The following is a 56,506-nucleotide window of genomic DNA, read 5'->3' on the forward strand; positions in this document are numbered from 1 at the left end:
TGTAGTGCATCCGTTTAACGCCGAGACCTCCATTTTCATTCGCCCCGGCTACCAGTTCCGGGCGGTGGATATGCTGATGACCAATTTTCATCTGCCCCGCTCCACGCTGTTCATGCTGGTCAGCGCTTTTGCCGGACAAGCCAGAATGCGGCAGGCTTATGAGCACGCCGTGCAAACGGGTTACCGCTTTTATTCCTATGGGGACGCCTGCCTGCTGCGCTGCGCCCACAGCATTCATACCCCCAATCCCTCTACCGGAGCCACACCATGAGCCGCTTTCACTGGACCTGCGAAAGCACGGATGGCGCTGCCCGTGCAGGCACTCTGCACACGGCCCACGGCCCTGTTGCCACTCCCACTTTCATGCCTGTGGGCACAGTCGGCACCGTAAAAGCCATGACCATGGATGCCGTGCGCTCAACCGGCGCAGGAATAGTCCTGGGCAACACCTACCACCTGATGCTGCGCCCCGGCGCAGAGCGCGTGCAGCAGCTTGGCGGCCTGCACAAGTTTATGGACTGGTCTGGCCCGATCCTGACGGATTCCGGCGGATTTCAGGTCATGTCTCTCGGCCCGCTCCGCAAGCTGGATCAGGACGGCGTGACCTTCAAATCCCACATTGATGGTTCGACCCACCGGCTGACACCAGAAAGCTCAACCGACATTCAGCACAAGCTGGATGCCACCATCACCATGTGTTTTGACGAATGCCCGGCGCTCCCTGCCCCGGTTGAAACCATTGCCAAGTCCATGCGCCTGTCCATGAAGTGGGCAGAACGGTCCCGGCAGGCTTTTATACAACGCGAGGGTTATGGTCAGTTTGGGATTGTGCAAGGCGGCACCGAGGCTGACCTGCGCGCCGAAAGCGTGAAAGCCCTGACCGATATTGGGTTTGAAGGCTATGCCATTGGCGGCCTAGCCGTAGGGGAAGGACAGGAACTGATGTTCTCTACCCTCAACACCACCGTACCCCTCATGCCGCAGTCTGCCCCGCGTTACCTGATGGGCGTTGGCACGCCGGATGACCTGCTTGGCAGCGTCATGCGCGGTGTCGATATGTTTGACTGCGTCATGCCCACACGAGCAGGCCGCACGGCCCGCGCTTATACAGAACGCGGCACGCTCAACCTGCGCAATGCCCGCCATGCGGGGGATGCACGACCAATCTCACCCCACTGCGACTGTCTGGCCTGCACGCGCCATAGCCGCGCCTATTTGCATCACCTGTTCCGGGCCAATGAAATTCTCGGCCCCATGCTGCTGACATGGCACAATATTGCCTATTATCAACGCCTGATGCGCCAGATTCGGGAAGCGATTCTGGAAAAACGGTTGGAAGCTCTGGCTCTTCAACTCCGGGCGGAATGGGCTGCTGAAGACTGGAGCGAGGATGAAATGCCGCAGCCTGTTATTCCGCCCGTTCCCTAACGCCTGCATGTTGGGACAATAACCAACATCCTCACAGCGTTATTGTCCCCCAACTAGAAGGATATGGTACCGCGTGGCTGAAGCCCCCGCCCACCCACTGCACAAGCTGGCGGACCGCATACGGGATAAGGCGCTGGCTCTTGGTTTTGATGCCATTGGGTTCTGCCCCGCCACCCTTGGCCCGGAAGTGCGGGAGCGCCTGACGGACTTTCTGGCCAAAGGCTATCATGGAGACATGGGGTGGCTGGCAGACCGCACGACGCAACGCACACACCCTCAAGCCTTATGGCCGGAAGCTCGAAGTGTTATTGCGCTTGGTGTCTCCTACGCGCCGGAAGGCGATGCCCTTGCCACATTAGCCAAAACAGAGTGCGGCAACATATCCGTCTATGCGCGGCACCGGGATTATCATGACCTGATAAAAGGCATGCTGAAGCATCTGGCCCAGTTTGTCGTCAAGGAAGGGCAGACCACTCTCAGCGCGACCCGCACCGGGGAACCACCGCAGGTCAAAGTGTTTGTTGATACCGCCCCCGTTTCGGAAAAACCTCTGGCAGAACAAGCCGGGTTGGGCTGGCAGGGCAAACACACCAACCTGGTTTCTCGCAGCCACGGAAGCTGGCTGTTTCTGGGCGAAATTTACACCACACTTGAGTTGCCGCAGTCTGCGCCATCCGGCGGACAGTGCGGTAGCTGCACCCGCTGCCTGACCGCCTGCCCCACGCAAGCCTTCCCGGCCCCGTACCAGATGGATGCGCGACGCTGCATTTCCTACCTGACCATAGAACATGCAGGCCCCATCCCACACGCCCTGCGTGCTGCCATAGGCACGCATATCTATGGGTGTGATGATTGCCTGGCAGTCTGCCCCTGGAACCGGTTTGCCACCGTATCCCGCCAGATCAAACTCCAGCCGCGCCCTGACCTGATAGCTCCCGAACTGGCAGACCTTGTACAACTGGATGACACTGCCTTCCGGCAACGCTTTTCTGGCTCTCCCATCAAGCGCATTGGGCGTGACAGGTTTATCCGCAATGTACTGACGGCCATTGGCAATAGTGGCAGGCAGGAGCTCATACCGTTGGCCAGTGCCCTCTGCCACGACCCAAACCCGGTTGTAGCAGAAGCCGCAGAATGGGCTGTCACACGGCTGGAAGGCCGCACACCATGAGCGCGCATTTACGCAAACGCAGCCTGATTTTATCCGGCCACGATACCAGTGTGGCGCTGGAGCCTGAATTCTGGCAGGTGCTGGACACACTGGCCCAGCAAAAACGGCTCCCCCTGCCCACTTTGGTCGCCAAGATAGATGCCGCCCGCACCCCCACCCAATCACTCGCCTCTGCCTTGCGGGTTTATGCACTCAAGAGCCTGCTACCGCCCGAAAACGAACTTCCCTCGTCTTGATATAAAGTGACGCAAACAGCCTGCCTCTCTTTGCAGAAAATTATACTTTGTTTTTCAAAGTTATTTGTGTACGGTGATTTCGCGAGATTTTTTCACCCCCTCTTTGTGTGCAAAGGCTGCCCGCATGACCCAGACATCCCATACGCTTCAGCAGGACATCAGCTTCCTCCGCACTCTGGCGGAAGCCGGACAAAATGTGCCCCTGACCTGCGGCCCCTACCTGATTGTAGCCGGACTGGTTTTTAGCAGCGCCAGCACGCTGGCCTGGGCGGCCACACACAACGCTCTGGGTCTGACACCCCACGCCATTGTCTGGATTTTTGCCGCTGCCATGGCAGTGAACTGGGGCGCGACGTGGCTGCTTTCGACCAGACTACAGCCCCATGGCGCGGCGTCAGCCTCCAACCGTGCTCTTAAATGGGTCTGGTCCGGGATCGGGAGTTGTATTGCCACGGTTTTTCTGGCGGCACTTATTCTAGACTGGAAGTTCCAGAGCCCGCTGGCATGGGCCTTGTTCCCGGCTCTTGTGCTGGGCCTTTATGGTGCAGCATGGCAGGTGACAGCCCTGCTTTCCCGCCAGCGTTGGGTATGGTGTGTTGCGGTGGGAGCCTTTGCAGGCGCGCTCCTTGTTTCTGCCCTAAGCAACCAACCGTCTGTTTTTCTGGCTTATGCAGGCCTCCTGCTCCTGCTGTCCGTGTTGCCGGGCTGCATACTGGTCCGTAAACAGGCGGCAGGATGAGGAGCGCATGACCCTGTTTGATATTCACCAGATTGATGAGACCATCCACGGTCGGGTACGGTTAGGCATCATGGCGTTCCTTGCCGCGAGTGGTACAGCGGACTTTACCAGTCTGCGCAAACATCTGGCTGTTTCAGACGGCAACCTGTCCACTCACCTCAAAAAACTGGAAGACGCTGCCTATATCGCGCAGCACAAATCGTTTGCCGGACGCAAGCCACTGACCCAGATTGAATTAACCCCTCAGGGCCGCACAGCATTTCTGGCTTATCTGGAGGCCATGAGCCGCCTTGTGAGTGCGTCTGCGATGTAACCTAAGGTGTGCGTGCAATCCTTACTTGCAACCAAAAGGGCAGAGGAGAGTTGCCTTCTCATGGCGTGACTAATCTTGTTATAGTCTCGGGTATGAGGGCTGCGGCATAACCAGCCGTCCCGCAAAAACAGGTTGAAAACAGACAGTATGGCTATTTGGGGTAAGATATTTGGTGGGGTCGCCGGGTTTGCCATGGGGGGGCCTGTCGGAGCGGCTCTTGGCACAGCACTCGGCCACGCGGCGGATAAGGGCACGTTGCTTAACCCACCTGCGGGCGGGTGGAGTGACCGGTTTTCCGCCCGCGCCAACCCGGATCCGGCCGGCGCTGCAACGTTCATGGCCGCCAAACTTGCCGCCGCCATGGGCAAGAAAGAGCAGCTTTACGGCCTGAGCAGCGTTATTCTGTGCGCCAAACTTGCCAAATGTGATGCCCCCGTAAACCGGCGGGAGATTAACGCCTTCAAAGCCCGCTTCCGCGTGCCGGACGAAAACATGCGCGAACTGGGCCGCCTGTTTGACATGTCCCGTCAGCGCACGGATGACTTTGAGGGCTTTGCGCGCGAACTCGGCCATGCTTACGCCACCGAGAAACAACCCCTGGAAGACCTAATGGGCGTGCTGTTTGGTATCGCCCGTGCTGACCTGGCCCCCGACGAACCCCTGACCAAAGAGGAACTGCACTTCCTCCAGCGGGTGCATGCCCTGTTTGGCCTGAGCCGGGGTGCCTGGGAACGGGCTGAGCAGGGCCGTGCCCGCCCGTCCATGATGGAAGATGATGCCTATGTGATCATGGGTATCGAGTCGTCAGCGTCCAACGAGGAAATACGCGCGCACTGGAAAATGCTTGTGCGCCAGTATCACCCGGACGTGATGACAGCCCGTAACGCCTCTCCTGCCGAAATTGAGGCAGCATCTGCCAAAATTTCCCGCATCAACGCGGCATGGGACGTAATAAAACGCGACCGGGGGCTGTGAGCACCCCCGCCAACTGAAGCAGGACTTGGAAGCATTTTTTGCTTTCACGCCCAAAACGTGGCTTAACTGCGTCTTTCGCGCAACAAAACTGTAAAAATTGTCTTTTGTTATGAACCTTAAGGCCCTGACTGCGCTTATTTTTCTCTACCCTGTCAGCAACGCAGAGAAGCCCTGCATTGCTTAGTCTCGTTCTCGTGGTAGACAGTGCGGCAGGATACCTCCTGCCATAATGGTCAGGATGTTTAAGGATACGTGACAGGGTGAAGGTGAAGGCGGCAATGAATTCTGGACGGAACGGCACACGACTCCGCCCCTGTGGTCAGGCACATACTGCTCAGGCTCAGGAAGCCCCTTCGGCATCCCGCCGTTTTGCCAAGCGCCACGCTGTTTTTGCTCTCTCACTTCTGACCCTTGCCGGGTGCAGCAGCATCAAAGCGCCAGTCCCCACGGACCCGGACGCTCTTGAAGACTACAAACAGGCGAATGACCCCTATGAGCCGCTGAACCGTAAAATTTACGGTGTGATGATGAAGGCGGACAAATGGGCGCTCCGGCCTGTTGCCAAGGCCTATGTATGGGCTGTGCCGCACCCTGTGCGAAACGCCTTTGGCAACATGATCCTGACCATGAACGAGCCTTCGGCCTTCTTTAACGATGTTGGGGCAGGCAAACCCCGCCGCGCAGGCGATGCCTTCGTGCGCTGGTGCATCAATATGTCCGTTGGTGTTGGCGGCCTGATAGACGTTGCCAAAATGGCGGGTTACCCGCACCAGGATAACGATGCAGGCCTGACACTGGCTAACTGGGGCATTCCGTCTGGCCCCTACCTGTTCCTGCCCATGGGCCCCTCCTCCATCCGTGACGGAATCGGGTACGGGATTGATCAGGGGCTTTCCCCCTGGAACTATGTGCCGCGTGGTTACGGTCTCGTGAGTTTCAACTGGGCCTATAACATGCTTGGTGTAGTGCATGGCCGCTCAGAGCATCTGGATGAACTGGATGCCTTGCAGCGTGATGCGCTGGACCCGTATGCCACCATCCGCAGTGCCTATCAGCAACAGCGCAAAGCCCATGCTGAGGCCATTAAAAACGACCACCGGGCCACTGTGCCACTGTGGTACCATGTCAAGAATAGACAACAAGGGTAGCACTGACATGACTTTCTTTTCCGGCCGTCGCCTTTTTCTCGGCTCCCTTGCTCTCCTGTGTGCAGGCAGCCTTGCTGCGGCCCCCGCCCGTGCAGCACAGAACACCCATCAGTTTATTGAGAGCTTCGGCAAGCAGCTTGTTGCTATTGTAAACAGCCCGGTTCCTCTTTCTGAAAAGAAAGAAAAGGTTCTGCCGCTGATCCAGAAGAATGTGGATATTGACGCCATTGGCCGCTATTGCCTTGGCCGTTACTGGAAAACAGCAACACCACAGCAGCAGAAAGAATATCTGGGCCTGTTCAACCAGATTCTGGTGAGCGCCATTACAGACAAGCTGGGTGACTATCGTGGCGTCAGCTTCACCATTGGTGCCATCACCAAATCTGGCGATGACGATTCTGTTGAAGCAACCCTCCTCCGCCCACAGCAGCCCCCTGCCAGCATGCAATGGATTGTCAGTTCCGCCAGCGGCACAGACAAAGTTGTGGACGTTATTGGGGAAGGTGCCAGCCTGCGCCTGACACAGCGCCAGGACTACTCAGCCTACATTGCCCGCAATGGAGGGAATGTTGATGCGTTGATCAAGGCTCTGAAACACCAGATTGAGCATCACTCAGCCTCGGCTCAGTAACGGCCCACCCGTTTTATCCGGTTACAAAAAAGCACCCATACCGGGTGCTTTTTTTATGCCTACATACTCTGGTTACGGTTGGCGTTTGCTTTCATAAACCAGCATGGTCTGCCCCTCGCGCACAAAGCGCTCGCATTCCTGCATCCCTATGCCTTTTAGAATACTGCGGGATGCCAGATTGCTCTCCTTCGCCACAGCTATCACCCTGCGTATGCCTGCGTTGTGGGTAAAACTGAGCGCGGCGTTAGCAGCCTCCCGCGCAATGCCGCGCCCGCTTGCCCAAGGGTAGAGCGCAAAGCGCAAGCCAAAGCCGCGCCCGTCTGGTCGGTCATGAATACCGGTCATGCCCACAAACCGCCCTTGTTCATGAATGGTGAAGATACCAACACGGTGGCAGGCCCAGAAGGCGATATCATCCGCCATTTCTTTCTCTGCCTGCTGGCGGGTACAGACACCGCCCAACATCTGACCGAAGGCACCGCCATCAGCTTTCAGGCGCACCATGTCTTCCATATCCCGCCAACTCACCGGCCGGAGCGTGAGACGCCCTGTGTTGAGAGTGCGTGCATCAGTCATGAAAAGCCCTCCCGCTCAGGGGGGAAATACACAAAACCCTGCTCCGGTGAAGAGCAGGGTTTTGCAAAACAATAACTGGAACGACCAGAGAGAGATAAAGTGCTCTCCCAAGCCGTCAGCCAGACCTTAGCGTGCGATAGGGCGATAACGAATGCGGCCCGGCTCGGTTGCATCAGCACCAAGGCGGCGGCGTTTGTCTTCTTCATAAGCCTGGAAGTTACCCTCAAACCATTCGACGTGGGAATCCCCTTCGAAGGCCAGAATATGCGTTGCCAGACGGTCAAGGAACCAACGGTCATGGGTAATAACCACGGCACAACCGGGGAATTCAGCCAAGGCTTCTTCCAAGGCACGCAGGGTGTCCACGTCAAGGTCGTTGGTTGGTTCGTCAAGCAGCAGCACGTTGCTTTCCTGACGCAGCATTTTGGCCAGATGCACGCGGTTACGCTCACCACCGGACAGAATGCCAACCTTCTTCTGCTGGTCAGAGCCTTTGAAGTTAAAGGCCCCCACATACGCACGGGACGGCACTGAGCGCTTACCCAGATAGATCACATCCGTACCGCCGGAAATTTCTTCCCACACGGTCTTGTTGGGGTCCAGATCATCACGGGACTGGTCAACATAGCCCAGCTTGACGGTCTCACCAATTTTCAGCTCACCGGAATCCGGCTTTTCCGCACCCACAATCATTTTGAACAGGGTGGATTTACCAGCACCGTTCGGCCCGATCACCCCAACAATGCCACCCGGTGGCAGCTTGAAGTTCAGGTCATCAATCAGCAGGCGGTCCCCAAAGCCTTTGCACAGATGGTCGGCTTCAATAACCGTGCCACCCAAACGTGGGCCGGGTGCAATAACGATATCTGCCACGCCGTTCTGCTTTTCAGCACTGGCGGCCAGCATTTCTTCATAGCGGGCAATACGGGACTTGCTTTTGGCCTGACGGGCCTTGGGGCTGGAGCCAATCCACTCCTGCTCGGCAGCAAGGGCACGCTGGCGAGCACTTTCCTCTTTTTCTTCCTGAGCAAGACGCTTGCGCTTCTGTTCCAGCCAGGAGGAATAGTTGCCTTCAAACGGCAGACCACGGCCACGCTCGATTTCAAGAATCCAGTTGGTCACGTTATCCAGGAAGTAACGGTCATGGGTAATGACCATGACGGTGCCCTGATAGTCATGCAGGGTTTTTTCCAGCCAGGCCACGCTTTCTGCGTCAAGATGGTTGGTTGGTTCGTCAAGCAGCAGAATGTCTGGTTTTTCAATCAGCAGGCGGCACAGGGCCACACGGCGGCGCTCACCACCGGACAGTTTGTCAACCGGGCTGTCAGCAGGGGGGCAGCGTAGGGCGTCCAGCGCAATTTCAAGCTTGCGGTCCAGCTCCCAGCCATCGCCTGCATCAATTTTTTCCTGCAATTCGGCCTGTTCGGCCAGCAGGGCGTTCATTTCCTCGTCGCTCATGGGCTCGGCAAAACGCATGGAAATTTCGTTAAACCGGTCCAGCGCCTTTTTCAGCTCACCAAAGCCAAGGGCCACATTCTCCCCAACCGTCAGTTTGGGGTCAAGCTGGGGTTCCTGCTCCAGATAGCCAACCTTGACGCCTTCAGCCGCCCAAGCTTCACCGCCATATTCCTTATCAATCCCGGCAATAATTTTGAGCAGGGTTGATTTACCGGCACCGTTGACGCCGAGCACACCAATTTTAACGCCGGGCAGGAAGGAGAGCGTAATGCCCTTGAACACTTCGCGCCCGCCTGGATAGGACTTGGTGAGGTCCTTCATCACATAGACGTATTGATAGGATGCCATGAGATGAACCCCCGCAAATGAATGGTGGCGCGCCGTATAAGGACGTGAAAAGAAAAACCTGCGCCCGGCAGGACTTGAACCCGCAACCTAGCCGTTATGAGCGGCCCGCTCTAACCAATTGAGCTACAGGCGCACACAGGTAGGCCCTGATTTACGCAACCTGAGCCATTTGGCAAGGGTTAGAGCACGAAAATAACCAAAAAACCTTATAGCTGTTCCCGCTTGGCAAGAAGCACCGCTGTGGATAGGGTCTGACATCCGTATTTTTAGTGCTGGAGTACGTTATGGACGTATCAAAAATTTCCGCCGGTAAAGATGTACCATTTGACATCAATGTCGTTATTGAGATCCCGCAGGGGTCTTCCGTAAAATACGAAGTGGACAAAGACAGCGGGGCCATTTTTGTTGACCGCTTCCTGTTTACACCCATGGCCTACCCCACGGCTTACGGCTTCATTCCCGGCACGCTGGCCGCTGATGGTGACCCGACCGATGCACTGGTGCTGACCCCCGCCAACGTGGTGCCTGGCTCCGTTATCCGGTCACGCCCGATTGGCGTACTGAAGATGGAAGACGAATCCGGTCAGGACGAAAAAATCATCTGCGTCCCGCACGACAAGATCCACCCGCAGTTCAGCAAAGTGGAAAGCATTGCGGACCTGCCGGAAATCACGGTTAAGGCCATCGAACATTTCTTTACCCGCTACAAAGACCTTGAACCCGGCAAATGGGTCAAAGTAACCGGCTGGGGCACCCGCGAGGAAGCTGCAGACTTCATCCGCAGTGGTGTGGAAGCTGCCAAGAAGGCCTAAGCCTTCACTCAGCACACAAGATAAAGGCTACCAATACGGTAGCCTTTGCCTGCCTCTTTTTACAGAACAGTTCGGTCATTTTAAGCATTCATGCAGACCGAAGCCTGCCTTCTCCAAATTTATACCTTCAAAGTTACATTTTTATCGTCATCTTAAATTTTATTTGTGTATAAGTTGTAAGATATTAGGAGTGGTCGATGCTGCAATTTCATAAATCTGCTTTTTTATGGCGTTATCTCATATGTTCCGGTGTTGCAGCGCTTGCCCTGCACCCTCTTGCTTCCAAAACAGCCGCGGCCGAAACGGCTACATTTGCCCATTCCCGCCACCATAACGTTGAAATAGATTTTGCCGACCCGGCAGCCCGGTGCGCTGCGACCGACTTACACCTGAAAATGGCCATTACCCCGGAAAGCCATGACATTGGTGCTGTTGAGCAGCAGATCCATCTGGCCAACGCATTGGGCCGAAAGCTGGCAACAGACCACCAGTGCGCCGCCGTGCAGTCTGTAGATATTGCCGTCATTCAAAACGGATCTGAAGCCCGGCACCTTCAGGCCACCAAAGGCACCAACTGGCAGTTTGCCGAGGTTGCCGCGAGCCAGCCTGCTCCACAGGCCCAACCGTCCCCCCCACTTCCCCCTGTGCCTGATGCATTGGGTGCCGCAGCCGTAACTGTGCCCCCTGCCCCAGCAATTGATGCGCCCGCCCCCGCCGCAGTTCCGGCTCAGGCGCAGGACGCAGCGCCTCCGGCACCGCCACCACCACCTGTTGTTCTTCCTGAAGGATATATGGGCTTACTCGCCCTGCTGGTCCGCCATAACCCGGCGCTACTGGACAATGAAAACATTCAGGCCTGCTGGGCACGCCATGCTTTCCAGCGCGACTTTTTTGCCGCCCAAGGCAACGAATTCCGGAAACATGAGGTTGAGAACAGAGCTAGGACAGACCTGGCCCAGATCAGCCAGCAGATCCCGGCGGGCACCCTTCAAGCCAATCTGGCTGTGCGGCTTGGCGAGTATGACTTCAAACAGTCCTCCTTTCCGGTGGCACTCAATGGCAATGTTCTGACACTCTCCAGCACCTGCGATATGTCTGACACGACAGTTCCCGGTCAGGTTGGCCTGAAGCTGGGTGAAACTGCGCCAACATTCCGCCTGCCTATGCCTGCTGCCGAAGCAGAACAGTTCCTGAAACAGCGGACGCGCTTTGGCTTCATCAACCGCGAGATGATGGCCATTCTGACCTTCCATGTAGAAGACAGCCAACTGGGCAAGATGACGGATAGCACGCCACAGCCTGTTGCGCTGACGCATGTGAAAATCTACAGCGACACGGACAAAACCAGCCTTCTTGCTGACATTGGCCCAGACGCACTGGAAAACATGCGTAAGGCACAGGACGCCGCAAAAGCCGCCCAGCAGGCCAAGGAAGCTGCCCAGCAACAGGCTGAAAACCGGCGCAGAATGGCTGAACGCGTGCAGAATGCCAGCCGGTCTGAAAAACTGGCCATGTGGGTTGGCCAGAATACCCGTGGCTTTAATGCGCCAGACCTGGACACCATCCGGAATGTCCGCGCCAGAGCCATGATGCAGGGTGCCCCTGTGGATGCCATTCTGCTTGTTCAGGCGGACGGCAGTGGCCGCGCCCAAGTGCCAACCAAATGGCCGGGCAAACTGAACCTGACTACGCCCAAGGATCAGCCTGCCCTCTCCAGCGGCACATGGTATCTTGTGCAAGGGCCGGTCAGTGTTCCTGAGAAAGGGGACTTCCCCGCGGCTGAAATGACTGTGCAAACCCTTCATGCCTGCCAGCAGGACCAGTGCAAGGACGCGGAAGACCCACAGGCCCTTCTGGCCGCCCTTCAGCCCACCGTTACACCCTGAACCGGGTTTTTAGAACGCCGGTTTGCGGAACCTTTTTTTTTGCTCACGCCTTTTCCAATACGGGATCGCACCAATGAAATCTCTTCTGACATTTGACACGCTGATTACACCCAAATTCATCAAATTCTTTTTCTATGTTGGCGTGTTTTTCTGCATGCTGACTGGCTTTGGAACATTTATTTCCATTCTGCTCGGCTGCATTAATGGGGCACAGATGTCTGGCTCCTCTTCTGCTATGGGAGCTATTCTCGGCCTGATTCTCGGCGTTATCGCGGGCACCATTGTGACACTTGTGGGCATTGTTCTGGCCCGTGTTTCCAGTGAACTGACGTTGGTTATCTTCATGATCCGGGATGAGCTTGCCTGGCAGCGTGAAAACACGACCAAATCCTCTCTCTCCTAAGGCCGAACCCATGCAGTCTGGCACATACAGCACAGCGCCTCTGGCGCAGGGGAAGCCGGACCCGAACCTTCTGCTCCCCCCACTTTCCGCCCTTGCCCCTCCCGGCAAGCTGGCAGAGGCAGGCCCCGCTCAGGCTTTTGCCCCTATGGACACAGCGTCTGTTGATGGTGTGCTCAAGCGAGCAGAAGCCTTGTGGGGTGAACATGGTCCGCGCATCAAAAGCTCGACCAAGGCCACGGCGGACCAGCTTGGCAAGCTTGCCAGCACAGTCGTGCATCAGGGGGAAGATACCCTGCAAGGCCTGCGCACAACCATGGCAGACCCGGAAAAACGGTCTGGTTTATGGGCACGTTACCGCACTATATTTATAGGCGGTGGTATTGCCCTGATTGTGCTGGCAGGGGCCGGTTGGGGCGTGGCGCGCCACGAAGCCAGTACGATAGCTGATAAGAAAGTTCAGGAGTTTCTCAGTCAGTCTGGCCTGTCGCCTTATGTCAAATACGAGTCTGTCAGTGCATCGCCCTTCGGGTCTGTCACCCTGCACAATGTGCGGGTTCAGTCCTCCAGAGCGGGCACGCCGCCTCTCAAAATTGGCGCTCTGTCAGCCAGTGGTCTGTCATCTTCCAGCACACTGCCAAACTCTCTTGACCTGACAGCCAGCGACATTGATTGCCCACTGAATGATGTAGGAACCTATACAGGCGGCACGTTCCGGGGCGAAGGGCTGAGAACGCTGGGCTATACCCATGTTACGGGAAATGCCTCGCTTTCCTATACCCTTTCTGGGCAGACACTCCGCTTTGCCTCCCAGTCCGACTTTGACAAAATTGGTGGCTGGTCTGTCAATTTTGATCTTGGCGGGGTGCCTGTAGAGCAACTCAGGGCGGCCTCTAGCATGGCTCAGAACAACCCGGAAGAAAGCGTTCTGATGCTAATGCAACTGGCATCACAGTCTAATACTGCTGTGTTGAACAGTGCATCGCTTAAATTGGATAATTCCGGACTAATCCAGCGTGCGCAAGCCGTGCCAAATACACAGTTTCCGCAAACGGTGACTGTGCCTGAGTCCGCTTCTCCCTTGGACAAGTGGACCACACAGGGTGGCAAGCTGACCGTTACAGCGCAGCCGCAACAGCCGCTACCTGTCATGACGCAAGGGTTTTTGGGGCAACCTACTCTTAACCCTGCCTTTAACACCCTTCGCCAGTTTATTGCCGCAACCCATGCGGACGTAACGGCAAACTAAAAGACAGGGGCTGGTGTACGTAAAAAGCCAGCCCCCCTCTTTATTCTACTGTTAATCCAGTTCGATTGTAGAGTCCGGTTTTTTGCCTGACGTTGAGGCTGCTTTTTTAGCGGGCTGACGGGTTTTGACGTGTGGGCGCTGTACCGGAGCAGTTTCCGGAGCCTGCGCTGCATAGCCCGGCAGAACGTTATGGTAGGCAATCATGCACTGTACATACGTATTGTTATATTGCGTCTGAAGGCCATCCTGCTGGTTTTGGGAATAATAGGCCCCGCCGCCGCTGCCGCCCAACGCACCTGCGGCAGCACCAATACCAGCGCCTGCCCCGCCGCCAGCCGCAGCACCAAGGCCAGCACCCAGCGCAGTTGTGGCCAAAGCCCCGTAAATTGCTCTATGATTTTGATGTTCAGCCTGCCCACTAATGGCCTGAGAAGCCTGATTACGGCAAAACTGCTGCTCCTGCAGAAAGACATTATAGTCCTTACCAGGGCCGGGCAGAACCTGTGCAGTTGGTGCTGTTGGGGTTTCCGCACATGCGGCAAGAGAAAGCAGTGCTGCCAGAGGAATGAGGGCTTTAGTATTGAGCGACATTGATATCCTCGAATAAAATTTTACCTGTTGTTTTTACACTATATTCACGACCATACGAAGGCTTATATTCTACAAATATGGCGCTCTTCAAAATGACCAAACTATAAGTTTCCATCTACAATAGTCCCGGTATGGAACCGCTTCATACAGGCGCTGTTTTACACCTAAGCTATCGCTTTCAGTTTCATTACTCCGCTCCTTATGCCTGTCGTTTTTTATCTCACACCATGAGTATGAAATATGTTGCCAAAATACGCGCTTATCAAACCATGAAAATGAGCAGACATTTGGTCTGTTGTTGTTTTCAGGAGTAAGGCAGCTATGGCCGCTCATACCTCACATCCGGTTACCGGGCGCCAGCCTGTGCTGTTTGTTCCCCATGGCGGCGGCCCATGCTTTTTTATGGACTGGCCCATGACGTGGGACGCCATGGAGGCGTATTTACGCAACTTGCGCCACTGCCTACCCCAGACGCCAGACGCCATACTGGTTGTTTCCGGCCACTGGGAAAGTGCTGTTCCCACCCTGACAGCGGCCAAGGCACCTGGTCTGATTTACGATTATTCTGGCTTTCCACCGCACACCTACCAGTTGCGTTACCCTGCTCCCGGCTCCCCGGCGCTGGCACAGCAAACGGCTGATCTCCTCACACAAGCTGGTATTCCAAGCGCTACTGACCCTGCCAGAGGGCTGGACCATGGGGTGTTCATTCCTCTTATGGTGGCGTTTGAGGAAGCAACTATTCCGGTGGTCGAACTCTCCTTGCAGCACACTCTCGACCCCGCGCTTCATATCCGTATAGGGCAGACGCTCGCCCCTTTACGGGATCAGAACGTGCTGATTCTGGGCACAGGCATGAGCTACCATAACCTGCGGCACTTCATGACCGCAGACCCCACTACCAATGACGCCGCCCGTGCTTTTGATACGTGGCTGCTACATGCGGCCTGCCTACCGGAAGCCGAGCGTAACCAGAGTCTGACCCAATGGCAGGCAGCCCCCGCTGCCAAACTATGCCACCCGCGTGAAGAGCACCTTTTGCCTCTTATGGTTGTAGCGGGCGCTGCGGGCGCAGACCAAGGCCAACGCACCTATGCCGATACCGTTAACGGCAAGGCGCTTTCCGGTTTTGGGTTTGGCCTCTCCCCTTCTCCCACTGCGCCTATGGCCCAGCCTCGTGCCGTCAGTCCGGCTTGAGCACCATAGGCCGCCCTCCTCCCTTTCCGTTCACACAAACAAGGTCGTTTTCTTATGCTGAAGAAATTTCTAGTCCTCACACTCACTGCAACGGCACTAGCTGGCACGACATTGTCCGGCGCTCAGGCTGCCTCTTTTTCAGACGTGCAGAGCGGTAACTACGCCATTGAACCAACGCACACGCAGGTTCTGTTCTCTCTGCTGCATTTTGGTTTTACGCCTTACGTAGGCCTATTTTCCAACGCGAGCGGCACGCTGAAACTGGACACGGCCCATCCTGCTGCTTCCCGCCTGCAAGTCACTGTTCCGGTCAACAGCGTGCAGACCACCAGTGATAAACTGACAGCCGAACTCCAGCAGGCAGACTGGTTTGACGCAGCCCACTACCCTACCGCCACCTTTACCTCCTCTAAAATAACGCCAGATGGCAAAGGGGGCGCTACCATTACTGGTACCTTTACCCTGCATGGCATTACCAAACCCCTGACCCTGCATGCCACCTATGTTGGGTCTGGCGTAAACCCGATGGACAAAGCCTATACGGTTGGGTTTCAGGCCACCGGCGTTATCAAGCGCAGTGACTACGGCGTGAACAAATATGTGCCGGTTGTGGGTGATGATGTGACACTCACCCTTGCTGGCGCGTTTGAAAAGCAGCCCTGATTTCCGGCCCTTAACAAGGCTGCCCCTGCCTATGATGGAGGGGCAGCTCTGCCTGCACAGCCTGTAACCTGCTGAACAGACAGAAAAAATAACAAAAATGCATTTTTTTCGATAAAGCCTGTTGCCAAACAAAAAATCCCCGTTATAAGACGCGACATACCAACGCACATCACTGATGAGCGTCTGGACTGCGGGTGTAGCTCAGTTGGTTAGAGCGCCGGCCTGTCACGCCGGAGGTCGCGGGTTCGAGCCCCGTCACTCGCGCCACTTTCTCTCAAAAATCTAATTTTTACAGAGAAAGGGCGCGACCCCTCAGGGGGTTTCTCTTTCCCATACAATATTGCCCTCTGCACAGCGTCTCTTCTGACACGCCCCCTTGCAGGCCCTACGCAAAATGGCCCAGCACGAGCCGAGCCATTTTTCATAAGAACAAAGAAGAAAACGCAACGCTTAAACGTTGTTTCAAAAGTTCAGATCTGAGGTCTAGGCTGGGCCTTACCCTGACTGAACAGGTGGCTTTGTCGCCCCGACGCAATACCATCGGGGCAGAAGACACCACATTCAGGGGGGGGGTAAGGTACTTCAGACCAATTCAAGCCACTTTTGAAAAGAGGTTCTTAGTCACCCAGCGCAGCAGCACCCTGCAAGGCAACTGCTACGGCATGCACGGTGGCGGCAATACGCACAGAGGTCTGCACGGCTTCGGCACCCAGTGCTTCACGCACAATTTTCTCGTGGCTGGTTACACACAGGTCACACCCGTTGATGGCAGACACAGCCAGAGACCAGAGTTCAAAGTCTGCTTTTTCCACGCCGGGGCGGCCAATAACGCTCATGCGCAATTGCGCAGGCATTTTGCCGTAGTCACCGCCCGCCATATGCACAAAGCGATAGTAAATATTGTTCATGCCCATAATAGCAGCAGCCGCCTTGGCAGCGTTCAGGGCGTCTGGTGTCAGCTTGTCTGCAAATTCCGCCACAATGGCCTTGGTCACGTCATCGTTGCGGGATGCAATAGCAGAAGCCACAAAGGTACCAGCCAACTGCTGCGGAGTCAGGCTGACATCGTTTGCAAGAGAACCAAGGTTCAGGCGCAGGTCTTTTGCGTAGTCGGGAATACGGTCTTTCAGGGCATCCAGAGACATCTGATTATCCTTGCAAAATGAGAACGTGAAAAGCCACAGGCGTAATACCCGTGCCAAAATTCTGACACCACAAACGGCGCAGACAGCGATCCAGAAAAAATTGAGGTGCTACATCCTCTTGCCGTACGAACAAGGGCGTAGCGCAGGCAGGGTACGAGACCTTGCACAATGGTAAGCCCCTACTGTGCGGAGCTACCCTGCAAGGTGGCACACACCACCTTGCAGAAAGCCTGTACCGGACCTGCCGGTACAGGAAAGCCAACTGGCCTCAGACTTTAATAAAGTCGTCGCCCTGTTTCCAGTTGCAAGGGCACAGCTCGTCGCTCTGCAGGCCGTCCAGAATACGCACGATTTCCTGCGGGTTACGACCAACGGATAGGTCATTGACGGACACATGGCGGATGATGCCCTGTGGGTCGACCACAAACGTTGCACGCAGGGCAACGCCAGCGTCCTTCGCCATAACGCCCGTGCCTTCGGTCAGCTCACGCTTGATGTCTGCCAGCATCGGGATCTGAAGGCCCTTGAGGTCTTCATGGTGCAGGCGCCAGTTCAGGTGAACGAACTCGCTGTCGATGGACACGCCATACACAACGGCATCACGGTCTGCGAAGTCTTTTGCCAGCTTGCCGAAAGCCACGATTTCGGTCGGGCAAACAAACGTGAAGTCTTTTGGCCAGAAGAAAACAACTTTCCACTTACCAGCGTCAGACTTGTCAGAAATCTGAACAAACTCACCCTTAAGGCCTTCAGGGCCACCCGGAACGGCAGTGAGGTCAAAGCTTGGGAACTTATCACCAACGGTCAGCATAAGCTTGCTCCTTAGTATCAGGTTCAAAATACAACGTTGCCTGTGCATCGCTGCTTGTGAAACTCTATATGACGCGGCATGTTCATTTATGCCAATGAATATTTTATATCAAAACCATCGAAATCATCGATTACGATCTGAACCCCGCGTCAGGCCGTAAGTATCACCACAGTTTCGGCCTTCGGGCCTGATGTTTTTAAAGGTCTGACATGTTTCCCCTGCCCTCAGCACAGCAGTTGCGTTACCTGATAGCCCTTTCGGAACTGCGTCATTTCGGGCGGGCTGCCGCAGCATGTGCCGTCACACAATCCACCCTGTCGGCAGGCATCATGGCGCTGGAGCGCCAGTTGGATGCCCAGTTACTGGACCGCACAGTGGGCAAGAAGGTTGTTTTCACACCTTTGGGGCATGAAATTGCCCTCAAGGGCCGCCGGGCGCTGGAAGCACTGGAAGCTGTGCCGCAACTGGCGGCCGCAGCCCGCACACCGCTTACCGGCCCGCTCCGGCTGGGTATTATTCCTACAATCGGGCCTTTTCTGGTGGCCCCCATTGTCAAAACCATTCGGGCACGTTTTCCCCAGATCACCCTCTCCATCACTGAGGATACGACAGAGCATCTGCTGGAAAAACTAGCATTGGGGCGGCTGGATATTCTTGTGCTGGCCATGCCCTGCCTGTGCGACGGCACGGAAACTCTGCCCCTGTGGCGGGACCCGTTTCAGGTCATCATGCCTGATGGGCACCCTCTGGCGTCCCTGACGCATGTGCCCGTTGAGCGGCTGGAAGACCAGAGGATGATCATGATGGAAGACGGACATTGTCTGCGGGAACAAACACTGGCGGTCTGCCGTCAGGGCCGTGGGTGGGATAGCTCGGATGGAGAGGGCGACTCCACATTCACCGCAACCTCCCTCCATACCATGGCGGATATGGTTGAGCTGGGGCTGGGCATAGGGGTTGTGCCTGCACTGGCCACGGAAAACGGGCTGCTGGCCAGCCACAAGGTCATTACCCGCCCTCTCTCTGGTGGGCCAGTATGGCGCACAATCGGGCTGGCATGGCGGCCCCGCTCCCCCCGTGCGGCAGATTTCCATACTCTGGCGACTGCCTTTGCAGCACTCGCCCCACACCCGGAAGAAAGCTCCGTTGCAGCCAAAAGCCCACAATCAGGCCATTAAATACCGGAAAACAGCCTAAAACCGAAAGAAAATGGCGCTTTGCAGGCCGAAAACATTGACTCATATAAGCAGGCTCGGTATGTGCGCTCACAACTTGTTTCCACTTCATTGAGTATTGGCGGAGAATAACGGGCCATGAAAATCAGAAACAGCCTGAAATCGGCCAAGGTGCGCGATAAAGACTGCCGTGTAGTACGGCGTCGCGGCCGGGTTTATGTTATCAACAAAAAGAACCCCCGCATGAAAGCTCGTCAGGGCTAATCCATGCTTTCTCCGGCCCTCTTTGGCTGGCTGAAAACGCATGACATGTGCGCAACCCGTTTTTCTGCTTTGCAGGGAAGCGGGTTTTTGCGTTCTGGCACGCCACGCCCGTTTCTGGTGCTGGCAGGGGCCGTTCTGGTACTGAGTGGCGGCATTGCACCGCTTTCTTCCGGCATGGCAGAAACCCGGCCCCATCAAACACAGCACCCCAAGACTCCGCCCCATACGTCTCATAGCCTGACCCAGCACGCATCCCGCCCGGCTGGTCATGCTGCGGCTCCGGCAACGCCCCCCAGTGCCGAACCTGCACCGGCTGCACCTAAGGTGGACACTGCCCAGCCCGCTCCAACTGCCCAGAAACCCGCCACGCCTGCCAAAGCTGAAGACCAGATTGCCCAACTGTCGGACCAACTGGCCAAGGCAAAAACACCTGAACAGGCGCATGGGCTGGAGGCTGCGCTAGAGACTCTGCGCGCCGCAGACATTTCCCCCACCACGCAACTCCTCCTGCGCAGGGCCGAAAAAGATACTGCCAACAGCAAACCGGATGAGGCCGTGGAGGACCTGAGCGATGCCATCGCCCTGCAATCCGATAAAGCTATCCTGTGGCGCTCCCGTGCGCAGATGCGCCTTGTTGCGGGAGACCTGAATGGGGCTGTGCAGGATCTGGGAGCCGCCTTGCAACGCGACCCGCGCGATGCGCAAAGCTGGGCCTTGCTGGCAACGGTTGAGGAGCACCGCAAGGATGGCCCCGCAGCCCTGAAAGCCTGGCAGAAAGTTATGGCACTCAACCCTATGGCAGACCGCGCCCATAAAAGGCTGGATGCGCTGCACATCAAGGCTTACGGGCAACCAACCTGAGGCCCGTTAAAAAACGCCGGGAACAGTCCCGGCGTTTTGTACTCAGGCCTGTTGGTTTTCAATCAGACTTTTACGAATCTTCCGGCCCCGCTCAATGCGGTCCACAATATAGGCTTCATCCCCCCACCGGATGGCGCGGGCCATGGCCTGTGCGTCTTCCATAAAACGGGCCAGCATTTCCAGCAGGGCTTCACGGTTCAGAAGAAAAATATCGCGCCACATCGTCGGGTCTGACGCAGCAATACGCGTAAAGTCCCGGAAGCCTGATGCCGCAAAGTCCAGCACCTCGGAACGTGTTTCATCTGCCAGATCATCTGCTGTGCCGCAGATGGTAAATGCCAGCAGATGCGGTAGATGACTGACGATAGCGCAAACACGGTCATGGTGCGCGGGTGTCATGTCCCGCAGGCGGGCACCACAGCGCTCCCACAGTGTTCTTACCGCCTCTATTGCAGCATGTGGCGTAGCCTCCAGCGGCGTGAGCAGGCACCAGCGGTTTTCAAACAACGTGGCAAACCCGGCATCCGGGCCGGAAAACTCTGTTCCCGCCATAGGGTGCGCAGGCACATACGGGACATCTGGCCGCAAATACGGGCTGATGGCCTCAATGACCGAAACCTTGGTGGAACCCACTTCTGTCAGAATGGCACCCGGCTTCATAGCGGGCAGCACTGCTGCGGCAACAGGCCCCATGACACCCACGGGCACACACAGCATCACACAGTCTGCGCGTGCTGCGGCTTCTGCTGCGTTATCCGTAACTTCGTCCGCAATGCCCAGTTCTGCCACGCGGGCACAGACGGCGGGGTCTTTATCCACGGCGATAACATGGCGGGCCAGCCCCCCATACTCCTTGGCGCGCCGCAGGACGGAAGACCCAATCAGCCCTGGCCCAATAACAACGAGGGTCTCAAAAACGGGAGGAAGGTCTCTGGTGTCAGATGGTGTCTGCACGCTCTTATTCTTTCACCACGGAAGAGGTTGGCACATAAGCCGCATCTGGTGTCTGTACGGGTTCAGGCCGCGTGGTGGCCCGCAGACCCCGCATTTCCATAAACTGCCACAGCAGCAGGACAGGGATACCCAGCGCCAGCTCACGCCCCCGGCGCAACAGTGACAGCCCCAGCGAGACGGAGGACTCAAGCCCGAAGGCATGGCCGAGCGCAATATAGGCCCCCTCCTGCACACCAAGGCTACCCGGCACCAAAAACCCGACGGACATGATGGCGCAGGTCACACCTTCTACAGCAATGGCGTTAGGAAAGCTCAGGCCCGCGCCCATCAGGTTGGCAGCCAGCCACAGCATGGCGGCACTGCTGATCCAGCCCAGAAAATGGTAAAAAGCTGAGCCACAAATACGCAAGGGGTGGCTCCACACCGCCTCCATCCGTTCTTGCAGGTTTCCAGCACCGGTCAGCAGATTATCGTGCCACTGGGCTGCCAGACTGCTGGAAAACTTGCTCCCCAACCGGCGGAAGATGTGGCCACCGTTACGCTGGGTCCAGACAAAGCCTGCCGTTCCCACCATCAGGAACACAGCCCCGAAGATAACCGGCACCACAAACGGGCTGTTGCGCTGGTGCGCCACAAGAAAAGCCACACCCAGCAGCACAAAGGCCGTCTGGCCCATGACCTCGGTTGTAATATCCACAAGGTTGGCCGCAGTAGCCTCCGGCAGGTCCACCGCGCGAGAGTCGCGCTTATGAAAGCCGTGGCCAGAGCACGTTGCCCGTATGCCAATAACAATCCCCCCAAGTTGGGAGAAAGGCAGGCATGTGGCCGCTGCATCCCGCACCATGCGCGCACCCAGCAGGCGCAGATATCCAATCTCAGGCACGGCGGAATACCAGGCCAACCCCAGCACGCCATTCACGGCCAACTGGCAGCATACCATGAGAAGGAACCCGCCCAGACCAATACGCATGACAGCGTGCATGACAGAGCCAAAGCCACTCCAGGCAACGGCTGCAGTAATGGCCACCAGGCCGAGCAAAGTGAGAAAAATAGTAAGCTTTTTCAATGCCTAAGCTCTATCTCCCCAGGATGCCCCCTTTGGGCCTCCCAGCACCCTGCCTCTCGTTGGCGGACAGGGGGGGTATGTTCTTGTGTGACCGTCCACTTACACCAGCATAGGGTCTGGCGCCACCTTGGGCGGCAGGATAAAGAAGCAGACCATCTGTTCGGTCTCTGTACCGTGTTATTTCATACCCTTGTGGGAGCGCCCTTTCATGACCGCCCATACGCTTGTCACCGGTGCCACAGGTTTTGTTGGCTCTGCTGTAGCCCGCACCCTGCTGGAACGCGGACACTCCTTGAGGCTGATGGTGCGCGAAGGCAGTGACCGACGCAACATTGCCGACATCCCCGCCGAGCTGGTGGAAGGTGACCTCTCCCGCCCGGACACATTTGCGCGCGCCGTTGAAGGCTGCCGCTATGTGTTTCATGTGGCCGCAGACTACCGCCTGTGGGTGCCAGACCCAGCCCCCATGATGACCGCCAACGTGGAGGGCACGCGCCTGCTCATGCTGGCAGCCCAGAAGGCAGGCGTTGAACGCATTGTCTATTGCTCATCCGTGGCGGCCCTCGGCCTGGTTGGTGATGGCACCGTGTCTGATGAAAACACGCCCGTGCATGAACACGGGGTGATTGGCATTTACAAGCGCTCCAAATACCGGGCGGAGCAGGAGGTGCTGCGCCTTGTGAAGGAGCAGGGCTTGCCAGCGGTTATTGTTAACCCTTCCACCCCCGTTGGCCCCCGCGACATCAAACCCACCCCTACCGGGCAAATGATTCTGGATTGTGCTGCCGGACGTATGCCCGCTTATGTGGATACAGGCGTGAACATCGTACATGTGGATGATGTGGCAGAGGGCCATGCGCTGGCGCTGGAACGCGGCACCATTGGCGAGAAATATATTCTGGGTGGCCAGAACTATCTGCTGCGGGACCTGTTTGCCATGGTCTCTGAAATTGCCCATGTGCCCCCGCCGCGTATCAGCCTGCCCCAGAACGTGATCTGGCCGGTGGCTGTGGCCTCTGAGTGGCTGTCCCGCTCTTTTGGCTTCTCTCCGCGCGTCACGCGGGAAATGCTGGCTATGTCCCGCAAGAAAATGTTCTTCTCTTCAGACAAAGCCATGCAGGACCTGGGCTATGCGCCGCGCCCGGCCCGCAAGGCTGTTGAAGATGCCATCACATGGTTCCGTAATAACGGTATGCTGAAATAAGGAGTACGGCACATGCTGCTTGCTCTGGCCATTTTATCCGCAGTTATCTGGTTCGGGCTGATTTTCTTTCACGGAAAATTCTGGCAGGGGGGGCCGATTTTACAGCCCATCCCGCCCCAGACGCACACAGCCACTATAGCCCCGGAAGTAACGGTTGTTATTCCGGCACGGGATGAAGCGGCGTCCATAGAAACCGCCCTCTCCTCCCTGCTGATGCAGGAGTACCCCGGCAAACTTTCCCTTATTCTGGTCAATGACCGTAGCGAGGATGCAACCGGCGCCCTTGCCCGCGCCCTGCCCGACCCGCACAAGCGGCTGACCGTGCTGGACGGTGCGGACCCTGAAGCAGGGTGGAGCGGCAAGCTCTGGGCCGTCTCCCAAGGTGTGGCGGAAGCCAACCGCCAGAACGCCGGAACCGGCGGCTATATTCTGCTGACCGATGCAGATATCGTGCATGCTCCGGCCCACATTGCCACACTGGTTGCCAAAGCCCAGACAGACGCCCTGCATATGGTGTCTGAAATGGTGGAACTTCAGTGTGAAAGCCTGGCAGAGCGGGCTTTGGTACCCGCTTTTGTATTCTTTTTTGCCCTGCTCTACCCGTTTGCCAAGGTCAATAATCCGGCCAGCCGCACGGCGGGGGCCGCTGGTGGAACTATCCTGATCCGGCGGGACACTCTGGCTGAAATTGGGGGCATTGCCGCCCTCCGTGGCGCATTGATTGATGACTGTACGCTGGCCTCCTGCGTCAAGCAGACTGGCGGGCGGCTTTATCTGGGGCATTCCTGCCTGGCCAAATCCATCCGCCCTTACCCACGCGCGGCAGATGTCTGGAACATGATTGCCCGCACAGCTTATGTGCAGCTCCATTTCTCCGCCATTTTGCTGGTGCTGACCGTTCTGGCCATGCTGGTGGTCTGGGTGGCACCTGGCCTGCTGGCCCTGTTTGGCCATGGGGTTGTGCAATGGGTGGGGCTGGCAACATGGCTGACATCCATGGCCTCTTTCCTGCCGACCTTGCGGCGGTTCCGTATTTCCCCGCTTTGGGCGCTGGCACTACCGCTTGTGGCGCTTTTCTATACTGCGGCCACACTTGGCTCTGCCCTCAACCATTACCGGGGCCGGGGCGTAGTGTGGAAAAACCGTGCGTACCGGGATGCCATTCCCAATAGCGGCAAGCAGACTGTGGACACCCCTGCACGGGAGGCCGTATCTGATACCGCAGCCCCTCGCCGCTCCGGCCAGCAGTCCCGCAGGCCACACTAAAACTGACCTGCACTCAAAAAGGGGAGCCCCACTGGCTCCCCTTTTTTATAGTGACCAACCGAAGGGTGGTTAGTGGGTCAGGTCGTGTACGGTTGCATCCGGCGCGGCTTTCTTTACGGCCTCAATGCCGTGGTCACGCCCGGCCACACTCTCATATTGCTCGCTCGTGCCAATAACCTCGCCGTTGCGGGCCTTGAGGTTGAACATGGGTTTGCCAGACTTGGCATCCTTGCGCTCATAGCGAGCATCATCCGGCGCGTTCTGTTTGACGGACTCAATGCCGTGCTGGGCGCTGTCCTTCTTCGTATAGCCTTCGCTGGCAAGAATGATCTCGCCATTCCCTGCCTTCAGCCTGAAACGGTATTCACCAGCTTTGTCTTTATAAAGTTCAAACTTGGCCGCCATGATGCCCTTTTCCTCCATTCTGATAGGTGAGTAAGCCGGTACTCAACACGGTAATCATGTCAGAAATACGCATAAAAAACCGCAGAAAAAGACCGTATGCCGGTTCCCTGCACAAGGGCGCACCACCCGCCCCATACAGCCTTTGGTTTCCCGCCCGGCTTACGCGGTGGGGGAAACACCGCCATACCGGGCGGGAGTAGGCAGTTGCAAAAAGAGCGTGTAAAGGTCCGGGCTATGACAGCCCACCAGCCGAGAGACCACGCATGACCGAAACATCCTCCTCCGTCTGGGGCAAGGCCGATGTTTCCTCAGGCAAAGGCGCATCAGACGAGAACTTTCCCGTAGGCTCCTTTCTGCTCAGCAAGGAACTGCGGCCCCACGTGCACGCCTACTATGCCTATGCGCGTGTTATTGACGATATTGCGGACTGTGAAACCCTCAGCCCGGAAGACAAGATCACCCGTCTAAACGCCATGGAAGATGTCTTGCTTGGCAAGCGTGAGCCCATCATGCGCCCGGACGCCATGAGCGCTGCAACGCTCCGCACCTCCCTCATCAGCACCGGCGTGCCCTTTGAAACCGCTACGGACCTGCTGATCGCGTTTCGGGATGACTCCCACGGGGTAGACTACAAAACGTGGGACGACCTGCTGCGCTACTGCAAATACTCGGCTAACCCCGTAGGGCGCTTTCTGATCGACCTTCATAAGGAAACCCCGGAGTCCTACCCCGCGTCAGACGCGCTATGCACCTCCTTGCAAATTCTCAACCATTTGCAGGACTGCCAGAAGGACCTGCTGCGTCTGAAACGCTGCTACATGCCATCTGACCTGCTCCGGCTGGCCGGGGCAGACGTGTCAGACCTTGAGGCCGGGCGGACTTCCCCACGCCTGCGCCGGGTGTTTAACACGCTGCTGGATGGTGTGGACGTACTAAACCGTCAGGCCGCCAGCCTGCCCGGCCATATGAAGGACCGCCGCTTCCGTATGGAATGTGCCGCCATTGTGGCCCTTGCCCAGCGCCTGACCCTGCGCCTGCGCCGGCAGGACCCCCTTGCCAGCCGCGTAGCCCTGACCAAGCCGGATGTCCTCCATGCAGGGCTTGCGGCCCTGCGGGTATGGCCCTGACCTTTCCCCCACGGGTAAGTTCTGTAAAAAGACCCTCACTTCTTTTCATGATCCCCAACAGACAGGTGGAACGCGCGTGACAGCCGAAGATATTCAGACGCATGACCAGCCAACCCCTCTTGGCTGCAACCCGGCAGATCTGGCTTGGGTGGAAAGCACTGTAAAACAGGCCGGCACATCCTTTGCCGCCGGCATGCGTATTCTACCCCCCATGCGCCGTTATGGCATGTACGCCATTTACGCGTTCTGCCGCGTGGTGGATGATATTGCCGATGGCTCAGACCCCCTGCCCCAGCGCAAGGCGGAACTGGAAGAATGGCACGCCCGCATTGCCAGACTTTATGAAGGTGAGGCCCATGACCCGCTGGAGCGGGTGCTTATGGCCGCAATACGCTTCTTCTCCCTCCGTCAGGCTGATTTTGACGCGGTGATTGACGGCATGATCATGGATGCCGAGAACGCCATTGTCGCCCCGGATGAAAAAACGCTGGACCTGTATTGTGACCGCGTTGCCTCTGCCGTGGGCCGCCTGTCCGTCTATGTGTTTGGGGATAGTTCAGACAACGCGCAGAAGGTAGCTTACCATCTGGGCCGCGCCCTTCAGATCACCAATATCCTGCGCGATATTGCAGAAGACGCAGCCCGCGGCCGCCTGTATCTGCCAGCAGACCTGCTGAACCGCTTTCATGTGCCGCTTAACCCCATTCAGGCGCTGTCTGCGCCGGGGCTGGAAGATGTAGCCCGCATTCTGGCCGCACGTGCGCAGGACCACTTCCGTAAAGCTTTTGCCACCATGAAGCTGTGCACACCCAAAGCCATGCTGCCTGCCCGCATTATGGGGGCCAGTTACGAGTCCATTCTGGTAGCACTATGCAAACGGGGCTGGGCGCAGGAGGTTCTGCTGGCTCGGCCCAAGACCTCTGCCCTGAGCAAGGCCTACGCACTGGCATCCTCTTACATTCCGTAACCACCAGCGCAGGCGGCAAAAACAATGGCAGGAACACTGCATATTATTGGTGGCGGTATGGCGGGTCTGGCCGCCGCCGTTGAAGCGGCAGGCTGTGGCAAGCACATTATCCTGCATGAGGCCGGGCGGGCCTGTGGTGGCCGCGCCCGGTCTTATGAAGACCGCCAGCTTGGCTGCCGGATTGATAACGGCAACCACCTACTGCTTTCTGCCAATAAAACCGTGTTCCGCTACCTGGCCATGACAGGGGCTACAGACACCCTGACAGGCCCCGGCGCTCCCCTTTTCCCATTTGTGGACCTGAAGGAAGAGGCCCGGTGGACGCTGGACCTCTCCCGCGGCAAAGTGCCGTGGTGGGTGTTTCAGCCGCACAAGCGTGTGCCAGATATGCGCCTTGTTGAACTGCGCAGCCTGCAAAAGCTGATGGCCGCCACAGGGGACCAGACCGTTGCAGACTGCCTGTTGCCCGGCGCGTTTTCCCGCAGGTTGCTTGAACCTTTTGCCATTTCCGCCCTCAATACGTCCTGCGAGACAGGAAGCGCCGCCCTGCTAGGAGCGGTTGTGCGGGAATCCCTCTCTCAAGGGGGGAATGCCTGCCTGCCATGGTATGCCAAAGATGGCCTGTCCGAATCACTGGTGGACCCGGCTCTGGCGCATCTTGCCATCATGCAGGTGGAGGTCCGTACCCAAAGCCGTATTACCGCTCTGGACTGTGAGCGCGGGCGTGTTACGGCGCTGCACACTTCTGAAGGCGTACTCCCTGTCATGACGGAAGATGCCGTCATTCTGGCGGTGCCAGCACCCGTGGCCTCCAGCCTGCTGGCCGACCGTCTGCCCGGCTTTAGCGCGCCAGATGAGTTTGAGAGCATCCTCAACCTCCATTTCCGTCTGGATCAGGCCCCGCAACCGCTGGGCACTTTTGCCCAAAGCGGCTTTATGGGGCTGGTGGGGAGCATTGCGGAATGGGTGTTCCTGCGGAATGACATTCTGTCTGTCACCGTCAGTGCCGCCAACCGTTTTGCCACACAGGATCAGGACACTCTGGCCAGCACCATCTGGCATGACGTGCGCCGCGCCTGTGACCCGGTTTTGAAAACCGCCTTGCCTGCCACACCACCACACCAGCGTATTGTGTGGGAAAAACGGGCAACCTTTGCCGCCACCCCCGCCCAGAACCGTCTGCGCCCAGGTCCGGCAACGGCTCTGGTCAATCTTGCCCTTGCAGGGGACTGGACGGCAACAGGCCTGCCCGCCACATTGGAAGGCGCTATGCGCTCCGGGGTGCAGGCTGTCTATACTCTGGGGTTACGCCGCCCATCCTGAGGCAGAGCGGCACTCTCTCTTTTTGGCCGGTTTACACCATAACAGAAAGGACTATTCACTATGGCCGTTAATGGCAGCGCTCTTTCCGAAACACTCCTCTCCCGGGAAGAGTTGGACCGTGTGGTCAGCACCGCACAGGCCGCATTGGGCAAACGCCAGCAAAAAGACGGCCACTGGGTCTATGAGTTGGAGGCGGATGCCACCATCCCGTCCGAATATGTGCTGCTCGAGCATTATCTGGACCGGATTGATGACCCCCTCCAGCAGAAAATTGCCGCTTACCTCCGCCGCACCCAAAGCGAGGACCATGGCGGCTGGGCGCTGTACCATAACGGCAAGTTTGATCTTTCTGCCTCTGTCAAAGCCTATTTTGCCCTCAAGGCCACAGGCGAGGACATAAACGCCCCGCACATGCGCCGTGCGCGGGAAGCCATTTTGGACCACGGCGGCGCTGAGCGCTCCAACGTGTTCTGCCGCTGCCAGCTTGCTCTGTTTGGAGAAGTGCCCTGGCACGCAACACCGGTCATGCCCATTGAGCTGATGCTGCTGCCCCGCAAGGCCTTCTTTTCCGTCTGGAACATGTCCTACTGGTCGCGCACGGTTATAGCGCCGCTGCTGGTTCTGGCAGCGCTCAAGCCAAAAGCCATCAACCCCCGTGGCATTCACGTGCAGGAACTGTTTGTTACCAAGCCTGATGCCGTGAAAGACTGGATCCGTGGGCCATATCGCTCTGCCTGGGGCCGCATGTTCAAGGGGCTGGACACAGTGTTGCGCCCCCTTATCCCCCTTATTCCCGCCAAAACGCACCAGAAAGCCATCAAGGCGACCATAGACTTCATTGAACCCCGCCTGAATGGGGAAGATGGTCTGGGCGCAATTTACCCGGCCATGGCCAATGTGGTGATGATGTATCGTGCGCTGGGCGTGCCAGATACAGACCCGCGCGCCGTCACAGCCTGGAAAGCCGTGCAGAAGCTGCTGGTGATCAAGGAAGATGAAGCCTACTGCCAGCCGTGCGTGTCCCCTATCTGGGATACGGGCCTGTCAGGCCACGCCATGCTGGAAGCCGCGTCCGGCCCACAGGGCATTGCCCCGGAAGAAACCCTGGCAGAACTCCGCAAAGCCAGCGCATGGCTGCGTGAGAAGCAGATTCTCACCGTCAAGGGAGACTGGGCCATCAATAAGCCAGACCTGGCCCCCGGTGGGTGGGCCTTCCAGTACGGCAATGACCATTATCCGGACGTGGATGATACTGCCGTTGTGGGCATGTTGCTGCACCGTGAAGGCGACCCCGCCAACGCTGAAGCCCTTGAGCGGGCCCGCCAATGGATTATTGGCATGCAGAGCACCAACGGCGGTTGGGGTGCCTTTGATATTGATAACGACAAGGAAATTCTCAACCACATTCCGTTCTCTGACCACGGTGCCCTGCTGGACCCGCCCACGGCAGACGTAACCGCCCGCTGCATCTCCTTCCTGAAACAGCTTGGCCATGTAGAGGATCAGCCCGTCATTGACCGGGCCATTGCCTACCTGCGGGCCGAGCAGGAAGAGGATGGCTCCTGGTTTGGCCGCTGGGGCACCAACTATATTTACGGTACATGGTCCGTGCTGTGCGCCTTCAACGTTGCTGGCGTGTCACATGATGATCCGTCTGTTGTGCGTGCTGTAGAATGGCTGCGGTCCGTACAGCGTGAAGATGGCGGCTGGGGCGAAGGCTGTGAAACCTATGAAGGTGCTGCCCACGGCGTTTATAGTGAAAGCCTGCCATCCCAGACGGCTTGGGCTGCACTGGGCCTTATGGCTGCTGGCCGCCGGGATGACCCGGCTGTAGGCAAAGCCATGACATGGCTGGCCAGCCAGCAGGATGAACATGGGGAATGGCATGAAGACCCGTACAATGCCGTCGGCTTCCCCAAAGTGTTCTACCTGCGTTACCATGGTTACAAGCAGTTCTTCCCGCTCATGGCGCTGGCCCGCTACCGTAATCTGGAAAGCAGCAACAGCCGCCGTGTCGCCTTCGGGTTCTGAGCAGCATGACCCCAGCGCATAGTGCCCCGACAAAGCCGGGTATTCTGGTCGGGCTCAAAGCCGAGGCCAAATTCATCCGGCACATCTTCCCGCATGCGGCCATTGCCGCCAGCGGTGCCACACGCACCGGCGCACAACGGGAAGCAGCACGCCTTGCCGCTTGCGGAGCCGATTGCCTGCTTTCCTTCGGGTTGGCAGCAGGGCTGGACCCTGCATTGCCCGCAGGCACGCTGATTGTGCCAGAGGCCGTGCAGGCGTGGGGCACCCGCTACCGGTGTGACCCAACGCTACGCCATATTCTGGGGGGTACCCAGCCTGCCACGCTAGGGGGCACGCTGCTCCATAGTGACCATGTGGTCCTGACAGCAGAAGAAAAAGCCAGACTGTTTGCGGAGTCCGGGTGCGCTGCGCTGGATATGGAAAGTGGGTTTCTGGCCCGCACGGCGGAGGAAGCGGGGCTTCCCTTTGCAGTGCTGCGTGTGGTGTGTGACCCTGCCACCCGGACTCTACCCCCTGTTGCAGCCGCCGTGCTGTCTCCTGATGGTGGGTTGAATATCGGGGCTTTGGCCGGATCCTTACTCCGCAAGCCCACGCAAATTCCTGCCCTAATCGCCCTCGGGCGCGATGCAGGCAAAGCCCGCACCGCAATGCAGACCTTTCTGACGCAACAACGCACACTCCGCGCCTTTATCCGTCTGGCCGAGGGTTAAAAACCAGCCCACAGCGTATCAATACACGTCTTGATACGCTGGAGCCTGCGGCCTCAATGCCACCGGCACTGCTCCCATTACAGGCCATAAAATAGCCGGTTTGCAGGCTGTCTCTTCCCCGCGCACGTCCATGCCCCTGCTCGCAACAGCGCAGCCTCTCCAAGGGCACTCGGTAAAAATACCCGCTATTTCCCTCTCCCTAAAAGGACACCTTGAGCATTTTTTGCGCGCCCATTCGCTCTCAGCAGCACGGGCAATCCTGCGCATATTTTTTGTCAAAATTCCCGGCTAACTGCCTGCGTGTTTATATTGCTTTGCCGAAACAAATCGCATACTGTTTCGGTAAGACAACATTTCCATGCTTTGCTCCAGGCGCCCCAACGCCTTGTGTATAGGCAGCATTCTTCACGACTCTTGCGGGATTACTGAATGCCACATGCTCGTTCCCTCCCTCCTACAAGGCGGCAGCTTTTAACCCGCATTGGCACTCTGGCTGGCAGCGCAGCACTGTATCAGGCCATGACCGCCATGGGCCACGCCACCGGGACAGACTTCAAAGGCGCACCCGCCCTGAAAGGGGCTAAAAAAGGCACAAAAATTCTGGTGCTGGGTGCTGGGCTGTCCGGCATGCTCTCTGCCTATGAGCTCCGTAAGGCTGGCTATGATGTACAGATACTGGAATTCCAGACCCGCAGCGGCGGCCGTAACATCAGTCTGCGTGGTGGGGACAGCGTAACCGAACTTGGGGGTGCGACCCAGAAAGTTGGCTTTGCAGCGGGTAACTATATCAATCCCGGCCCATGGCGTATCCCGTACCATCATCAAGGCCTGTTGCACTATTGCCGTGAGTTTGGAGTAGAGCTGGAGCCCTTTGTGGAGCTCAACCACAATAGCTGGCTCCATTCCAGCGGTGCTTTCGGCGACAAGGCCGTGCGCTACCGCGAATTTGCGTCAGACTTCAACGGCTTTACCGCAGAGCTGCTTGCCAAAGCCATTGACCAGCACAAGCTGGATGACTTTGCCACAGCGGATGAACGTGACCACTTGCGCACAGCCATGAAGTCCTGGGGCGCATTGAACAAGGACTACGCTTACACCAAAGGCAACACCAGTTCTCTGCGCCGTGGTTTTGCCCGCCCACAAGGCGGCGGGATTGATGGCGCCCCCATCCCGTCTGACCCCTTTGCGCGGGAAGAAGTGCTCAAGTCCGGCCTGTGGACCTGGATGGCCTTTCACGAACGGCTGGATATGCAAACCACCATGTTCCAGCCTGTTGGCGGCATGGACCAGATTGGCAAGGGCTTCACACGTCAGGTCAAAGACCTGATTACGCTGAACTGCAAGGTCAGCGCCATCCACCAAAACGAGCATGGTGTCACCGTCACTTATAATGACATGGCCAATGGCGGAGCCGTGCGGCAGGCGCAGGCGGATTACTGTGTTTGCACCATTCCGCTGTCTGTGTTGTCCCAGCTGGACGTGCAGGTCAGTGATGGCATGAAGGCCGCCATTCAGGCTGTCCCTTACGCCTCTTCCGTTAAACTGGGGCTGGAATTCAAACGCCGCTTCTGGGAGGAAGATGACCAGATTTATGGTGGTATCAGCTTTACCGACCAACAGATCAGCCAGATCTCCTACCCCAGCCATGGCTATTTCTCCAAAGGTCCGGCTGTGCTGCTGGGTGGCTACATGTTCGGGCCTGCTGCCTATGACTTTGCGGGCATGACCCCGCAGGAGCGCATTGAACGTGGGCTGGCGCAGGGTTCGGCTATTCATCCGCAATACCGCAAAGAGTTTTCCAACGGCGTCAGCTTTGCCTGGAGTCGTGTTCCCTGGACGCTGGGTTGCTGCTCCATGTGGACAGAGGAAGCCCGTAAAACCCACTACAAAACCCTGTGCAGCATTGATAACCGCATCGTGCTGGCAGGCGAACATGCCTCCTACGTTGGCTGCTGGCAGGAAGGAGCCATCCTTTCCGCGCTGGATGCTGTAACCCGTCTGCACAAACGCACACTGGGAGCTGCCTGATGCGTCTTATTCCTAGCATTTCTGCTCTGGTTCTTGCCGGGGTGGTCTTCAGCCCCCTTACCCTACCCACCGCAGCCAAGGCCGATAGCGCCAGTGCGGTTGCAGGCAAAATGCAGGCGCTGCCTGATGGCGCTGCCGTTTATAAGCATATCTGCCAGAGCTGCCACATGGCGGATGGTAAAGGGGCTGAAGGAGCCGGGGCCCATTTCCCGGCGCTGGCTGGCAACCCCAAGCTCAAAGCGGCAGACTACCCCGCCTATGTTGTGCTGAACGGCTATGGCGGCATGCCGTGGTTCGCGGGCCTCTTGACTGACAAACAGGTTGCGGATGTGGTCAATTACATTCGCTCCCATTTTGGTAACAGCTACACGGATGCGCTCAAACCGGAAGATATTACGGACATGCGCCCCCATTTGAGTGTTGAGGAAGAATAACATGCAGTTTTCCAAACCCCTTCTGTGCGCTGGCCTGCTGGCTGGTGGTCTGCTTGCTGCACCGCTCGCTGCTCAGGCAGAAGACGGCATCATTCGTCATGGCGCAGGAGATTTTCCAATTTCCACAGCGGTTGAAGTCCCCGCTGGTGCCAGCACTGTTTACCTGAGCGGCATGGGTGCCCCGGTACAAAACACAGCCGCCGCCCCCAAAAGCCTGGAAGCCTATGGTGATACGCAAACCCAAACCCTTGCCTCCCTCAAACGCATTGAAGGGGAGCTGAACAAACTGCACCTCAGCATGAGCGATGTTGTGCAGATGCATATTTACATGGTGGCAGACCCCCGCACCAAGCAGCTTGATTTTCCGGGTATGATGAAGGCCTACACCCAGTATTTCGGCACCCCAAAGCAGCCCAACCTGCCTGTGCGTTCTGCCTTTGCGGTAGCCCAACTGGCCAACCCCGGCTGGCTGATTGAAATTGAAGTCACAGCAGTCCGCCCTCTCAAAAAGTAAGAGAGAGCTGTCAAAAAAAGCCCCGCCTCATGACCATGAGCGCGGGGCTTTTTTATGCAAGCGGCATGGAGCCTGCTTTAAGGCAGGGCTAAGCAGCCTTATTTGCCGTCCATTTGCTGAAGCTCGCTATCTGCATCTTTTCCCAAAAAGAAGTCTTCCGGGTCTTCTGGCACAGGAAGATGCAGCAGATAAAAACCTGCCAAAACTGCAACCACGCCCATGACTATGGGAATCCAGCGCAACACGGTAACGCGGGTACTGTCATACATGCTGCTGCCAATAACCATGGCCCAGCCGCTTACGCACAACAGGGCAAAGCCACCAACAAAACAAACCGTAATCCAGATCAGGCGACGGGTGTAAATCGAGGATGGTCCAGCCACAGCAAGCCCCCCAGCGTTATTGCTTGAAGGCCCGCGCTAGCACATTCTGGGTTTCCAGGGAAACAGGCAATGTAGAGTTTGTCAGCGGAACACCTTTCCAGCCTGCCCCAATGGCTGTGTAGAGGTTCACGGCATCACGCAGCCGCTCAAGCTTGGCCATTGCTTCCATGTTCTGGGCGTTCAAGGTCGTGCGCTCAGTTGTCAGCACTTCCAGAAAGCCGACAAGACCCGCACCATACAGCTTACGGGCACGCTCACTGGCAAGGGCGCTATCTTCTGCGGCCTTATGCAGTTGCTCGGCATATTCAATATCGTCATGCCAGGCTGCCATGGCATCTTCAACTTCCTTGAAGGCCGTCAGCACTGTCTGCCGATAACTCAACCGGGCAGCCTCAGCCGAGGCCTGAGCCGCGCGAATTTCCGCCGTCATCTTACCACCATGCATGATGGGCAGGCTGGCCATCATCAGGAACTGCCAGCTCATGGCATTCACCTGAAAGAGCTGGTACATGGCCGAGGCATTAGGATTGAAGGTCAGCGGAATAACAAAATGCGGGTACAGATTGGCAACAGCCACCCCTATCTGCGCCGTGGCCAGAGCATATTTCCGCTCCGCCATACGCACGTCCGGCCGGTTAGCCATGACAATGGAGGGCATGGTGGCGGGGAAAGCCGGAACAACAGGCAGCGGGCGCACAACCTTGAGTTGGTCTTCCAGCTCACCCGGCATTTTACCCAGCAAGACCGCAATGGCGTGTGTAACCTGTGACACACGGGTTTTCAGGGGTTCACGGGCTGCAATCTGGGCATCCAGCTCAGCCTGAGCCTGCGCTGTCTGCAAAGTGTTGCCCACACCTTCCAGATACAGCTTGTTGGACAGATCCACCCCTTCCTTCGCAACCCGAATATTGTTTGTGGCAATGCTGATCTGCAACTGCGTCACACGCAGCAGCATATAGTCGGATGCCAACTCGGACAGCAGCGTCATCAACAGGGCACGGCGGCCTTCAATGGAGGCTTCAACCGCCCGCTCGTGTGCTTCTACATCGCGGCGGATACGGCCGAATACATCCACTTCCCATGTCGCCATGGCCCCATACGTCATCATGGACGCCTGTGGCCGGTTGGATGGGTTACCGGGACGGATAGGCCAGTTGTCGATATTGATGGAGTAGCGAACATCCCCGCCGCCGATATTGGCATCCATCTGCGGATACCACTGGGAGGCAGAACGGTCCCGAATAGCACGCTCGGCAAGAATATGCTGGCCTGCAATCTGGAGGTCAAAGTTGCCGGCAATGGCCTGCTCAACAAGGCTTGTGAGCATGGGGTCGTTGAAGGACGCCCACCACTCCGTCATCTCCTTGTTGGTGCGTTCAATTTCTTCAGGCGTGGCGGTGTGTTCTTCCGCCGCTTCCTTAAAGCCTGCCGGCACTTTCATGCGGTCCGGCTGATAGTTCGGCCCGACGGTACAGGCAGACAGCAGCATGGACGATGCCATGAACAGCCCAAGGCGACGACGAAGATTCATTGTTGGCATCCTGCCGCGCTCAGAGGTGATCTTGCAGCCAGGTGGTCAGCTTACCGCGTCGGCCACGCGGCTCAGGCCCCACACTGACTGTTGCCGTCATACCCGCTGCCAGTGTGACGCTATCCGGCACATGGTCCAGATGAATACGGACCGGAATACGCTGTGCCAGACGCACCCAAGTAAAGATGGGGTTCACATCCTGTAGACCCAGCTTGTCGGGCGTTCCGTTAGTATCATTAATACCGCGGGCAATGCTGACAACATGCCCGGTCAGAATGGGTTTGTAGCCCATCAGCTTAACGCGGGCTTCATCACCAATATGCACGCCCCACATCTTGGTTTCTTCAAAATAGCCGTAAACCCAGTAGGAATCCGCATCAATCACAGCCATGCGGGCCTGCCCTGCCGGAGCATAGTCACCCACCCGCACGTTCAGGTTGGTCACATACCCATTGACTGGAGAATACAGCACAGAGCGTTGCAGGTTCAGCTTAGCCAGGTCGAGAGACGCCCTCGCCGCATCCACCGCCGCAATCTGGGTTGCAACATTAGAGTTAAAGACTTCCTGCTCTTCCGCTGACACAATGCCACCAAGGCCCATACGGCGGCGAGCGTCATTGCGCTTCAGTTTCAGGTCTTCCAATGCCCCATCCAGCCGTGCCTGCGCCTCACGGATTGCAAGGCGGAAGCGCACGGGGTCCAGCACATAAAGCGGGTCACCCTTATGCACGTACTGGTTATCCACCACCGGAATCTGCACCACAGTGCCGGGCACTTCAGGGGCTACATCCACAACGTACACGCGCACACGGCCATCGCGGGTCCATGGGGCAATCATGTACACGTTCCAGAGGGTTATCCCCAGAACAATGGCCATTGAAACGACCGCCAGGGTCAGGATCACTCGTATCAGGGTGCGCAGAAGGGGCATTGCAGAGACTCAAAAGCCTTTATGGAGGATCAGACGTACAGGATCAGCAGGCAGAAAATACAGACGTACAGCGAGACTTCGAACAAAGCGATGTGCCAGAACCAGCCCAGCACGCCACTCCACCACAGCACGAAGCGAACAAACATGGTCAACGGCAGTGCGGCCAGAGCGTACACCACCACAGGTGCCATAAAGACACCAAAGAGATTGAATTCCGTCAGCATGACGCCATTCTCGTTACACTCATAACCGCACACTCTCCCGCTCACCCAAGGCTGACTCTCTGGGTGAGGCTGCGGCCTGTTCAACACGATCAAAAATCTGGCAGCAGTCATCCATCTCTCTGGCGGTTACCTCAGCAGTCAGGCGTGCCGCAACCTGATCTGCTGCACGGCTGACCAGCGCTGCAATCTCACGTCCGGCATCGGTAATGCTGACAAGTTTAGACCGCCGGTCTTCTTCATCTGTCGCACGCACAATAAAGCCACGCTTCTCCAGCACGTCCAGCAGGCGTACCAGTGAAGGCGCTTCCAGAGAAAGCGACCGCGCCAGATCTGTCTGGCGGAGAGGAGACGCAGAGAGGTTCAGGTAATAGATGGGCCGCCATGTGGCGTCCGTCAGGCCAAACTCCCGTAAATCAGCATCAATCTCGCGTCGCCACACAGCGGCAAGACGCGCCAGCCGATGCCCGAAGGAGCGGCGGGTTTCTGCTATTGTTACAGGGTTGGGGTGAGGTTCCATTATGTGCCTATACTAGCAAGCATGCAAACTGTTTGCACACTCACAATTCAGGGACACATCATTTCCAGAAAAAAAGCCACCCTGCCAATGCAAAATTGGAATGGAACCCTATGGGCAAAGGCAGGGCTGTCTTAAAGATTAGTTTTTCTTGCCGCGCATGACATCCCACACCTTGCGGGTCCCGTGCCGACCAAGAGAGCTTGCAACCGTGGCAGTCACTGCTGCCATGGTCACGGACTCGCGCATCTGGTTCATGCAGCGGTTGCGGGCAATGCGGGCTTCCACCTCAGCCGTTGTCAGGTAAGACCGACGGCCAAAAAGCACGCAGATCAACGCCACAAAAAGGTCCAGCGCAAACACGGCAAACGCCGCTGTCACCGGACCCCAATGGAACGTGAAAAGGAAGAGTGCCCAAAGGAGCCCATGCCCGGAAACAAGAGCAAAAAAGCCAAACACAGCGGCAACCACCAGGAACGCAGCCTGGCGTCCGAGGCGGATAGCCATTTGCTGCATGAGGTTTGATTGGGCATGCAGGGCTGACCTGCCAAGTTCAAAAATACGCATGGACTCCGAGACTACCTTCGTTCAGATCGCATTAAGTGCTTAGCGTGAGAGCCGACCGAGGATAAAGCCCACAACACCGGAGATGGCGATGGAGACAAGAGAGGACGGAGCACGCGTCTGCTTGGAAATATCTTTGCGCGCATGATTGGCCAGTTCACGTGCATTGGCAACAGCCTGATCGGTCAAATTCTCGGCTTTACCGCCTGCGGTGGTGAGCGCAGGGACAATATGTTTGGTAATCAGGCGTTCCAGATGCGCTTTCACGGCTTCAATTTCATCACGAGCCGTTTCAGCAGCATTTTCACCAGCAGCTTTTACTTCCTTGATTTTATCAGAAGACATTTGAAAAATCCTATTCGCTCTCAAAAAGTGAAGATACCCTACTAACGGATTAATCAGGATACCGTTGCATGCATACAGCGCATGGCTTGCCGCCACTCGCACTTTCTAACTTCATGGCTCAGCCAGATGCGCCTGGCCTGACCGTGCGCGTTGCACAAGGCCATTGTGTGGCACTGCTGGGAATCGGGCCGGACCTGCAAGACTTTGCCCCTCTCACCCGTGCGCTGGCGGGTCATACGCCTGCCTATGGTGGCACAGTTTCAGCCGGCGGCGTTGATGTAACGCAAAAACCTGCGGGATCTCGCCAAATTGGTACGCTTGGTCCCCACACGCCGCTGTTTCCGCACCTTTCCGTCAACGAGAATATTTTATTCCCCCTCAAGGCGGCCGGGCGGCTCTCCGTATCAGAAATGCGTTACCGCACGTCAGAGACCTTGGCCCTGCTCGGGCTGGATGCGGTGCGGGACACGGCCCCGCGTGCCCTTACGGCTGAACAGACCTTCCGCGCACAGCTTGCCCGCCTGCTGGTCCTGCGCCCCGTTGCTGTGGTGCTGGAAACACCCTTTGCCGGGATGGACCATAGCAGCACCACGCGGCTGGTGGCTCTTCTTGAAAAACTGCAACGCGCCATCGGGCTGAGCACACTGCTGCTTACCCATAACAGAACCGAAGCCCTGTTGCTGGGGGACACAATTGGCATCATGCAGAATGGAGCACTACTCCAGCAGGGTACGGCTGCCACCCTGCTCCAACGCCCTTCCTGCGAGGCTGTGGCCGTTGCTTTTGGAGAAGCCAACAGCTTTACCGGCAAGGTCTTGATGCTGGAAGATGACTGCGCCGAACTGCGCCTTCCCTCCGGTGAAACAGTGGAAGCCATGGCCAACCCGGAACTGGAAGAAAACGATCTGGCCACAATTTGTGTGCAACCCGACCGGCTTTCCGTTCTGTTTCCGCGCAGCCCGGATGCTGCGGCAGATGAACCGGGCATGTTGCTCTGCTCTCTGGTCTCGGCCCGCCATATCGGCAACAGCATTCATATGCGCTTCCGCTTGCAGGATGGCGCGGAAATTATCGCCTACCGTCCCCCTGTTCACATGCCACGGGAACTGGAGCCGGGACGCCCCGCATTGATTGCCTGGCAAACAGCAAACGCTACAGCCTTCCCGATGGACCATAAATCAGGCTAGACTAGCAGCACGTTCAGGCTGCACGGTGTGAGGTCATCCTACTTTTGTCTCTGTTTCATGCTTTTACCCAGCGCACAGTGCCCCCGGCACCACGCGCTGCGCACACAGCACCAGCCCGCATCATGTGGGGGCTAGGCGCATTGGCGCTCGCCTGTATTACTGTCTCCGGCATGACAGCAGAGGTCCACGCCCGCACCTATCGGCACATCCGCCACAGCCCTGCCTCTCCTACCCTGAAGGTGCTGACTTTCGGCGGGGCCATTGCAGATGTGCAGCAGAAAGTGCTTTTTGCGCCCTACAGTCAGACAGAAAAACAAACCGTTGCCATGACTTTCTGGAACGGAGAGATTGACAGCCTGCGCAAGCAGGAAAACACCGCCCCTACCCGTTGGGCCGCTGTCATGATGGAAAACAGCGCCCTCCAGATCAGTTGCTCTCTGGGTCTGCTGGTGCGTGACCCCATGGACAGTTCCAGCAGCAGTTGTGGCCAACCTTCCGCTTCCATAGACTTCGCCATGGTGTGGGACCGCGCCGTGCTGGATAGTCCTCCCAACTGGAGCGACTTCTGGGACGTGGCGCGCCACCCCGGCCGCCGCAGCCTGCGGCGTGACCCCCGCACAACACTCGAGGTCGCTCTTTTAGCCGATGGCGTCCCGCCAGACGCCCTTTACCGCGTGTTGGATAGCCGCGAAGGGCTAGACCGCGCCTTCCGTAAGCTTGACCAGCTCCGCCCCTATATCGTCTGGTGGTCCACCCCGCAGGAAGCCGCCCGTATTCTCAAAAGTGGCGGCGCGCTGATGGGCTGTGCCCCTACAGGAGAAATCCTGAACCTGCCCCTTGCTGAGCGTTCACGCTTTGGCGTCTTCTGGGGCCAGCGTCTGGCTATTAACTATGCGTGGGGCGTGCCTAAAACAGTTGGCCAAGATAACACCGCATTAGCTTTGGTAGCCTGGCTTGAGCACCCCACCCAAAAGCAGGCCTTTGCCAACGCCTGGCCCTCGCTACCGTCCCTGACAGAAATCACATCAGGTACGGCTGACCTACAGCATGTTCCCCCGGCCATTGCGGTCAGTGATACGTTCTGGAGCACGCATCTGGCTGATATAAGCGCCCGCTTTGAGCGTTGGGCCGAAGAACCCTAAACCCGGAATACGGCCTGTGCCCTCACCTTTTTTCCTAATTTTGCATAGCGCACTCATGGCGCTGACCGGCATAGTGCTGGCTGCTGCGGTCTTAAGCGTGGCATTGCTGACACGCCAAGGCCAGAAACTCCATACTCTTCTCCTGTTGGTTGTTTTACCCGCTACAACCTTTGCCCTGCTGCTGCCTTTTCTGCTGACCGGCACTGGCACCAGACCTGTTCTTATAACGCTTTTACAAGGGGTGCTGATTGGGCCTGTGATCTCTCTAGCCCCCCTTACCCGCCTGAAAAATACGCCGGGGTCGTGGGCCGCCACAGCGCAGGAACTGGGGGCCGGGCGCAAAGCACGCTTCACGTTGCTGTGGCTGCCTCTGCTCGGCAATGCTCTGGCTGTCGGGCTTTTTCTGGCCCTGATTATCAGTCTGCTGGGAACATTTGCACTTATCAAGGCTTCTCTTCCCTGAAAGGGGCCGGTCGTTTACGATAGGCGGCATGACCAAAGCCCCTGCTCCTTTCTGGGAAACAACGCCACTCCACGAAATGTCACGCCCACAGTGGGAATCCCTCTGTGACGGATGTGGACGCTGTTGCCTGCACAAACTCCGCGATGAAGAAACGGATGCCATTCATTATACCTCCGTTGCCTGCCGCCTGCTGGACACATCCACCTGCCAATGCACAGACTACGCGCAACGTCACCGCAAGGTACAAGACTGCATCACGCTCACAGCCGAAATGATTCCAGAATTAGACTGGTTGCCGCCCGATTGTGCGTATCGCCGCCTTTCTGAGCATCGGGGCCTTCCTGAATGGCACCCTCTCATCACGGGCACGCAGGACAGTGTCTTTCAGTCCGGTGCTTCCGCTGCTGGCCGTTGCATCAGCGAACGTAAAGCTGGCGACCTGGAAGATTATCTGGTCGACTGGCCCAGCGAGCCCGCTTTTCCTCCACCGCATACGCCAGCACAACCGCCGCACATACGTCGTGTCCGCTCTAAAGCCAGTTAATCAAATTTTTGTTCTTATAAGGCATTATCCGAATTTTTCCGGGTATGCCTTATCCATAAGCTCACTCTATGCCTCACCCTGAAACACTGCAATTTGGTACTGTAACCGTGCCGTTGATATGGCGCGCATCCCCCCGAACGCGGCGCGTGTCCTTACGTCTTGACCCAAAAAAGCAAGCTCTGCTCATCACCTATCCACCAACCTACCCACTTCAGCATATTTTGGACTTTCTACAGAAACAGCAGAAATGGATTATTGCACGATTTGAAAAATTAAAGTCTCAGTCATTTTCTTTTTTAGATGGAAACACTATCCCCATCGCCGGAAAACTTTATACCATTCAGCATCAGCCACAGGGGCGCGGCGGCGCATGGCTGGATGGTGATACCCTTATAGTTACTGGCCAAAGTGATTTCATTGCCCGGCGTGTCACTGATTTTTTAAAACACCATGCCCGCATCCTTCTGACAGAAGAACTGCGGCACATTGCACAAGCAGCTAACCTCACCCCAAGCAAAGTAGATATTCGTGATACAGCTAGCCGCTGGGGTAGTTGCAACAGTGCCGGGCGCATCATGCTGTCCTGGCGGCTGGTAATGGCCCCACACCCTGTAAGGCACTATATCATTGCGCACGAACTCGCCCACCTGAAGCACATGAATCACAGTGCGAACTTCTGGTCCTATACTGATACTTTGACGCCACACCGCAAGCAGGCTGAAGCATGGCTCAAGCTTTATGGCACCAGTTTGCTAAGCGCACAGTAAAATCCCCCTTGCCCCAATGCGCCAGCGTGCTAAAAACCACCCCACTACAGCCTACCCAGACCAAAGCCCTACCCAAACGGACTTGGCCTGAAGCGAACTTGGCGGAATGGTAGACGCAGGAGACTTAAAATCTCCAGTCCGTAAGGGCGTGCGGGTTCGAGTCCCGCAGTTCGCACCACTCATAACATATTGATTTAATTGACTTTTATGGTCTTTCCACAACCATAAAAGCCGAACCTTCTACAATCGGCTTCTACAATGTGAGCCGTCTGTATGTTGATTCGTCTCCAATCCGGGTATCATTTCCGCAGGGCCGTTCCTTCACATATCCGTGATATTGTGGGTAAAAAGGAGCTATGGCTCTCCCTTGGCACTAACAAACGCGAGGTTGCCAAACCATATGCGTGTGCAGTTTTCGCAGAGACCGAAAGGCTGTTCCGTTCCGTAATGCACCTCAAGACAGAACTCAGCGAAGACGAAAACTTTATCAGAGATGAACTGCCTGAAGATGTGCGGGAACTCTTTGACCTGCTTATTCAGGACTATCAGCACAGGATTGCAGAACTCCAGACGCAATATGACCATCAGAAACTCAGGCATTCCATGGACAGTCTGGAACAGATGGAAAAACTGGAGAAAGCCAAAAATCTGACTGGCAAAAGTGTGCATCTGCTGGAGCGCACTGTCACAGACCTGAAAAAGACCAAAGCCACCCTTCCGGCCCTGACGGATATCCAAAGCCAGATTAAGGACATGAAAGCCTTTCTGGCTCCGAAGGAGAAACCTTCTCCCCTCTTTTCAGAAGCGATTAAAATTTTCCTGGAAAGCAAGGACACCACAGTCAAATCCACTGTGGTCAAATCCTACGAACGCACCTTCAAACGCTTTCTGGAAGTCTGTGGGGATAAACCCATGCGGGATTATACCGGGGCAGACGTTGGGCATTTCAAAGCCCTGATGGAACAGCTACCGGAAAGTTATGGCAAACAGCGCAACGACACCCGGACAGTTCAAGAATTTGTGGCAGATGCGAAGAAACGCAAGCTGGCCCGTATCTCTGGGAAATCCGTCAAGAACCATTTCACCAAGCTTTCCGGACTTTGGAAGCATTTCCTTCTGCGTGACCTTGTGGACCGTAACGTATTCACAGGTGGCTGGCAGTTTGACACCAAGTCCAAAACCAATCGTGTGCGCTGGAGTGATAACGACTTAAAGGCCATTGCTGGTCAGCCTTGGCAGTTTGGCACCATCAGCCATAAGACAGCCTCCATGATTGTGGGGATTGCGTCTTATACAGGGATGCGACTGGAAGAAATCTGTCGTTTAAGACCGCAGGACATTCAGGAGATTCAAGGTATTCCCTGCATTTTAGTGCAGGACCACCCTGCCCTGAAAGGAAAACCCTGGACGGAATGGAGTGCGAAGACAGAAGCCGGGAAACGTGTTGTTCCCATTTGCACAGCCTTGCAGGAAGCCGGTTTGCTTGACCTTGCACAAAGAGCCACGAACCAGAAGCGTCACTATCTGTTCCATGACATTGATTTTAAGGGGCAGGACAATAAGCGTTCTGCTCACTTCCAGCGAGACTTCAGCAAATTCAAATCACGTCTTGGCATTGGCAAGAGCGTGGTGTTCCATTCGTTCCGGCATAATGTTTCCACCAAACTCAGGAATATTCATGAGCATGGTGAAGGTGGCTTACGTGAATCCTGGATTGATGACTTTCTTGGACATGAAAGCCACGACAAGTCAGTCGGAAGCACTGTCTATTTCGATGATGTGGATATTGTGAACCTCAAGAAGGTCGCAGAAAGCGTGAAATATCCTGAGTTTTGGGATGCTAGAAGTCTACTCTCCCCCCGACAAAAGAGAAAATAAATTCAGCACAACATGAAAATATTTTATTCTTTACTTTCAGCTTGACCTATATCCCAAAAAATACAAACATAATTTCTCTTAATTCAATGATGGATTTTAGCGATGAAAAACAATCTCAGCACTCTCTCTAAAATGTTTACGGAGAAATTGTTTCGCATACCAGATTATCAGAGAGGGTATGCGTGGACAAAACTACAGCTAGATGATTTCTGGTCAGATTTAAATCAAATTGAAAAAACTGGGAATCATTATACTGGTGTTTTAACTTTAGAAACCGTATCACCCGAGATATATAATACATGGCCAGATGATGAATGGATAATAAATTCTAAAAATTTCTTTCCGTATTATGTTGTAGATGGACAGCAAAGATTAACCACTTGCATTATACTTATACAATGTATTTCTGAACGCTTAACATCAGATTCAGAATCTCTAAACTACACAACCAAATTAGAGATTCAGAAAAAATTTATTTTTGATTCTAAAGACAGTGGTATTTCAAGATCTTATATTTTTGGCTATGAAAAAGATAATCCAAGTTATAACTTTTTAAAAGCCAATATTTTTTGTGAACCATCTCCTTCAGACAGAAGTGAGATTACGGCTTATACCAACAATCTTCTATGCGCCAAAAATTACTTTTCTGACTGCATAAAGAATTTTGATAAAATACAGTTAAACGACCTCTATCAAAGGGTTACTCAAAAATTATTATTTAATATTTTTACAATATCTGATGACGTCGATGTTTGCGTTGCTTTCGAAACTATGAACAATAGAGGGAAGCCTCTAAGCTATTTAGAACTCTTGAAAAATCGCCTGATATTTATAAGCACAAAAATTGAAAGTGATAAAACAGAAATAAAAGGTCTCAGAACAGTTATCAATGAGTGCTGGAAAACAATCTACCACTATTTGGGAAAAAACAAAAATCGTCCACTCGACGACGATTTTTTCCTAAGAGCACATTATTTTCTACATTTTATAACACCAGCCCCGGAAGCATATAGCACTCCAGAGGACTATAGAAAAGGTCGCGCAGTCGTCAGGGCTCTCTCCGCCCAGACCTACAAAGGTTTGTTGAGCGAGATATTTACTTTAAAAAGCATCCTAGCCGAAAGAGAAGAAAATAAAAATGCTGACGATGAGTACATGCAAAAAATACATAAATACAGCATGTCCCTACAAGAAAATGTAAAAATTTGGTACGAAATATTTAATCCACACGAAAACAATGATGAGAATAGTTATCATTTCTGGTTGACAAAGCTAAATAGACTTAATATTGATACTATATATCCAATTATTTTATCAGTAATGCTAAGCACGAAAGATCATAACGAACGAACAAGAGCTTTCAAAGAAATAGAAAGAAATATTTTTCTAAGTATGATGTCAACTGGGTATTATGCCCGCGCAGATTCAGTTTGCTTTGACATGTTGAATTTTGCACTTTTATTGAAAAATAAAAATATAAATATAAATGAGTTTATTGAAAAAATTAAAAATGATACTATTTTTAAATATAATGATAATGATGGATCAAAAAGAATAAAAGAATATCTCAGAAATAAAAACTACTACTCATGGAAACTAATTCATTATTTATTTTTTGAATACAACCTAGAAATACAATTACATTCAAAGACAGACCGTAAAAAAATAGATTGGAACCTGTTTATAGAAAATGCAGATGACTATGAAAGTATAGAACACATATATCCACAAAAAGCACAAAATAAATATTGGAGAGAAAAATTCAAAGGCTTAAAATCCGGACAACGAGAAGCGTTAAAAAATGTCATTGGGAATCTTTTACCGCTTTCCAAACCTAAAAACTCATCTCTATCAAATTTATCTTATCCAGAAAAAGTAAAATCGTCGACCGATGGTGTTGGTTATATATATGGTTCATATGCGGAAAATGAAATATCTGCCAAATATAGTGATTGGACTCCACAAGCAGTTTTGGACAGAAGTTTGCACTTGCTAGATTTCATCGAAAAACGTTGGGGTATAAGTTTTGGTAAAGATGCTGAAAAAATAGATATGCTTGGATTGAGCTTTGTTCAACCCAACACTCGACTGCATCAAAAAAGATATTATTACACTGACGTTAGTACGAGCCAGAATAAAACAAAAGGAAAAGACATAAAAAAAATCTAAACTCTGTGTATCAAAACCCCATGCTTCTGGTATGCCTCATTACATCATACACCTTCTGACCAGAGTGATAGCTTTTCGCTTCATTCTGTCAGGAGGTTCAATTCCCATGCCCTGAAGACGTTCCAGCAATGCCAGAACAGCAGAGGCATCCTCTGCACTGACAGCAGGTTTCCTATTGGAAGCCACCAGGGCTTTCCCTGCGTTCCTGTCCTGTCTGATTTTCTCCAGAATAGCCAGTGTCAACCACTCTCCGGCTTTCATGCCCTGCTTCTGGCTCTGTGTAATGACAGCTTGCCGGACATCAGCAGATATACCCCTGATGCCCCATGTTTTCGTAGTGTCTTCCATATGTTTCCTTCCCTGTTGAACAGACCTGTCCAACCAGTATGACAGGAATACAGGCAAGGAAGACTGGATATTGCAAGGAATGGCTCGACAGCCAGTTTGACAAAGGATGTCCTGAAATCCGGACAACAAAAAAGCCAGACTTGTGAGAATCTGGCTTCCATAACACAGATGGTGAACTACTCCATCCAAACTACTGTTTTTGTGTAATTTTAGTATGCACATTTTATGGTATTTTGTCAAGTAAAAATACACTTTTATTCATAATATGATTTGCATATAACTACAGTTTATATTTTACTTGAATAAATTAACATTTCATGCTTTAATAATGAAAAAGCCAGATGCGACAAACATCCGGCCTTAACAAATGCGATGGAGAAGAAGCCACCGAGAAACAAAAACTACCACGTTTTATGATTTTGATTATGTAGTATTTAAATGAATTAGTCAAGTAAAAAATGTAGTTCTCGTAATTTTTTCTTCATCCTGATTAAAGGAGAAGAATTTATGGGATTAGCATTTAAAAAACCTGAAGTAGCACTCGACAGATATCCATATGATTGGAGAATGAAAAGGTTCATGCCTTACAATCCCAATCTGTTTTTCATCATGGGTCAGAAATTAAAACAGCCAGATGCAAAAGGCAGAACATGGTGGGATAAACCTTACCATATCTCGGAATACGAAACCGTTTTTGACATGGCCCAGGATATTGAAGATTCCTATATCTCCATGAACTGGTTTTACAAATGCAGTCGCAGGGGTGAGTTTGTCGCGGTTTTTGACCATATCTGTATCGACCTTGATTGCTACAAATATGAAACCAACCCCACCATTCAATATCATGACCTTGGGGAGAATTATGAAATCCTGCTCAAGTTCTGCGATGACAACAACATTCCCCGTCCCTCCAATATCCTCAGTTCTGGCAGAGGTATTTATCTGCATTATACGTTTGAATGTCCTGTTCCAGCGCGATGCAAGGGACGCTTTCAGGCCACCCACAGAGAACTGTTAAAAAAATTCATTCCATGGGGAGCAGACCAAGCAACCTATGATTTTTCGCGTGTCTTTCGTCTTCCTGGGAGTGTGAACTCTCAGCATCCAAGGCGTCATCGATGCGAGTTCCTTGATTACAGAGGTCAGTTCTATGACTTCTCGACCCTGTGCGACATGGTTCTTCCAAAGAAATACGAGGATTACAAAAAGCAGAAGATAGCCAGACAGGAGAGACGTGAAAAAGCCAGGGTTGAATATCTGGCTCGCAGGAAAACCAATGCGCTTGTTCCTGATGAACGTGGAGCCCAGGGTTTCAAGGGATGGGCCTCATGGGCCAAGAAAGGGCTATATGATATCAAAACGCTTGGTTTCCTGCGCTACAGAGGGCCAGTCAGAAAAGGGGAATGTGATATTTTCTGCCATGAAGCTGGTATCCTGCTGGCTCAGATATCCAATCCTGACAATCTTCCCTCCAATCTGGAACAATGGGCTGAAGGCGTGATTGATGAAGGATATATTGCCAAACATATGCACAACGCCATGCAGACCCTCTACAAGAAAGCTGGTCAGGATTATTCAGCCAAAAAGCGACACAAGGGCTACACGACTGGCACAAAGACCATCATTCAGAAATTATGCATTACCCGCGAGGAAATGAAGCATATGAGCGTGCTCATTGACCATGAGGAAAGATTGCTCAGAAAACGCACAAAACGCCAGACTGAAGGACGTAAGGAAAGACCAACGAGTCAGGGACAGACCAGAGAAGCATGGCTTACGGAAAATAGTCTGTCAGTTTCAAAACCATGGGAAACCCTGAACATTTCCAGAGCGACTTATTACAGAATGAAAAAATCAGGGACTTTGTAAGGTTCTGGTTTTGTTTTTGACGTGAGACAGGTGGGGACGGATAACTATGGATTATGAAATCCACCCACACTTCTTTTTTTTCTTTTTTCTTTTGGTTCTTTTCTTTTTCCATATCACTTTCAGATTAATCAGACTCATTTCCTCTGTTTCTTGTGATTCACTCTATCGGGTTCGTTCCATACCCCCTGTAAATAACCAAAATTGACCCGTGGATGCGATTTTTCCCCTTTCAGGGAAGATTATACCCTTCGTTCCTGTTTCGTGTCTGTATGTGGCTTATTTCTCGTTTTATCTGATTCACCAGATTCATCTGGAAAACCTGTTTCTGGTTTCAAAGTTCACTACAGATTTTTTTTCTTTGTAGTGAACTTCCGGTTTTCTTCATAAATGAACCGTAGATGCAGGGTTTCCCCTCAAAGGGTATCATCTTCCCTAAAAGTCTGTTTTGCTTCTCAACGTGGCTTATTTCGCATTGGAACAGCATGTCTGATACTTTCCCGTCCGGGTTATTCCAGTAAATCTATTTCTGATTTTTTCAACACATAGTCGCACAGGTTTCCTGTTGAACCTTGCTGTGTTTTTTCTCTTATCAGTCAACAGAAAATCCTGTTGACCATTTCATGCAAAACACACCACTGAAACAACAAACAAACCCGTTGATTATTTCCATTAGTATTATAACTATTTTATACATTTATTTATAATAATCCATATAAACATTGCAATAACTATAAATATAGTTTATAAATAACGTATATTTAAGGACTTATTGAATGGAGTAATATTATGATAAATTACAGCACTGTTTTTTCCCTGCTCTCTGAAGGCATCAGAATCCCTGATAATCGTTCCTGTCCCTTGGCAGGACGTTACCTGCGTTGTTTTTCTGATGAACGTAAGGTGGGACGTTCCACGGTTTTTTACATTCGTGATTTTGTCATGGTGAACGCACCAAGAACATCTGTTGCGGATAAAGTGGAAGAAGCTGGATATGACATTCTGGGTTTATTTCCAAACTTCATAGACGTTCCTGCCAACGTCAAGGACAAGGCTGATTATAAGCGTAAAGTTCTGGAACAATTGGTTCAGCCATATCTTCAGCCTTTCATCACCAAAAAACGTATGGATTTTGGTTTTGACAGGATGCTGATGCCAGCCCTTGGGCAATTAAGGAACTGCTTCTCTCAGGTTCAGAAAACCATCCTGAAAGACATCTGGGAAGGATTGAAACCCGCAGAAATTTCCATGCTGTGGTGGAACAATGATTTTTCCCGTCTCATGACCAGTCTGGACACTGACAAGGCAGTGAAAGCCCTGTTGAGACAGATAGAAAAGCCGGAAAAACTGGCTCAGTGTCCTATGTCAGAAAAGAAGAAAATTCCTGCAAAAGCGTATCTGGTCCTGAATGTTGAAACGACTGGTCGGGAAGACGATGACCAGGTGATTCAGATTACGATAACAGACCATAAGGGTAATTTACTGTATAATCGTTTCTGCCAGCCTTCTGTGTCCATTCAGAAGGAAGCCAGTAACCACCATCACATGACGAAAGATATTTTCACACGAGCCACACTTATGGGAAACCAGAGTGTCACAACATGGCAGGAGATTTACCCTGAAGTGGTCAAACATCTATCTGGAAGGACTGTCTATGCGTTTAATGTGGCGTTTGATGCTCAGATGGTTCTGAACACCTGCAAGGCTTTTAACCTCGATACAGGCTGGATGAAAACATGTCATTGGGTGGATATGAAGCTTTACATGAACTCAGCCACTCGTATTGGCAAAGAGTTAGCCGGGGAACTGGTTGATGAGTTTGAAGAAATTGTAATCGTATCGGCTCAGGTTATTCCCTTCCCGGCTCATCGTTGGCAACAGTTTGCGAAAGAGGAACGTGTGGGTGTGCAGGTGTAATCATCGATAAAATTTTATCACTTTCAATCATTCTGTTTTGCTTAAAATCAGACCTGCTTGCATCTTGTTTTATTGAGTAGTAAATTACACCAGTTTCTTAATAATTTCTTATGCTAAATAATATATCTGGAGAGCATACTATGTCTGATAATGAGACACAGGGTATAAACACTTTACATGTTTTAACCACAGACATCGTGGCATCCTTCCTTTCCAGTAACTCATTGCCAACAGAACAGATTCCAGAGCTTATCCATCAGGTTTATAATGCCTTGGCTTCTGTTGAGGAAAAACAGGAAGTATCCCCTGTTCTAAAACCGGCTGTTCCCGTTAAGAAATCTGTCTTCCCTGATTACATTATTTGTCTGGAAGATGGGAAAAAGTTGAAGATGCTAAAACGTCATCTCATGACAGCTTTTGGCATGACTCCTGCGGATTACAGAGCCAAATGGGGCTTGCCATCTAATTATCCAATGGTTGCTCCCACTTATGGTGAACAACGTTCAAAACTGGCTAAAGATATCGGTCTGGGGAAGAAAGAACCAGAACAGCTTGAACCACAGGGAGAACTGATTCCAGTAACTCAAATCCCTGAAGTGAAGCGTGGGCGTAAAGCAGTTAACAAGAAGTGACATTAGAAGAATATTATTCTCATTTTTTTGGGGTATGCAGTGAATAAAAATAGTAATGTTTTTAAAGTGGATCGCAATACCAATCGTATAAATCCTCTTAAAAAAAGAAGATTTAGTGATTTAGGATTCAAGGAACGAGACCATATTCAAGAGTGGCTTGTTCATCAAAGCAATGCATTGGGAGAAGACCTCTTAATCATACAAAAAGAATTTGATGGTTTTGATGACACAAGAGAACGTCTAGACCTTCTTGCTTTGGATAAAGCAGGAAATCTGGTTATCATTGAAAATAAACTTGATGATTCCGGTCGAGATGTTGTCTGGCAATCACTTAAATATACTGCATATGTTTCAAGGTTAACAAAGGCTCAGATTGTTGATATCTACCAACAATACCTCGTAACATATGAAGGTGGTGGATCATCGACCGACAAAATATGCGAATTCCTTGAGGTTGATGACATTGATGAAGCTGTCCTTAATTCAGGGAACAGTCAGCGTATCATGCTTGTTGCGGGCCACTTTAGGAAAGAAGTTACTGCTACTGTTTTATGGCTCATCAGTAGAGGGGTAAGGATACAATGCTTTCGGATTACTCCATTCTCTCTAGAAAATGACGTTTTGTTAGATATTGATCTAATCATACCTCCTCCTGAAGCTACTGATTACATGATAGGAATCTCATCCAAGGAGAATGAAGAAGCGACTGTTCAAGGAGTGCAGAAAGAGCGTCATCAAATTAGGTTTAATTTCTGGTCTCATTTGTTAACAATTTTTAGAAATAAAAATATTGAATTATATTCAAATGTAAGCCCTACGAAAGATCACTGGATTAATGCGGGTTCTGGGTTGAGTGGATGCCCGTATAGCTTGGTTTTTGGGAAATCTGAGTCTCGTGTTGAATTGAGTTTTTCACGAGGAGATACTTTATGGAATAAATCTATATTTGATAAATTTTATGAGCATAAAGATGAAATAGAACACGCTATCGGAAAAAAATTAGAATGGAAGCGATTGGACGACAAAAAATCCAGCCGTATCGTTTTGGCACACTCATTTGACGGATTTGATAAAAATAATTGGTCTACCATCGTAGAATGGATGGCCGAAAATATTTTATTGTTCCAAAAGGTTCTTTCTCCATATTTAGACAAATATGGACAGGCTATGAAGAACAGTCATTCTGAAGATTCCTTAAACATGGAAGAAGATCAAATGGAATAAACTTACCATACTTTATTCTTAACTCGGTCAACATGACTCCATGTTGACCGCTTCCTAGACACACATTTTTACACTCCCATATGAAATAAGTAAAAACTATTGATTTACGACTCTAAACATTGAAATAATTATGATTATTTACTTATAATTATATTTGAACGTCACATTTATAAAATGTTGACCATTTATTTTATAAGGAGATTTTAATCATGCAATTTCGATTATTAGACAATAAATCCAGACCCAAATGGGAAATCAGTCGTTGGACTTACAGCCCTGAAAAGAAACGAGCCATCAAGGAAACCCTTGGTTCTTTCCCCTGCTACTATTCCCTAGTTTCCAGTGCCATTCTGGATAAATGCACCAAGCAGGAAAAAGTCGAAGTTCTGGAATGGTGGCGTGTTACCAGTGAAGCCGTAAACAGGGAACGTGTCAGAAGTCAGGTCACAAAGCTTCCTGTTATCTTCAAAGACCTTGAAACCCTGCTGGATGTTATCCAGGATAGTCCTGAAGATCTCTCAGAACTCAAAAACCATGCCTATGCGTTGAAAGATGCTGTCAGCAAGGTCGTTCGCAGGAAGTCACGCCAACAGAAAAATCAGGAAGTAGGAAAAATATAAATCATTATAAACTATTTTAATATTTTAAAAAATTTTAAGCACAACGTGAGAGACGAAATAAAAAAAGACAACAGGAGTTAATGCGCTTATAAGAATGTTTGATATAAATACATACAAACCAAAAATATAAAGCAAAACCCATTCCAGAGCGCATAATATATATGTAATGATATTTTTCATTTTTAATTCCTTTCTTTAAATATGCCTATATTTATAATTATAAGTGCCTCCATGCATAAATAACAAGTTTATTTAAACAATATTTATTTTTCTTGTATATTTTTGTGGCGGATCAACAGCATTCCCGCTTGACCATTTCTTATGTTTTCCCCTTCATAATCAACAATATTTTATGTTGACTGTTTCCCTGTTTTTATAATGTTTCATCAGCACAAAATTATGTTTAAGTTTTCAGGTATGTAACACATTTTATGTAAAGCACCTGTATTAGACCTACAAAATACCTTTTTATCCCTGTTTATGTTTTCTCACCTTGTTTGCCATCTTATTTGTTATCTTTTGATTATAGCCAGCCATACCAGTATCCGCTTCGCGTCTTCTGGTAGCTGGCAAGGGGGAAAATGCTTTTCCCCCGTTGACCCCCATTTAAGCAGGAGACCCATTGCATGAGTGAAAAAAGAAAACTGAAAAAATCGTTACTGGTTCGTCTGGATGATGAGCAATATGCGTGCATCACACACCATGCCAGACAGCGTGACATCACAGCCAACAGTCTTGTGCGCGAGTGTCTGGCTGGTGCTCTTTCTCCCTCTGATACATATCAGAAGGTCAAGCCAGTCAAAGCCTATAGTCCACGCACACCACCCAAGCCGGAATACATCAAGGAGCTTTACAGGCTCAGGGAAAGCACGGCTGAACTGTGTGGAGCATTGGTTCAGTATGCCATCAAAACCCGTCAGGATGGTCATGTCATGGCGCATAAGGAGGCCGAGAAGCTTATTCCTGATGTGCGTCAGGCTGTGCTCAATCTTGATACCCTACGCAGAAAGCTTGAGAGACATGAATGATAGGAGGAGCCACCCGAGGCAAGGGAGGGTCTAACCTCTGGCGTCATCTCCGCGATGACAAAAAGCAGAATGATGCCACCTTTGCAGGCGCGTCACGTGGTCTGGTTCAGCAGGGCATTACAGACCAGATTAAAGAGCTTACGAACATTGGACGCTATGCCAGCCACTCCAAACCTCTCTACCATGTTCACGCTGACCCTGCGAAGGACTGGACGGCTCAGGAATGGGAAGCCTACTGGCAGGATTACGAGAAAGAATTTTCTCTCACAAAACAGCCCTTCTCTGAAGCCATCCATGTCAAACATGGCAGGGAACACAGACACAGGGTTTATTCCCTACTCCTTCCATCCGGCTCCTGTCTTCGCATGGATCATGACCATGCCAGACGCGAGAAAATCAACAGACTGGCTGAACTTCGCACAGGGGAAACCATAACACCGGGTGCCCATAATCGTGCTGTCATCAAGGCTCTGGAGGCAGAAGGGAAAACAATCCAAGCCCAACGTTTAAGAGATGCAGGACTTTGGGACATTCAGAAGCCTAAAGCCCGATTAAAACCCCAGGAACGTGCTCAACAGGAACGCACCCATATTGATAAGGCTGGACTGGCTGTAATCGTTCTCAAGGGCTGGAAGAGCTTTGTCCCGACTGTTCTTATGGAGCAGTTAAAGGCTCATGGCTGTTCTCTGGCTATGGGGGATAAGGGGCCGGTTGTCATAGACCAGACGGGCAATGTTCATGCGCTGAACAGGCTGGTCAACATGGCCTCCAAAGCAGAGGGAAAACCTCTGAAAATCACAGCAAAACAGGCTGTGAACTATGTAAGGGGGTATGACCTCCCATTTTATGCAGACATTCAAAAGAAAGGAAAAATTAATGACAGAACACTTCCAGAACTCGGAACAGGACAAGAGGATTACTTTATACCAGCAGACCTACCAGGAAGCCTGTGGAGCGAACAGGAACACACAAGACATTCTCGACCTGATGAACAACCAGACAGGAGACAGACCCTCACCCATCGACCAGATACAGCAGTTGCTCGAAACCATCGCACAGCAACAGGTTCAAATCCTGTCATCACAAAGCCAGATATTAAAAAGATTGTCTGCACTGGAACACTGAACAGACGTATCACCCATGTTGCCAGCCTATCTCATATTGTTCTGATTACCCCTGATTATATCAGGGACATAAAAGCCCGATTGAAAGAAGCCAAAAAAGCAGACTGGTATTTTTATCGCAGAGCCTATCAGAACCTTAAAGACCAGCAATACTGGCTTGACCAATGGAACAACAGCATTGACAGCAATATTCTGCTTTTGCTGGTGGAACTGTTTCTGAGCCTGTTTTTTGGTGGGTCTGTGACTATCAGGAACAAGCCTTATCCCATTGCCATTAATTTTGGGCTTCCTGCACCCATCAGTGATGCGACATGGAACATGATGAGCGATGACCAGCAGGACGAAGTGCTGTTCCAGAGCTATCTTTTATACAAATCGTCCTACAAAAATTATCAGAAGCTTCATGCCCAACAGAACGGGAATTCTGTCACGTTTGAGAATTTCCTGAACCTGCATGGCAAGGATATTCTGACACAGATGATTTCCAGAAATGTGGATTATCTGGAAGACAAATTAACAAACTGGAAGAACAGGAAGATGGACGCGGAAAATGCAAAAATTCTTCAGAAAACAAATGAAGCCATGGCATGGATGAAACAACAGAATTCAGACGTTGAAAACCATGGAAACACTTTGAAAATATGATGTGATACGCATAAAAAAAGGAACCCCGAAAGGTTCCCCGTTAAAGCCATCATATGCTGGCTTTATGTTTTTAATCTCCAGTAGCTTTTGATGTGAAAAACGGCATACCAGAAGTAGTTACTTCTACCCCTCCAACCAATACTTTTTTAGCATAATTATGAAGCGATTTTGATGAATCATCAGATTGGTATGTATATGTATCACCACTCGAATTTGTCAAAGTTATATCTGAAGCCTTATCATAATACTGTTTCCCTGATTTAGTGACAGCATCTATTACAGCCTGTTGTGCATCTATTTTTGACTGATAATCAGATGTCCCTGAAGTTATAGCACTGACTAATTGGTTATATA

At 53.2% G+C, this 56,506-nt stretch carries 59 protein-coding genes and 3 tRNA genes (2 of these 62 only partly in view); 44 read left to right on the plus strand and 18 right to left on the minus strand.

Translation table 11 applies throughout. The features are described from left to right. From queA to Abci_RS03660, 9 genes are all read left to right on the plus strand, one after another. Window positions 1-271 carry the final stretch of a tRNA preQ1(34) S-adenosylmethionine ribosyltransferase-isomerase QueA gene (gene queA / locus Abci_RS03620; protein WP_048837782.1) on the plus strand. Its footprint begins 815 nt before the window's first position, so only the last 271 of its 1,086 coding nucleotides appear in the window; its start codon lies off the left edge, out of view; it ends in the stop codon at window positions 269-271. After that, a complete protein-coding gene (gene tgt / locus Abci_RS03625; RefSeq protein WP_048837783.1) occupies window positions 268-1,428 on the plus strand; it encodes a tRNA guanosine(34) transglycosylase Tgt in 1,161 nt (386 codons plus the stop codon). Before queA ends, tgt begins: the two co-directional genes overlap by 4 nt. A 73-nt stretch (window positions 1,429-1,501) precedes the next feature. Then, window positions 1,502-2,599 (plus strand): tRNA epoxyqueuosine(34) reductase QueG, encoded by a 1,098-nt coding sequence (queG, locus tag Abci_RS03630; protein ID WP_048837784.1) that lies wholly within the window; start codon window positions 1,502-1,504, stop codon window positions 2,597-2,599. After that, window positions 2,596-2,835, plus strand: coding sequence for a ribbon-helix-helix domain-containing protein (locus Abci_RS03635; protein ID WP_048837785.1), 240 nt, complete (start codon window positions 2,596-2,598; stop codon window positions 2,833-2,835). The genes queG and Abci_RS03635 overlap by 4 nt, the downstream gene beginning before the upstream one ends. A 124-nt stretch (window positions 2,836-2,959) precedes the next feature. Continuing rightward, the gene (locus Abci_RS03640) at window positions 2,960-3,574 is read left to right on the plus strand and encodes a hypothetical protein (protein ID WP_048837786.1); all 615 of its coding nucleotides are present in this window, start codon (window positions 2,960-2,962) and stop codon (window positions 3,572-3,574) included. A 7-nt stretch (window positions 3,575-3,581) separates the two neighbouring features. Continuing rightward, window positions 3,582-3,887 carry a winged helix-turn-helix domain-containing protein gene (locus tag Abci_RS03645; RefSeq protein WP_048837787.1) on the plus strand — a complete coding sequence of 102 codons (306 nt, stop codon included), beginning with the start codon at window positions 3,582-3,584 and terminating at the stop codon, window positions 3,885-3,887. A 147-nt stretch (window positions 3,888-4,034) separates the two neighbouring features. Continuing rightward, the gene (locus Abci_RS03650; RefSeq protein WP_048837788.1) at window positions 4,035-4,862 is read left to right on the plus strand and encodes a TerB family tellurite resistance protein; all 828 of its coding nucleotides are present in this window, start codon (window positions 4,035-4,037) and stop codon (window positions 4,860-4,862) included. A 278-nt stretch (window positions 4,863-5,140) separates the two neighbouring features. Next, window positions 5,141-6,010, plus strand: coding sequence for an MlaA family lipoprotein (locus tag Abci_RS03655; RefSeq protein WP_048837789.1), 870 nt, complete (start codon window positions 5,141-5,143; stop codon window positions 6,008-6,010). 7 nt (window positions 6,011-6,017) lie between these two features. After that, the gene (locus Abci_RS03660) at window positions 6,018-6,641 is read left to right on the plus strand and encodes an MlaC/ttg2D family ABC transporter substrate-binding protein (protein ID WP_048837790.1); all 624 of its coding nucleotides are present in this window, start codon (window positions 6,018-6,020) and stop codon (window positions 6,639-6,641) included. 72 nt (window positions 6,642-6,713) lie between these two features. Here Abci_RS03660 and Abci_RS03665 read toward each other — a convergent pair whose 3' ends face one another. The 3 genes from Abci_RS03665 to Abci_RS03675 all read right to left on the minus strand — a co-directional run bounded on the left by Abci_RS03665 (window position 6,714) and on the right by Abci_RS03675 (window position 9,156). After that, complete coding sequence (locus Abci_RS03665) at window positions 6,714-7,217, minus strand: GNAT family N-acetyltransferase (protein WP_048837791.1); 504 nt, start codon at window positions 7,215-7,217, stop codon at window positions 6,714-6,716. Window positions 7,218-7,343: 126 nt separating this feature from the next. Beyond that, window positions 7,344-9,023: an energy-dependent translational throttle protein EttA gene (gene ettA / locus Abci_RS03670; RefSeq protein ID WP_048837930.1), complete on the minus strand. Its 1,680-nt coding sequence runs from the start codon at window positions 9,021-9,023 to the stop codon at window positions 7,344-7,346. A gap of 59 nt (window positions 9,024-9,082) precedes the next feature. Then, window positions 9,083-9,156 (minus strand) — tRNA-Ile (locus tag Abci_RS03675). Between the two features lie 151 nt (window positions 9,157-9,307). Between Abci_RS03675 and ppa the strand changes: the two genes are divergently transcribed. The 4 genes from ppa to Abci_RS03695 all read left to right on the plus strand — a co-directional run bounded on the left by ppa (window position 9,308) and on the right by Abci_RS03695 (window position 13,370). Beyond that, window positions 9,308-9,835 carry an inorganic diphosphatase gene (ppa, locus tag Abci_RS03680; RefSeq protein ID WP_048837792.1) on the plus strand — a complete coding sequence of 176 codons (528 nt, stop codon included), beginning with the start codon at window positions 9,308-9,310 and terminating at the stop codon, window positions 9,833-9,835. A gap of 197 nt (window positions 9,836-10,032) precedes the next feature. Next, on the plus strand, window positions 10,033-11,721 hold the full coding sequence (locus Abci_RS03685) for a DUF4852 domain-containing protein (protein WP_048837793.1): 1,689 nt from the start codon (window positions 10,033-10,035) through the stop codon (window positions 11,719-11,721). A gap of 73 nt (window positions 11,722-11,794) precedes the next feature. Then, the gene (locus Abci_RS03690) at window positions 11,795-12,124 is read left to right on the plus strand and encodes a DUF4282 domain-containing protein (RefSeq protein WP_048837794.1); all 330 of its coding nucleotides are present in this window, start codon (window positions 11,795-11,797) and stop codon (window positions 12,122-12,124) included. A gap of 10 nt (window positions 12,125-12,134) precedes the next feature. Next, window positions 12,135-13,370, plus strand: coding sequence for a hypothetical protein (locus Abci_RS03695; RefSeq protein WP_048837795.1), 1,236 nt, complete (start codon window positions 12,135-12,137; stop codon window positions 13,368-13,370). 51 nt (window positions 13,371-13,421) lie between these two features. Here Abci_RS03695 and Abci_RS03700 read toward each other — a convergent pair whose 3' ends face one another. Continuing rightward, complete coding sequence (locus Abci_RS03700; protein ID WP_244877573.1) at window positions 13,422-13,961, minus strand: glycine zipper family protein; 540 nt, start codon at window positions 13,959-13,961, stop codon at window positions 13,422-13,424. Between the two features lie 321 nt (window positions 13,962-14,282). On the opposite strand from Abci_RS03700, the gene Abci_RS03705 reads away from it, so the two are divergent. From Abci_RS03705 to Abci_RS03715, 3 genes are all read left to right on the plus strand, one after another. Beyond that, a complete protein-coding gene (locus Abci_RS03705; RefSeq protein ID WP_048837796.1) occupies window positions 14,283-15,158 on the plus strand; it encodes a DODA-type extradiol aromatic ring-opening family dioxygenase in 876 nt (291 codons plus the stop codon). A gap of 54 nt (window positions 15,159-15,212) precedes the next feature. Then, complete coding sequence (locus Abci_RS03710; RefSeq protein ID WP_084597502.1) at window positions 15,213-15,821, plus strand: YceI family protein; 609 nt, start codon at window positions 15,213-15,215, stop codon at window positions 15,819-15,821. 190 nt (window positions 15,822-16,011) lie between these two features. Then, window positions 16,012-16,088: transfer RNA gene (locus Abci_RS03715), tRNA-Asp, on the plus strand. Between the two features lie 350 nt (window positions 16,089-16,438). Here Abci_RS03715 and Abci_RS03720 read toward each other — a convergent pair. Both Abci_RS03720 and Abci_RS03725 read right to left on the minus strand, forming a co-directional pair. Further along, window positions 16,439-16,966 carry a carboxymuconolactone decarboxylase family protein gene (locus Abci_RS03720; protein WP_048837797.1) on the minus strand — a complete coding sequence of 176 codons (528 nt, stop codon included), beginning with the start codon at window positions 16,964-16,966 and terminating at the stop codon, window positions 16,439-16,441. Window positions 16,967-17,234: 268 nt separating this feature from the next. Further along, on the minus strand, window positions 17,235-17,777 hold the full coding sequence (locus Abci_RS03725) for a peroxiredoxin (protein ID WP_048837798.1): 543 nt from the start codon (window positions 17,775-17,777) through the stop codon (window positions 17,235-17,237). Window positions 17,778-17,986: 209 nt separating this feature from the next. On the opposite strand from Abci_RS03725, the gene Abci_RS03730 reads away from it, so the two are divergent. The 3 genes from Abci_RS03730 to Abci_RS03740 all read left to right on the plus strand — a co-directional run bounded on the left by Abci_RS03730 (window position 17,987) and on the right by Abci_RS03740 (window position 20,077). After that, complete coding sequence (locus Abci_RS03730) at window positions 17,987-18,955, plus strand: hydrogen peroxide-inducible genes activator (RefSeq protein WP_048837799.1); 969 nt, start codon at window positions 17,987-17,989, stop codon at window positions 18,953-18,955. Between the two features lie 135 nt (window positions 18,956-19,090). Further along, entirely contained in the window at window positions 19,091-19,216 is a 126-nt protein-coding gene (gene ykgO / locus Abci_RS03735) for a type B 50S ribosomal protein L36 (protein WP_003625637.1), read from the plus strand. 3 nt (window positions 19,217-19,219) lie between these two features. Next, the gene (locus tag Abci_RS03740) at window positions 19,220-20,077 is read left to right on the plus strand and encodes a tetratricopeptide repeat protein (RefSeq protein WP_048837800.1); all 858 of its coding nucleotides are present in this window, start codon (window positions 19,220-19,222) and stop codon (window positions 20,075-20,077) included. A gap of 42 nt (window positions 20,078-20,119) precedes the next feature. On the opposite strand, the gene Abci_RS03745 is transcribed toward Abci_RS03740, so the two are convergent. Further along, window positions 20,120-21,031: a prephenate dehydrogenase/arogenate dehydrogenase family protein gene (locus tag Abci_RS03745; protein WP_048837801.1), complete on the minus strand. Its 912-nt coding sequence runs from the start codon at window positions 21,029-21,031 to the stop codon at window positions 20,120-20,122. A 4-nt stretch (window positions 21,032-21,035) separates the two neighbouring features. Further along, window positions 21,036-22,097: a lysylphosphatidylglycerol synthase domain-containing protein gene (locus Abci_RS03750; RefSeq protein ID WP_048837802.1), complete on the minus strand. Its 1,062-nt coding sequence runs from the start codon at window positions 22,095-22,097 to the stop codon at window positions 21,036-21,038. Window positions 22,098-22,305: 208 nt separating this feature from the next. On the opposite strand from Abci_RS03750, the gene hpnA reads away from it, so the two are divergent. Beyond that, window positions 22,306-23,301 (plus strand): hopanoid-associated sugar epimerase, encoded by a 996-nt coding sequence (hpnA, locus tag Abci_RS03755; RefSeq protein ID WP_048837803.1) that lies wholly within the window; start codon window positions 22,306-22,308, stop codon window positions 23,299-23,301. 12 nt (window positions 23,302-23,313) lie between these two features. Beyond that, window positions 23,314-24,567 carry a glycosyltransferase gene (locus tag Abci_RS03760; RefSeq protein ID WP_048837804.1) on the plus strand — a complete coding sequence of 418 codons (1,254 nt, stop codon included), beginning with the start codon at window positions 23,314-23,316 and terminating at the stop codon, window positions 24,565-24,567. A 69-nt stretch (window positions 24,568-24,636) separates the two neighbouring features. Here Abci_RS03760 and Abci_RS03765 read toward each other — a convergent pair whose 3' ends face one another. Then, the gene (locus Abci_RS03765; RefSeq protein ID WP_048837933.1) at window positions 24,637-24,972 is read right to left on the minus strand and encodes a YegP family protein; all 336 of its coding nucleotides are present in this window, start codon (window positions 24,970-24,972) and stop codon (window positions 24,637-24,639) included. Window positions 24,973-25,235: 263 nt separating this feature from the next. On the opposite strand from Abci_RS03765, the gene hpnC reads away from it, so the two are divergent. The 8 genes from hpnC to Abci_RS03805 all read left to right on the plus strand — a co-directional run bounded on the left by hpnC (window position 25,236) and on the right by Abci_RS03805 (window position 34,106). Then, complete coding sequence (gene hpnC / locus Abci_RS03770; RefSeq protein WP_048837805.1) at window positions 25,236-26,099, plus strand: squalene synthase HpnC; 864 nt, start codon at window positions 25,236-25,238, stop codon at window positions 26,097-26,099. A 76-nt stretch (window positions 26,100-26,175) separates the two neighbouring features. Then, window positions 26,176-27,066: a presqualene diphosphate synthase HpnD gene (gene hpnD / locus Abci_RS03775; RefSeq protein WP_048837934.1), complete on the plus strand. Its 891-nt coding sequence runs from the start codon at window positions 26,176-26,178 to the stop codon at window positions 27,064-27,066. A 24-nt stretch (window positions 27,067-27,090) separates the two neighbouring features. Next, on the plus strand, window positions 27,091-28,389 hold the full coding sequence (gene hpnE / locus Abci_RS03780) for a hydroxysqualene dehydroxylase HpnE (RefSeq protein WP_048837806.1): 1,299 nt from the start codon (window positions 27,091-27,093) through the stop codon (window positions 28,387-28,389). A 60-nt stretch (window positions 28,390-28,449) separates the two neighbouring features. Then, entirely contained in the window at window positions 28,450-30,420 is a 1,971-nt protein-coding gene (shc, locus tag Abci_RS03785) for a squalene--hopene cyclase (RefSeq protein WP_048837807.1), read from the plus strand. A gap of 5 nt (window positions 30,421-30,425) precedes the next feature. Next, on the plus strand, window positions 30,426-31,130 hold the full coding sequence (locus Abci_RS03790) for a phosphorylase family protein (RefSeq protein ID WP_048837808.1): 705 nt from the start codon (window positions 30,426-30,428) through the stop codon (window positions 31,128-31,130). Between the two features lie 429 nt (window positions 31,131-31,559). Beyond that, on the plus strand, window positions 31,560-33,158 hold the full coding sequence (locus Abci_RS03795; protein ID WP_048837809.1) for a flavin monoamine oxidase family protein: 1,599 nt from the start codon (window positions 31,560-31,562) through the stop codon (window positions 33,156-33,158). Then, window positions 33,158-33,592 (plus strand): c-type cytochrome, encoded by a 435-nt coding sequence (locus tag Abci_RS03800; RefSeq protein ID WP_048837810.1) that lies wholly within the window; start codon window positions 33,158-33,160, stop codon window positions 33,590-33,592. Before Abci_RS03795 ends, Abci_RS03800 begins: the two co-directional genes overlap by 1 nt. A 1-nt stretch (window position 33,593) precedes the next feature. Beyond that, complete coding sequence (locus tag Abci_RS03805; RefSeq protein WP_048837811.1) at window positions 33,594-34,106, plus strand: RidA family protein; 513 nt, start codon at window positions 33,594-33,596, stop codon at window positions 34,104-34,106. Window positions 34,107-34,204: 98 nt separating this feature from the next. Here Abci_RS03805 and Abci_RS03810 read toward each other — a convergent pair whose 3' ends face one another. The 7 genes from Abci_RS03810 to Abci_RS03840 form a co-directional block, all read right to left on the minus strand. Further along, window positions 34,205-34,489: a hypothetical protein gene (locus Abci_RS03810; RefSeq protein ID WP_048837812.1), complete on the minus strand. Its 285-nt coding sequence runs from the start codon at window positions 34,487-34,489 to the stop codon at window positions 34,205-34,207. Window positions 34,490-34,505: 16 nt separating this feature from the next. Further along, the gene (locus Abci_RS03815; protein WP_181015809.1) at window positions 34,506-36,020 is read right to left on the minus strand and encodes an efflux transporter outer membrane subunit; all 1,515 of its coding nucleotides are present in this window, start codon (window positions 36,018-36,020) and stop codon (window positions 34,506-34,508) included. A 19-nt stretch (window positions 36,021-36,039) separates the two neighbouring features. Beyond that, window positions 36,040-36,951, minus strand: a complete 912-nt coding sequence (locus Abci_RS03820) for a biotin/lipoyl-binding protein (protein WP_048837814.1) — start codon at window positions 36,949-36,951, stop codon at window positions 36,040-36,042. A 29-nt stretch (window positions 36,952-36,980) separates the two neighbouring features. Then, window positions 36,981-37,175, minus strand: coding sequence for a DUF1656 domain-containing protein (locus Abci_RS03825; protein WP_048837815.1), 195 nt, complete (start codon window positions 37,173-37,175; stop codon window positions 36,981-36,983). 19 nt (window positions 37,176-37,194) lie between these two features. Then, complete coding sequence (locus tag Abci_RS03830) at window positions 37,195-37,692, minus strand: MarR family winged helix-turn-helix transcriptional regulator (protein WP_048837816.1); 498 nt, start codon at window positions 37,690-37,692, stop codon at window positions 37,195-37,197. Window positions 37,693-37,830: 138 nt separating this feature from the next. Further along, window positions 37,831-38,256, minus strand: a complete 426-nt coding sequence (locus tag Abci_RS03835; protein ID WP_048837817.1) for a phage holin family protein — start codon at window positions 38,254-38,256, stop codon at window positions 37,831-37,833. Between the two features lie 39 nt (window positions 38,257-38,295). Beyond that, complete coding sequence (locus tag Abci_RS03840; protein WP_048837818.1) at window positions 38,296-38,598, minus strand: hypothetical protein; 303 nt, start codon at window positions 38,596-38,598, stop codon at window positions 38,296-38,298. 68 nt (window positions 38,599-38,666) lie between these two features. On the opposite strand from Abci_RS03840, the gene Abci_RS03845 reads away from it, so the two are divergent. From Abci_RS03845 to Abci_RS03880, 8 genes are all read left to right on the plus strand, one after another. Next, the gene (locus tag Abci_RS03845) at window positions 38,667-39,785 is read left to right on the plus strand and encodes an ABC transporter ATP-binding protein (protein WP_048837819.1); all 1,119 of its coding nucleotides are present in this window, start codon (window positions 38,667-38,669) and stop codon (window positions 39,783-39,785) included. A gap of 44 nt (window positions 39,786-39,829) precedes the next feature. Next, window positions 39,830-40,927 carry an extracellular solute-binding protein gene (locus Abci_RS03850; RefSeq protein ID WP_052944758.1) on the plus strand — a complete coding sequence of 366 codons (1,098 nt, stop codon included), beginning with the start codon at window positions 39,830-39,832 and terminating at the stop codon, window positions 40,925-40,927. A gap of 55 nt (window positions 40,928-40,982) precedes the next feature. Beyond that, window positions 40,983-41,390 (plus strand): hypothetical protein, encoded by a 408-nt coding sequence (locus tag Abci_RS03855; RefSeq protein WP_048837820.1) that lies wholly within the window; start codon window positions 40,983-40,985, stop codon window positions 41,388-41,390. 28 nt (window positions 41,391-41,418) lie between these two features. After that, a complete protein-coding gene (locus Abci_RS03860; RefSeq protein ID WP_048837821.1) occupies window positions 41,419-41,934 on the plus strand; it encodes a YcgN family cysteine cluster protein in 516 nt (171 codons plus the stop codon). 68 nt (window positions 41,935-42,002) lie between these two features. After that, entirely contained in the window at window positions 42,003-42,701 is a 699-nt protein-coding gene (locus Abci_RS03865; RefSeq protein ID WP_048837822.1) for a M48 family metallopeptidase, read from the plus strand. 92 nt (window positions 42,702-42,793) lie between these two features. Next, a tRNA-Leu gene (locus tag Abci_RS03870) sits at window positions 42,794-42,879 on the plus strand. A gap of 95 nt (window positions 42,880-42,974) precedes the next feature. Beyond that, window positions 42,975-44,579 carry a DUF6538 domain-containing protein gene (locus Abci_RS03875; RefSeq protein WP_048837823.1) on the plus strand — a complete coding sequence of 535 codons (1,605 nt, stop codon included), beginning with the start codon at window positions 42,975-42,977 and terminating at the stop codon, window positions 44,577-44,579. 102 nt (window positions 44,580-44,681) lie between these two features. Beyond that, window positions 44,682-46,748 (plus strand): DUF262 domain-containing protein, encoded by a 2,067-nt coding sequence (locus tag Abci_RS03880; RefSeq protein WP_084597504.1) that lies wholly within the window; start codon window positions 44,682-44,684, stop codon window positions 46,746-46,748. Window positions 46,749-46,787: 39 nt separating this feature from the next. Here the strand turns inward: Abci_RS03880 and Abci_RS03885 are convergent, their stop codons facing one another. Beyond that, window positions 46,788-47,096, minus strand: coding sequence for a hypothetical protein (locus Abci_RS03885; RefSeq protein ID WP_048837825.1), 309 nt, complete (start codon window positions 47,094-47,096; stop codon window positions 46,788-46,790). A gap of 507 nt (window positions 47,097-47,603) precedes the next feature. Here Abci_RS03885 and Abci_RS03890 point away from each other — a divergent pair. The 7 genes from Abci_RS03890 to Abci_RS03920 all read left to right on the plus strand — a co-directional run bounded on the left by Abci_RS03890 (window position 47,604) and on the right by Abci_RS03920 (window position 56,152). After that, entirely contained in the window at window positions 47,604-48,965 is a 1,362-nt protein-coding gene (locus Abci_RS03890) for a hypothetical protein (protein WP_146806899.1), read from the plus strand. Window positions 48,966-49,751: 786 nt separating this feature from the next. Further along, window positions 49,752-50,879 carry a 3'-5' exonuclease gene (locus Abci_RS03895; protein WP_048837827.1) on the plus strand — a complete coding sequence of 376 codons (1,128 nt, stop codon included), beginning with the start codon at window positions 49,752-49,754 and terminating at the stop codon, window positions 50,877-50,879. Window positions 50,880-51,019: 140 nt separating this feature from the next. After that, window positions 51,020-51,511 carry a MucR family transcriptional regulator gene (locus tag Abci_RS03900; protein WP_048837828.1) on the plus strand — a complete coding sequence of 164 codons (492 nt, stop codon included), beginning with the start codon at window positions 51,020-51,022 and terminating at the stop codon, window positions 51,509-51,511. Window positions 51,512-51,550: 39 nt separating this feature from the next. Then, complete coding sequence (locus Abci_RS03905) at window positions 51,551-52,735, plus strand: DUF4268 domain-containing protein (protein ID WP_048837936.1); 1,185 nt, start codon at window positions 51,551-51,553, stop codon at window positions 52,733-52,735. 209 nt (window positions 52,736-52,944) lie between these two features. Beyond that, window positions 52,945-53,355, plus strand: a complete 411-nt coding sequence (locus Abci_RS03910; protein WP_048837829.1) for a hypothetical protein — start codon at window positions 52,945-52,947, stop codon at window positions 53,353-53,355. A 626-nt stretch (window positions 53,356-53,981) separates the two neighbouring features. Beyond that, the gene (locus Abci_RS03915; RefSeq protein WP_048837830.1) at window positions 53,982-54,383 is read left to right on the plus strand and encodes a hypothetical protein; all 402 of its coding nucleotides are present in this window, start codon (window positions 53,982-53,984) and stop codon (window positions 54,381-54,383) included. Further along, on the plus strand, window positions 54,380-56,152 hold the full coding sequence (locus Abci_RS03920) for a hypothetical protein (RefSeq protein ID WP_048837831.1): 1,773 nt from the start codon (window positions 54,380-54,382) through the stop codon (window positions 56,150-56,152). Before Abci_RS03915 ends, Abci_RS03920 begins: the two co-directional genes overlap by 4 nt. Before the next feature lie 70 nt (window positions 56,153-56,222). Here the strand turns inward: Abci_RS03920 and Abci_RS03925 are convergent, their stop codons facing one another. Continuing rightward, window positions 56,223-56,506, minus strand: the 3' portion of a protein-coding gene (locus Abci_RS03925) for a Flp family type IVb pilin (RefSeq protein ID WP_084597505.1). Its footprint extends 454 nt past the window's final position; the window shows 284 of its 738 coding nt (coding positions 455-738); the start codon falls outside the window, past its right edge; it ends in the stop codon at window positions 56,223-56,225.

The organism is Acetobacter cibinongensis (genome assembly GCF_000963925.1).
GTDB classification, from domain to species: domain Bacteria; phylum Pseudomonadota; class Alphaproteobacteria; order Acetobacterales; family Acetobacteraceae; genus Acetobacter; species Acetobacter cibinongensis.

Excerpts from the sequence above, each read along its gene's own strand:
- Abci_RS03885 (WP_048837825.1), bottom strand. The coding sequence starts at position 47,096 with ATGGAAGACACTACGAAAACATGGGGCATCAGGGGTATATCTGCTGAT.
- Abci_RS03915 (WP_048837830.1), top strand. The coding sequence starts at position 53,982 with ATGAGTGAAAAAAGAAAACTGAAAAAATCGTTACTGGTTCGTCTGGAT.
- Abci_RS03725 (WP_048837798.1), bottom strand. The coding sequence starts at position 17,777 with ATGCTGACCGTTGGTGATAAGTTCCCAAGCTTTGACCTCACTGCCGTT.
- Abci_RS03760 (WP_048837804.1), top strand. The coding sequence starts at position 23,314 with ATGCTGCTTGCTCTGGCCATTTTATCCGCAGTTATCTGGTTCGGGCTG.
- Abci_RS03700 (WP_244877573.1), bottom strand. The coding sequence starts at position 13,961 with ATGTCGCTCAATACTAAAGCCCTCATTCCTCTGGCAGCACTGCTTTCT.
- Abci_RS03820 (WP_048837814.1), bottom strand. The coding sequence starts at position 36,951 with ATGCCCCTTCTGCGCACCCTGATACGAGTGATCCTGACCCTGGCGGTC.
- Abci_RS03880 (WP_084597504.1), top strand. The coding sequence starts at position 44,682 with ATGAAAAACAATCTCAGCACTCTCTCTAAAATGTTTACGGAGAAATTG.
- Abci_RS03835 (WP_048837817.1), bottom strand. The coding sequence starts at position 38,256 with ATGCGTATTTTTGAACTTGGCAGGTCAGCCCTGCATGCCCAATCAAAC.
- Abci_RS03645 (WP_048837787.1), top strand. The coding sequence starts at position 3,582 with ATGACCCTGTTTGATATTCACCAGATTGATGAGACCATCCACGGTCGG.
- Abci_RS03730 (WP_048837799.1), top strand. The coding sequence starts at position 17,987 with ATGTTTCCCCTGCCCTCAGCACAGCAGTTGCGTTACCTGATAGCCCTT.
- hpnE (WP_048837806.1), top strand. The coding sequence starts at position 27,091 with ATGGCAGGAACACTGCATATTATTGGTGGCGGTATGGCGGGTCTGGCC.
- Abci_RS03765 (WP_048837933.1), bottom strand. The coding sequence starts at position 24,972 with ATGGCGGCCAAGTTTGAACTTTATAAAGACAAAGCTGGTGAATACCGT.
- shc (WP_048837807.1), top strand. The coding sequence starts at position 28,450 with ATGGCCGTTAATGGCAGCGCTCTTTCCGAAACACTCCTCTCCCGGGAA.
- Abci_RS03800 (WP_048837810.1), top strand. The coding sequence starts at position 33,158 with ATGCGTCTTATTCCTAGCATTTCTGCTCTGGTTCTTGCCGGGGTGGTC.
- hpnC (WP_048837805.1), top strand. The coding sequence starts at position 25,236 with ATGACCGAAACATCCTCCTCCGTCTGGGGCAAGGCCGATGTTTCCTCA.
- Abci_RS03825 (WP_048837815.1), bottom strand. The coding sequence starts at position 37,175 with ATGCTGACGGAATTCAATCTCTTTGGTGTCTTTATGGCACCTGTGGTG.
- Abci_RS03690 (WP_048837794.1), top strand. The coding sequence starts at position 11,795 with ATGAAATCTCTTCTGACATTTGACACGCTGATTACACCCAAATTCATC.
- Abci_RS03840 (WP_048837818.1), bottom strand. The coding sequence starts at position 38,598 with ATGTCTTCTGATAAAATCAAGGAAGTAAAAGCTGCTGGTGAAAATGCT.
- Abci_RS03875 (WP_048837823.1), top strand. The coding sequence starts at position 42,975 with ATGTTGATTCGTCTCCAATCCGGGTATCATTTCCGCAGGGCCGTTCCT.
- Abci_RS03695 (WP_048837795.1), top strand. The coding sequence starts at position 12,135 with ATGCAGTCTGGCACATACAGCACAGCGCCTCTGGCGCAGGGGAAGCCG.
- hpnA (WP_048837803.1), top strand. The coding sequence starts at position 22,306 with ATGACCGCCCATACGCTTGTCACCGGTGCCACAGGTTTTGTTGGCTCT.
- Abci_RS03865 (WP_048837822.1), top strand. The coding sequence starts at position 42,003 with ATGCCTCACCCTGAAACACTGCAATTTGGTACTGTAACCGTGCCGTTG.
- Abci_RS03640 (WP_048837786.1), top strand. The coding sequence starts at position 2,960 with ATGACCCAGACATCCCATACGCTTCAGCAGGACATCAGCTTCCTCCGC.
- Abci_RS03830 (WP_048837816.1), bottom strand. The coding sequence starts at position 37,692 with ATGGAACCTCACCCCAACCCTGTAACAATAGCAGAAACCCGCCGCTCC.
- Abci_RS03805 (WP_048837811.1), top strand. The coding sequence starts at position 33,594 with ATGCAGTTTTCCAAACCCCTTCTGTGCGCTGGCCTGCTGGCTGGTGGT.
- Abci_RS03920 (WP_048837831.1), top strand. The coding sequence starts at position 54,380 with ATGATAGGAGGAGCCACCCGAGGCAAGGGAGGGTCTAACCTCTGGCGT.
- Abci_RS03845 (WP_048837819.1), top strand. The coding sequence starts at position 38,667 with ATGCATACAGCGCATGGCTTGCCGCCACTCGCACTTTCTAACTTCATG.
- Abci_RS03705 (WP_048837796.1), top strand. The coding sequence starts at position 14,283 with ATGGCCGCTCATACCTCACATCCGGTTACCGGGCGCCAGCCTGTGCTG.
- Abci_RS03685 (WP_048837793.1), top strand. The coding sequence starts at position 10,033 with ATGCTGCAATTTCATAAATCTGCTTTTTTATGGCGTTATCTCATATGT.
- Abci_RS03655 (WP_048837789.1), top strand. The coding sequence starts at position 5,141 with ATGAATTCTGGACGGAACGGCACACGACTCCGCCCCTGTGGTCAGGCA.
- Abci_RS03665 (WP_048837791.1), bottom strand. The coding sequence starts at position 7,217 with ATGACTGATGCACGCACTCTCAACACAGGGCGTCTCACGCTCCGGCCG.
- ettA (WP_048837930.1), bottom strand. The coding sequence starts at position 9,023 with ATGGCATCCTATCAATACGTCTATGTGATGAAGGACCTCACCAAGTCC.
- tgt (WP_048837783.1), top strand. The coding sequence starts at position 268 with ATGAGCCGCTTTCACTGGACCTGCGAAAGCACGGATGGCGCTGCCCGT.
- Abci_RS03815 (WP_181015809.1), bottom strand. The coding sequence starts at position 36,020 with ATGAATCTTCGTCGTCGCCTTGGGCTGTTCATGGCATCGTCCATGCTG.
- ykgO (WP_003625637.1), top strand. The coding sequence starts at position 19,091 with ATGAAAATCAGAAACAGCCTGAAATCGGCCAAGGTGCGCGATAAAGAC.
- Abci_RS03720 (WP_048837797.1), bottom strand. The coding sequence starts at position 16,966 with ATGTCTCTGGATGCCCTGAAAGACCGTATTCCCGACTACGCAAAAGAC.
- Abci_RS03710 (WP_084597502.1), top strand. The coding sequence starts at position 15,213 with ATGCTGAAGAAATTTCTAGTCCTCACACTCACTGCAACGGCACTAGCT.
- Abci_RS03660 (WP_048837790.1), top strand. The coding sequence starts at position 6,018 with ATGACTTTCTTTTCCGGCCGTCGCCTTTTTCTCGGCTCCCTTGCTCTC.
- Abci_RS03860 (WP_048837821.1), top strand. The coding sequence starts at position 41,419 with ATGACCAAAGCCCCTGCTCCTTTCTGGGAAACAACGCCACTCCACGAA.
- Abci_RS03895 (WP_048837827.1), top strand. The coding sequence starts at position 49,752 with ATGATAAATTACAGCACTGTTTTTTCCCTGCTCTCTGAAGGCATCAGA.
- Abci_RS03790 (WP_048837808.1), top strand. The coding sequence starts at position 30,426 with ATGACCCCAGCGCATAGTGCCCCGACAAAGCCGGGTATTCTGGTCGGG.
- Abci_RS03635 (WP_048837785.1), top strand. The coding sequence starts at position 2,596 with ATGAGCGCGCATTTACGCAAACGCAGCCTGATTTTATCCGGCCACGAT.
- Abci_RS03795 (WP_048837809.1), top strand. The coding sequence starts at position 31,560 with ATGCCACATGCTCGTTCCCTCCCTCCTACAAGGCGGCAGCTTTTAACC.
- Abci_RS03900 (WP_048837828.1), top strand. The coding sequence starts at position 51,020 with ATGTCTGATAATGAGACACAGGGTATAAACACTTTACATGTTTTAACC.
- Abci_RS03890 (WP_146806899.1), top strand. The coding sequence starts at position 47,604 with ATGGGATTAGCATTTAAAAAACCTGAAGTAGCACTCGACAGATATCCA.
- Abci_RS03650 (WP_048837788.1), top strand. The coding sequence starts at position 4,035 with ATGGCTATTTGGGGTAAGATATTTGGTGGGGTCGCCGGGTTTGCCATG.
- Abci_RS03740 (WP_048837800.1), top strand. The coding sequence starts at position 19,220 with ATGCTTTCTCCGGCCCTCTTTGGCTGGCTGAAAACGCATGACATGTGC.
- ppa (WP_048837792.1), top strand. The coding sequence starts at position 9,308 with ATGGACGTATCAAAAATTTCCGCCGGTAAAGATGTACCATTTGACATC.
- Abci_RS03910 (WP_048837829.1), top strand. The coding sequence starts at position 52,945 with ATGCAATTTCGATTATTAGACAATAAATCCAGACCCAAATGGGAAATC.
- Abci_RS03855 (WP_048837820.1), top strand. The coding sequence starts at position 40,983 with ATGGCGCTGACCGGCATAGTGCTGGCTGCTGCGGTCTTAAGCGTGGCA.